Genomic DNA, 57671 nt, shown 5'->3' on the forward strand with positions numbered 1-57671 from the left:
CAACGACCTTCGGGTTATGAGCCCGACGAGCTACCAAGCTGCTCCATCCCGCGTCCGATATTACCGTTAAGCACGATAAGTACTATACCATTTTACTTAAGAGAAAATGGAGCGACACACGAGGTTCACTTCTTTAAAACAAAAAGGCGTGACCTCAACCTTGGCAAGGTTTGCTCATCAACTGAGTTAGTGTCGCATTTCACCGTTAAGTACGATGACAAATTCAATTTGGAGTGACACACGAGGTTCGAACTCGTGACCTCAACCTTGGCAAGGTTGCGCTCTACCAACTGAGCTAGTGTCGCATTTCATCGTTAAGTACGATGACAACTTCAATTTGGAGCGACACACGAGGTTCCCTTCTTTAAAAACAAAAAGGCGTGACCTCAACCTTGGCAAGGTTGCGCTCTACCAACTGAGCTAGTGTCGCATTTCACCGTTAAGTACGATGACAACTATAAATTCTGGAGCGACACACGAGGTTCGAACTCGTGACCTCAACCTTGGCAAGGTTGCGCTCTACCAACTGAGCTAGTGTCGCATTCACAACGTTTTCCGCTGTTCAGGGCTGCGAATTATAAGAGCATTTCTAAGTGATGCAAGTCCTTTAGTGAAAAAAAACTTAATTTTTTTTTACTCGCTGAAAAAACACCCAAACAAAGCAAAAATTCGCCGCCCAACGAAGAAAGAATCGCCCTATCAGATGTTAAAAATGGTCTGGCGATAGTACTTCAATTCGGCAATCGACTCGCGGATATCATCAAGAGCAAGGTGGGTACCACGCTTTGAAAAACCGGTAAGGATTTCAGGGTTCCAACGCTTCGCCAACTCTTTTAGCGTGCTGACGTCGATGTAACGATAGTGGAAATACTCTTCGAGTTTAGGCATATGGCGGTAAAGAAAACGTCTGTCCTGACCAATACTGTTGCCACAAATTGGCGACACGCCTTGTGGAACCCACTGCTCAAGAAAACGCAGCGTTTGTTCAACTGCTTCCTGCTCCGATACCATGCTGGCACGCACTCGATCAACAAGACCGCTAGCTGTATGTGTATTGGTGCACCACTCATCCATCTTTGCTAACTCTTCATCCGATTGATGAATCGCCAATACTGGTCCTTCCGCTAAAATATTCAGCTCACTATCGGTGACAATAGAGGCGATTTCGATGATTTTATGCGTATCAGGATCTAAACCTGTCATCTCAAGATCGATCCAAATTAAGTTTTGATCGCTAAAAGACATAGAGGAGTTGCCTATTTGTTTGCTGATAAAACGGGTACTATACCTCAAAATAGTGGCAACAAGATACTTCGACAAAAGCGACAAAACCGTCATACTTGTCGCGTTATCGCTCAATCAATTAAGTAACTTATCGTGGCAAAAAAGAAAAAGCTAACCAAAGGTCAAGTACGTCGGGTACGTGACAATCAACAAAAACGTTTGAATAAACCGTCTGATACTGTGCAGTGGGATGAGACCATGCTCGGCGACAGTAAGCGTGGATTGGTGATCACTCGTTTTGGTCAACACGCTGATATTGAAGATCTGGAAAGCGGTGATATCGAGCGCTGCAATCTGCGTCGTGGTATTGAATCACTGGTGTCGGGAGACAAAGTGATTTGGCGAAAAGGGCTCGAATCGATGGCGGGCATTTCTGGGGTGGTGGAAGCTGTAGAGCCAAGGAGTTCGATTTTAACTCGCCCGGACTATTACGACGGCCTTAAGCCAGTTGCGGCCAACATCGATCAGATGATCATCGTTTCTTCCGTCTTACCGGAGCTTTCGCTCAATATTATCGATCGCTATCTCATAGCGGCAGAAACGCTGCATATCGCCCCAATTTTGGTGCTGAACAAGATTGATCTGCTGCAAGATGAGGATCTCAAGCAATACAAAACTTGGTTAACCGAATACGAAAAGATTGGCTACAAAGTCCTATACGTGAGTAAGCGATCGGGCGAAGGCATTGCCGAACTCGAAGCGCAGCTTGGAGAACGCATCAACATTTTCGTCGGTCAATCGGGAGTGGGTAAATCCAGCTTGGTTAATGCGTTAATCCCAGAGCTGGATGTGGAAGAGGGTGAAGTGTCCGAAATGTCTGGCTTGGGCCAACATACCACCACTGCTGCTCGTTTGTATCACATTCCTTCCGGCGGCGACCTGATTGACTCACCCGGTGTGCGTGAGTTTGGTTTGTGGCACCTCGAAGCCGATGAAGTGACCAACGCTTATATCGAATTTCGCCCCTATCTTGGTGCTTGTAAGTTCCGAGATTGCAAACATGGCGATGACCCAGGCTGCATTCTGCGTGAGGCGGTGGAGAAAGGCGAGATCAGCCCCATTCGTTACGAAAACTACCATCGAATCATTGAAAGCATGGCGGAAAATAAAGCCAATCGACAGTATTCGCGCAACAAAAAAGCGGATCTGTAGTTGTGTAAGATTTCGTCACCACTTGCTGACAAGCGAAATAAATTTCAGTAACATCACGCGCCCGAAACAAGAATCACACAAACATTATCGGTATTTACAATGGATAAGATTAAAGTTGGACTGCAGTACTGGATTCCACAACATGGCCTAACTCGCTTAGTGGGTAAACTGGCATCAGCCAAAGCTGGCGGTCTAACCACAGCGATCATTCGCTGGTTCATCAAGCAATACAATGTGAATATGGCAGAAGCGAAACACGCCGATCCTGCTCACTACAAAACCTTCAACGAATTCTTTGTCCGTGAATTAAAAGATGGCGCGCGCCCCATCACTCAAGGTGATGACATCATCACTCATCCGGCTGACGCTTGTGTTAGCCAGTTTGGCCCGATCACCGATGGTCGTCTAATCCAAGCCAAAGGCCATGATTTTTCGGCGCAAGAGCTGCTTGGCGGCGATGCGGCGCTGGCAGAAGAGTTCAAAGACGGCACTTTCGCCACCTTGTATCTTTCACCACGTGATTATCACCGCGTGCATATGCCTTGTGATGGCACCTTGCGTCAGATGATTTACGTTCCTGGCGATCTCTTCTCGGTAAATCCGCTAACGGCTGAAAACGTTCCGAACCTGTTCGCGCGCAACGAGCGTGTAGTGTGTATTTTCGATACGGCTTTCGGTCCGATGGCTCAAGTGTTGGTCGGCGCTACGATTGTCGGCAGTATCGAGCAAATCTGGGCAGGGACGATTACCCCGCCACGTGGCAACACAGTCCACAAATGGGATTACCCAGCTCAGGGACACAACGCGGTGATCCTGAAAAAAGGTGACGAGATGGGCCGCTTTAAACTGGGTTCAACCGTTATCAACCTGTTTGCCAAAGACGCGATTCGCTTCGATGACTCGATGCATAACGGGGCTCAGACACGCCTCGGCACACCTTATGCGCACAAGCAGTAACCGCTAAACAGTGACTGACGAATCAGCCCTTGCACCCAGCAAGGGCTTTTTTTGTTTTTTTGACAAAAAACAAACCATTGGTGGAAAAACAGCGCAAGTTTAGAAACTTCAACCCGCCTCTAAGACGCAAAATTCACAATCGTTTAACCTGATGCCACCGTAAATTGCTAAGGTGCGATGCATGCCAAAACTGACTTCTGACGTGGTATGGAAACTGCTGATCTGTTTTGCCATACCGATTGGCGTCTTGTGGATGCCGATTGATGCAATCCCAATCGACAATCTCACGCTGATCCAACATCGTTTGCTGGCGATTTTCCTGCTCGCAGCGCTGCTTTGGGTCCTCGAACCCGTCCCCGTGTTTGCGACTTCTATTTTGATCATCGCGCTTGAACTGATCATGATATCCAATAAAGGCTTGCACTTTTTTCGTCGCCCGCCCGAAGGGCATGAGCTAGGTAATCTCATCGCCTATACCGATATTTTTTCTGCCTTCTCGTCGCCGATCATCATCTTGTTTATGGGGGGCTTTGCTCTCGCTATCGCCGCGTCTAAATACGAACTGGACAACAACCTTGCACGCGTATTGCTCAAACCCTTTGGCCACCAGCCCAAATTTATTATGCTGGGCCTGATGCTGATCACCGCGGTTTTTTCTATGTTTATGTCCAACACCGCCACCACTGTGATGATGTTGGCGCTACTTGGGCCGATTGTCGCCTCTGCGCCCAAAGGGGACTTAGGTATCAAAGCGCTCGTGCTCTGTATTCCGATTGCGGCGAACACCGGCGGTATTGCAACCCCCATCGGCACGCCGCCCAACGCTATCGCCTTACAGTATCTGACTGGCGCCAACAGCATCGATTTTCTCAGTTGGATGTCGATGGGCCTGCCTTTTGTGTTGGTGCAACTGACCATTGCTTGGTTTTTGCTGCAAAAACTTTTTCCGTCCAACGAAGCGACCATGACGCTTAAGTTGGATGGCAAATTTAAGCGCAGCTGGCGCGCGATAGTGGTTTACATCACCTTTGCGCTAACCATATTGCTGTGGATGACCACGCAAGTGCACGGCATGAACACCTATGTAGTGGCGATCATTCCTCTCGCCGTCTTCACCTTAACAGGCATTATGGGCAAAGAAGAGCTCAAGCAGATCAACTGGGATGTACTCTGGCTGGTCGCCGGGGGAATTGCTATTGGCATCGGTCTAGATAAAACCGGACTGGCAAAAGCGCTGGCGCATGCCATCGACTATCAATCCCTTTCACCCTTTGCAATTGTCGTCGCGCTGTCGTTGGTCTGTTGGTTAATGGCCAATTTTATGTCCAATACCGCCACCGCCAACTTACTCATGCCGATAGCGGCGGCGATTGGCACGTCAATGAGTAGCCTCTCCTCGGTGGGTGGTTTGCAAGGGTTACTGGTCGTGGTGGCTTTTTCAGCGTCACTCGGGATGATTTTGCCAGTGTCAACGCCGCCCAACTCTCTCGCCTACTCGACGGGTCTGATCGAAAGCAAAGACATGGCCAAAGTGGGGCTGTTAGTCGGTGTGATTGGTTTAGCCATCGTTTATGCTGCGGTGCTGATTTTGGGGTAACAAATTCTTCTGCACGCCTCTTTGCTCCTGGGTGAAGTTAAGGCATATTGGTGATCTTTTCGCTTACGGGATCACCTTTCTATGGGATTTGAATGGCTTGCGCTGGCGGCGGCTCTGCTTTGGGCTGTCGCCAGTTTACTTTCTGTCACGCCTGCACAGCACTTAGGCTCGTTTGCCTACAGCCGCTGGCGAATGGGTTGCACAGCCGTGATCCTCTCCAGCATGGCTTGGTTCACAGGTGGCTGGGCGAGTGTCGGGCAAGAACACCTAGTGCCCATGATTCTCTCAGGGCTGATTGGGATTTTTATCGGTGACACGGCGCTGTTTGCTTGCCTCAATCGCATGGGGCCGCGTCAGGCCGGGCTACTTTTTTCTTGTCACGCAGTGTTCTCTACCATCTTGGGCTACTTTCTGTTTAGCGAAACCCTCTCCACGATGGAGTTTATCGGTTCCAGCTTCGTCTTTTCTGGTGTGGTGCTGGCGATATTTTTTGGCCGACGCGGCAGCCGTCAACACAGTTTAGAAACGATCAAAGGCAGTGTTTGGATTGGTGTGGGCTTGGGTTTAACGGCGGCTTTGTGCCAGGCACTCGGCGGAATTATCGCCAAGCCCGTGATGCAAACGGCCATCGACCCCGTCGCCGCCTCCGCAATTCGAATGATCAGTGCCTTCATCGCTCACAGTGCGCTGCGTTTTAGTGGCGCGAAAATCGCGCGGCCAACGCAAACTATGACTTGGCAAATGTTCTACATTACGGCAATCAATGGCTTTCTCGCCATGGCGGTCGGTATGACGCTGATCCTGTATGCCTTGCGAGAAGGCAATGTGGGTATGGTTGCCCTGCTCTCTTCAACCACGCCAATCATGCTGCTACCAATCTTGTGGATCTACACCAAACAGCGTCCAAACCGTTATGCTTGGCTTGGTGCGATCATCGCCGTGACTGGCACAGGAATTTTGGTTCAGTGACCCTCTGTTGGGCAGAGCCTCACCGACAATAATCACTCATCACAATGCACAGATACAAAAAAGCCTGGATTCGTTCCAGGCTTTTTAACACGTTGCTTAGGGTTACTTCACTAGCACTTGGCCCGACATTTCTGCTGGAATTTCCAGACCCGCTAGAGAGAGCATAGTCGGCGCAAGATCAGACAGTTTACCGCCGTCCTTGAACTCCACCGCTTTGTCACCCACGTAGATAAGTGGTACAGGCAGGCTAGTGTGCGCAGTGTGAATACCGCCCGTTTCTGGGTCCACCATCATTTCAGCGTTACCGTGGTCTGCGGTAATCAGCAGTTGACCGCCCACTTCTTTGATTGCGGCAACCACTTTACCCACACTTTCATCCAGTGCTTCAATCGCTTTTTCAGCCGCTTCGTAGACGCCAGTATGGCCAACCATGTCTGCGTTTGGATAGTTACAGATGATGGTGTCGTATTTGCCAGACTTGATGGCGGCAACCAATTTTTCAGTCAGTTCTGGTGAGCTCATTTCTGGCTGCAGATCGTAGGTCGCCACTTTCGGCGAAGCCACGAGTTGACGCTCTTCACCAGCAAATTCGTTTTCTACGCCACCATTGAAGAAGAACGTCACGTGTGCGTATTTCTCTGTTTCAGAGATACGTAGCTGAGTTTGACCCAGTTTTGACAGCCACTCGCCGTAAGTGTTTTCCAACGAGGCAGGTGGAAACGCCGCCGCTAGCGGAATGTCTGCCGCGTATTGCGTCAACATCACGAAATTAACCGCAGGGAATACATCGCGTTCAAAGCTAGCAAAATCCGTGACGAAAGTACGCGTGATTTGACGCGCACGGTCAGCACGGTAGTTCATGAAGATCACCGCGTCGCCATCTTGCATCGCCGCCGTTTCTTGACCTTCTGCTTTGATTTCCGTTGCTTTAACAAACTCATCGTTTTCGCCACGCGCGTACGCTGCTTCAAGGCCCGCAACCGCTGAATCAACCGTAAACTCGGCTTTCGCTTGCGTTAGCAAATCGTACGCCACTTGTACACGATCCCAGTTGTTGTCACGGTCCATCGCGTAGTAACGCCCTACCAGAGACGCCACTCGGCCTTTGCCCAATTTGGCAAACAGATCTTGGAAACGTTTTAGAGAGCCTTCGGCACTGCGAGGGGGGGTGTCACGTCCATCTAGGAAGCAGTGAAGGTAGATTTTCTCAGCGCCACGCTCAGCCGCCATTTCCACTGCCGCGTAGATGTGATCTTCGTGTGAGTGAACGCCACCAGGAGACATCAGACCCATGATGTGAACCGCTTTACCCGCGCTCACCGCAGCGTCAACCGCTTCAACCAGCGCTGGCGTCTGTTGGAATTCACCGTCGAGAATAGATTTGGTGATGCGAGTCAGATCTTGGTAAACCACGCGGCCAGCGCCGATATTCGTGTGGCCCACTTCTGAGTTACCCATTTGACCGTCAGGCAAGCCCACGTCCATACCAGAAGCAGAGATAAGAGTGTTCGGATTGTTCGCAATCAGCGCGTCCATAACCGGTGTTTTTGCGTTTGCAATTGCGTTGTTTGCAGTTTCTTCACGGTAACCGTAACCGTCAAGAATAACCAGAGCCAAAGGCTTCTTAGCAGACATAGTGATGACCTCGTCAAATTTTAGTAACTTTCGGCACAGGGCTCCAAGCCCTAGCATGCCTTGAAACAAAACTAGCGTAATTTTACTACACTTTTGAAGCGGAACTGTAGGATAAGATCAAATTATGTTGGTGATTTCCTGTTGCAATATTACATTGTCAATGGCGATATGTTTGCAACTTACCCCAAAAAGCCCGCTTTTGCCGATTTGTCAGGCGTCAATACCACTATCATTCACCACCCAACACGATTTTAAAAGTGGATATTACCAATCGATCTAATAGCTTTAGCGGGTGTATTTTTGCAACCATTCCCCTAGAAGAGATCCCAATTATTGGTGAGAAAGTATTAACTGACTCGCCAGTCAAGCGGAACCTCGTTATACTCCTTGCCACTTTTATTGTTAGATTTATGCTTCGAGAACTAGGAACATGCAAGAGTACATCGAGTTTTTTCAGCAGAACATGATTATGTCGCTGGCGTGGGTTGGCATCTTTATCGCTCTGATCATGAGCTTTGTAAAATCAGCCACTGCGGCTTACAAAGTGATCGGTGTGAATGATATGACCACACTGATCAACCGACAAAATGGCGTGGTGGTCGATATCCGCACCAAAGACGAGTTCAAAAAAGGTCATATCACCGACGCAGTTCACATTTTGCCATCAGAAATCAAGGCGGGTAATTTCGCTGGTCTTGAAAACCACAAATCAGACCCAATCATCGTTGTATGCAAGACGGGTCAAACCGCCCAAGAAAGTGCAAACCTACTGGCTAAAGCCGGTTTTGAGAATGTAAACCTGCTCAGAAATGGTTTGATTGCCTGGAGTGAAGCGAACCTGCCCCTGGTACGCAGCAAACGTTAATCACCATCCAATCTTGGCTGACTGACTAAAATCAGCGCAGTCAGCCAAGAAAGATGTGACGTTTGGCACGGAATTAAGGCTTCTTCTAGTCATCATTGTGTGGCTCGGTTAGTCTCAAGGCAGACACATTCAAGGCATATACTGACACGCCTGAATTTACGATTATTGAAGGATTTAAAAATGGCTGAAGCAGCACCGCAAGACAACCAACAACAGTTTGCAATTCAACGTATCTTCCTAAAAGACGTTTCTTTTGAAGCACCTAACTCACCAATGATGTTCCAAAAAGATTGGAACCCAGACGTGAAACTGGATCTCGACACGCAAAGCCGTGAGCTAGGCGAAGGCGTTTATGAAGTGGTTTTACGTCTGACTGTGACAGTGAAAAACGCTGAAGAAACGGCATTCCTATGTGAAGTGCAACAAGGTGGTATTTTCACTGCAGAGAAAATGGAAGCTGGTCAGTTAGCTCATTGCCTAGGCGCATTCTGCCCGAACATTCTCTTCCCATACGCGCGCGAGACCATCTCAAGCTTGGTGGTTAAAGGGACGTTCCCACAACTAAACCTAGCACCCGTTAACTTCGATGCTCTGTTTATGAACTACCTGCAACAGCAAGCGGCCCAACAAGGTGCCACTGAGGAATAAGTCCCTCTTTTTGTGACTTTTCCCGATCAGATTGACTAAAATGCACAGCGCATCTCACACCGATGTTATGTGCATTTTTTGTTTCACCCACAATGGTATGTGGCAACACCACAAACAAAGGCGTGACAACGCTCTTTGAGGGTAAAGTAATTTGTCCAGAGCGGTAACGTTTCACGTTATACTCGCTCCATCTTTCTCCAACCAACCATCAGGCTACAGCATGACACAATCTCAGGTGACTAACGCGTACAACAAAGCGATTTCCATGACGGTGATTGGCGCAGGCTCCTACGGAACCTCTTTGGCGATCTCACTTTCCCGTAACGGAGCAAATGTGATCCTTTGGGGACACGATCCTGAGCACATGGCGACTCTGGAAGCGGATCGCGAAAACCGCGTTTTTCTTCCGGGTATCGAATTTCCACCGAGCCTGATCGTGGAATCGGATCTGCAAAAAGCGGTGCAAGCGAGCCGCGATCTTTTGGTCGTGGTGCCAAGCCACGTGTTTGGTCAAGTGCTCAACAGCCTCCAGCCTTATCTGCGTGCCGATTCACGCATTTGCTGGGCAACCAAAGGCTTAGAGCCTGAAACGGGGCGACTGCTGAAAGATGTGGCGTTTGATGCGCTGGGAGAGAACTACTCTTTGGCGGTACTGTCTGGGCCAACCTTTGCTAAAGAGCTTGCCGCAGGCATGCCGACCGCCATTTCTGTGGCGTCACCTGACGCACAATTTGTTGCCGACCTGCAAGAAAAGATCCATTGCAGTAAAACCTTCCGCGTTTACGCTAACCGTGATTTTACTGGCATGCAACTTGGCGGCGCGGTCAAAAACGTCATTGCCATCGGAGCGGGTATGTCCGATGGTATCGGGTTTGGTGCTAATGCGCGTACGGCCTTGATCACTCGTGGCTTGGCGGAGATGTGTCGCCTCGGCGCCGCACTTGGCGCTCAACCAGAAACCTTTATGGGCATGGCCGGATTGGGCGATCTGGTCTTGACCTGCACCGACAACCAATCGCGTAACCGCCGCTTTGGCTTGGCCTTGGGCCAAGGCAAAGATGTCGATACCGCACAACAAGAGATCGGCCAAGTGGTCGAAGGCTATCGCAACACCAAGGAAGTGTGGATGCTGGCACAACGCATGGGCGTAGAGATGCCGATTGTTGACCAGATCTATCAAGTATTGTATCAAGGAAAGGATGCGCGTCTGGCCGCTCAAGACTTATTGGCGCGCGACAAGAAATCCGAAGGAAAATAATCAGGAAAAGCGCAAGTGGTTTGTGCAAAGAAGGCCCAATGAAACACTGTGAGAAAAAAAACGTCTGGCAGGGGATTGTCAGAGAAGCGCGTCAATTGTCCGAGCAAGAGCCGATGCTGGCCAGCTTTTACCACGCGACCATCATTAAACACGACAGTCTGGGTGCGGCCCTGAGTTATATTCTGGCCAACAAACTCAACACCGCGTCCATGCCAGCGATGGCCGTGCGTGAAGTGGTGGAAGAGGCTTTTGCCGCCGATCCCAACATTACCGATTCTGCGGCGTGTGACATCTGCGCGACAGTCAACCGTGACCCGGCCGTCTCGATGTATTCCATTCCGCTGCTGTATCTCAAAGGTTATCACGCGCTGCAAGGCTACCGCGTGGCCAACTGGCTTTGGAAGCAGGGCCGCTTCGCCCTTGCCACTTACTTGCAAAACCAAATTTCAGTCGCCTGCCAGGTCGACATCCATCCTGCGGCGCGCATTGGTAAAGGCATCATGCTTGACCACGCAACGGGGATCGTCATTGGTGAAACGGCGGTGGTCGAAGACGACGTTTCTATTTTGCAAGACGTGACGCTTGGCGGTACAGGCAAAGAGTGCGGTGATCGTCACCCGAAAATTCGCGAAGGCGTGATGATTGGCGCTGGAGCCAAAATTCTTGGCAATATCGAAGTCGGCGAAGGAGCGAAAATCGGCTCTTGTTCCGTGGTGTTACAACCCGTTCCGCCACATACAACGGTGGCTGGTGTGCCTGCACGTATCGTTGGGCGCCCCAGAACCGACAAACCGTCATTCGATATGGACCAAGGTTTTAACGGCAAAACGCAAAACTTCATCGATGGTGACGGCATATGATGCACGTCGATAGGGCGATTGGCGCGGCTTTTTAACCTTCCAACTCAGGAAAGAACGTACGTGGTAAAACAGAAATCAACTCTTTCAAGCTCCTTGCTGATTTCCCTCGGCGTTCTTCTACTTTTTCCTAGTACAGCTTCTCTGGCGGCCTCCGATTCCGAATTGCAAGGCGTCAAAGGCGAAATCTCACGCCAGCAGAAATCGCTTTCAACCCAAGAAAAACAGTTGGACGATTTACAAAAGTCACTGAAAGAGCAAGAGCTGGGCATTAACCAACTGGAGAAAGAGATCGCCCAGTCGCGTCAGGCGCTCGCCACCTCGCGCGCTAACATTGGGAAATTGGAAGAACGTATCGATGAGTTGGAGACGCAAAAAAAGCGCCAAACCGAACGTTTAGCGGAGCTGCTGCAAACCTACTACGTGACGCAACGCGCCAAGTCGTCCGTTTCACTCCTTAACCAAGGAGTGGAGCAAGATCGCATCAGTCAATATTTTCAATACCTTGCCAAAGCACGCAGCGAAACTATCTCGCAGTTGGAAACCACCAGCGCTGAGTTAGAGCACAGTAAACAGCAAAAATTGCTAGAACAAGGGCAAATCGAAGCTCTACTCAAACAGCAATCGGCGAAACGCGATCAACTGGCGAAAACCCAGTCACAGCGCAAGAAAACGCTCGGTAGCATCCGGCAAAGCATTGCGGATGACAAAAACTATCTGGCAGAGCTGCAACGAAACGAAACACGCCTGAAAGCGGAAATGGCCAAAGCGGCCAAACGCAACGCCATTCCTATGGACGGCCTTGAGCGGCAAAAAGGCAAGCTGCCTTGGCCGCTTAAAGGGAGTGTGCTGCATAGTTTCGGCACCCGCCAAACCGGGCAGATCAACTGGAAAGGTGTGGTACTTTCGGCCACCTATGGGCAGCAGGTCAAAGCCGTCTACCCGGGAACGGTGGTATTTGCAGAGTACTTGCGCGGCTACGGTTTGGTGGTGCTGCTTGATCACGGCAAAGGTGACATGACGCTGTACGGCTACAACCAAGCCCTGCTGAAAAAAGAGGGAGACAAAGTGACCGCTGGCGAAGTGATCGCACTGGCCGGAGACACGGGCGGGCAAAATCGTCCTTCGCTCTATTTCGAGATCCGCCGCAACAGTGAGGCACAAAACCCGAGACACTGGATGGTGCGCTAATCGCTGTCGCACCTTAGCCGCCTATCCGTTTTATTGGTCGTAATACGCTTGCAACAGTTCGATTAAACGCTCAACCTGATTTTTATCCAAGGCATTAATCCCTGCCGCCGCCGCTCGTCCTCCGCCGGTGGAGAACTGAGCACAAATCTCCCCCGCCCCTTGTTTATTGTTGAGTGGTGCGCGCAGCGATACGGTGTACGAGTCACCCTGATTGTGCGTGAGCACAGCATGCGCGCGGCTGGGCTCTTGATTGGCGAGCCAGTTGCCATACACACCGCTGATGCGACGCGACCACGCACAGTCTGGCAATAAGGTCACCGACACTCGACCGCAACAATAGAGCGGCTCAATCGCTTGTGCCGCGGCCATGTCTTGCTGATACGCGCTTTGCAACTGATAAAAGGCGGAGTTCATATCCGCCAACACATCAAACGGTGAAGCGTAGCGGCTGAGATGTTGGTAAAGGTGGGCGGGATGAAAATGCAGGTCGTCAATCTGCTCACCGTAGCCGTTGTAGTTGATTAAGGTGCCGAGTTCTCGCAGCTGCGCTTGCTGGGTCGGACTAAGCCCCGCCTGTTCTGCCAAGGCATTGGCTTTAACAATCAAATTGTCGCCATACGCCGCAGTGATGGCCCAATGATGAAAGCGCCCAGCGAGCAGACGGTCAATAATCAGCGCGGTACAAGTATCCGCATCAAGATCGATGTGCGCGTATAACGAAGCGTGCTGAGGGATCGGACCAGACTGATGATGATCGGCGTAAAAAACCTCAGCGCCATTCGCCAGAGCACGTTCGAGACCAACACGGTTTTTCTCCATCGAGAGATCGAGCACCGTCAGCGTGTCACCCACTTTCGCCGTCACTTGTTCGAGCAACTGGATATCGCGTTTAACCCCGGTAATCAGCGTCGACGTTGTGGGATGGGCGAAGCGCCATTGCAGCAAAGCAATAATGCCATCAGCATCGCCGTTAAAAATATCGTAGTTCATCCGTCAATAACATCCCTATCCAATTGATTCTCTGGCGTATTGTTACTTCGGCAATATAAAAGTCAAAGACCATAAAGCCATGAGTCATAGCCTATGGTCATATCAGCACTACGTTTTGTACAGAACTGGTGAAAACTAAACGTGCAGAGCGCGAATCCCATCTTCAAACAGCAGCAACTGTTCCATGCCTTGTTCGGTGGCAACGGGTTTGACCACGGCCAACATCTGCAACATCCCTTGGCGGACAACTTGTTCTGTGATCGCCACTTTCAGCGACATCGCGGACTGATAAGCCAGCCAACTGCTGGCAATCAGATGCAGCGTTCTCACCAATGAGGTCAACTCCGTTTTCTCTAAACTGAGCAGCTCAAGTTCAACAAACTCTTGCATGATCGCCACCAAGTTAGCTTGGAGCTTCTCCTGCACTTGAATGTACTGCTCGTGCAGCTGCTCATCGCGGGAGAGAATTTCTGGCAAATTGGCGTAAAAGAAACGGTATTTCCACATCAAGGTGAAAATGGAGTCCAAGTAGTGCTTCAACAGGGTCAGGCTCTCTTGCTGCCCTTGCACTGGCGCGAATCGCTCAAGTAGCTCCTGCGCGTAGAGGGTGAAAATTTCGCGCACAATTTCTTGTTTATTGCGAAAGTGGTAATAAAGGTTGCCTGGGCTGATTTCAACATGCTCAGCAATGTGATTGGTGGTGATACTCCTTTCCCCATGGCGGTTAAAGAGTTCCAAGGCTCCGTAAACGATCTTCTCACGTGTTTTCATTATTATGTTGTAATCCCTTTCCTAGAAAGATAAGTCGGCGTTGGCGCATCCACCTTTCATACCGAACTGACACGTGCGGCGCGGAAAGAGATCAACGTCCTAGCCGCTTGAGTATATCGATTTCACCGTACGATATCGACAAACGAGGTAGAGCTTATACGTTAGTAAGCCTAGTATAATTCCGCACAGATTGGCCAACAGATCCAACCAGGAAGACTCACGACCAACCAAGCCTTGAACCACCTCTATCCCAGCACTGAAGAGCAGAATGCCTGCCGCCGCGAGGCAGCGGCGTCGCCAAGAGCGAATCAGATAAGCAGCCAAAAGCGAGAAGCAGCAATACGCCGCCATATGCTGCAATTTATCGAGATGAGCCAAGCTACCCCATTGTTGCCAGCTGCTGGATGGACGCAATGACAATACGGCGATAACCGCAGCATACAGCAAAAGTAACGCGCATTTTTTTAGCATCTGGCACGCTCAAGCAATCGGAAAAGGAAAAGCGGTCACTTGATCGATGTGATCGCACCCCAGCGCCAGCATGATCAAACGATCAACCCCGAGCGCCACGCCGGCACACTCTGGCAGGCCAGATTGCAACGCCGCGATCAAATGATAATCAATCGGTTGTTCCGCCAAGCCCATCTCAACACGTTTGCGGTTATCTTGCTCAAATCGGCGTAACTGCTCTTGTGCGTTGTCGAGTTCATGGAAACCGTTCGCCAGTTCGATCCCTTTGAAATAGACCTCAAAACGATCCGCCACGCGCGGATCGCTTGGGTTGATCTTAGCCAGCGCCGCTTGTGAAGCGGGAAAATCGTAGACAAATGCAGGCACTTGCTGGCCAATTTTTCCTTCGACCCCGATGCTAAACAGCAACTGTAGCAAAGTATCGCGATCTTCTTCTGCCTCGGCGATATCACTCAAACCTAACTCAGAGGCGCTGAGTTTGAGCTCAGTCATGCTCGCCTGCAACGGGCAAACCCCTAATACGCGCAGAAACGCTTCTTGGTAGGTCATACGCTCGGCAGGGGCTGTGCTCAATACCAATTGCAACAGCTCGTCCATTTCATCCATCAGCGCGTGGTGGTCAAAGCCGACACGATACCATTCGAGCATGGTGAATTCTGGATTGTGATAACGACCATTCTCTTCATTGCGAAACGCCTTGCCGAGTTGATAAATGCAGCCACTGCCCGCTGCCAGCAGGCGTTTCATATGAAACTCAGGGCTAGTCATGAGAAACAGTGGGCTCCCTTGCGCATAGCCGGGCCCGACAAACTGAGTTTGAAAGGTGTGCAAATGCACATCCGTGACGGTCGCATGACTCATGGCGGGCGTATCCACTTCCAGCACATTACGCTGGGCAAAAAATTGACGAATGCGCGCGATCAGCGCGGCGCGCTGGCGCAATTGCGGGATAGAAGCAGTAGGTTGCCAATCAGTCGACATCTTGGGTTACTCATATGGATAGCTAGGGCATGGAAGTTACCAGCTTTTTGCCCCTTTGCAAGCGCTGGCGAGTAAGGTAACAAGCGCAAAATTTACGTAGTACAACACATAAATCGTGCTAGTTCTTCCCCCTGTATTGAGCAGGAAAATTGTCGGCAACATTCGGTTAACACCTTGTTCCGCAAAGGCTTGAGCCACAAAATCCCTTGGCCGTGATAAGTATCACATAACGTGTAAATTCTATGCTCATATTTGCATTTCCGCTGCAAAAACCTAAATACATCAATTTTTCTCCTGCGCGGCTCTTCTACACTAACCGTACTACTTTTGGGGAATATGGCCCGCCCAGTTTCTCAAGCTCACAATAACAAGCGGATTACCCCGCACTCACACACTGGAGGATAACTGTGCAAACCATTATCACAGATATCGCGGTCATCGGCGCTGGCGGCGCTGGTCTTCGTACTGCTATTGCAGCGGCTGAAGCAAACCCAGATCTGGAAGTCGCACTGATTTCTAAGGTCTACCCAATGCGCTCCCATACGGTCGCCGCAGAAGGTGGCTCAGCAGCAGTTATCAAGGATGAGGATAGCCTGGACAACCACTTCAACGATACCGTTGGCGGTGGTGACTGGCTTTGTGAACAGGATGTTGTTGAATACTTTGTTGCCAATGCAACCCGAGAAATGATCCAGATGGAGCAATGGGGTTGTCCTTGGAGCCGGAAAGAAAACGGGGAAGTCAACGTGCGTCGCTTCGGCGGCATGAAGGTTGAACGGACTTGGTTTGCGGCTGACAAAACGGGTTTCCACATGCTGCACACCCTCTTCCAAACTTCCATGAAGTACTCCAACATCAAGCGCTTTGACGAATATTTTGTGGTCGATCTGCTGGTTGATGAGGGTGAAGTGCAAGGGCTGATTGCTATCCATATGTCGGAAGGCGAACTGGTCACCATCAAAGCCAAATCCGTAGTACTGGCGACGGGTGGTGCGGGTCGCGTTTACCACTGTAACACCAACGGCGGTATTGTAACCGGTGACGGCATGGCGATGGCTTATCGCCACGGTGTGCCGCTGCGTGACATGGAATTTGTGCAATACCACCCAACTGGCCTACCTGGCACGGGCATTCTGATGACCGAAGGCTGCCGAGGTGAAGGCGGTATTATCGTCAATAAAAACGGCTATCGTTACCTGCAAGACTACGGCATGGGCCCGGAAACACCAGTTGGTCAGCCGAAGAACAAATACATGGAGCTTGGCCCACGCGATAAAGTGTCACAAGCGTTCTGGCACGAACAGCAAAAAGGCAACACCATCAAACACCCTCTTGGTGATGTGGTACACCTTGACCTGCGCCACTTAGGTGAAGAGTACCTGCAAGAGCGTCTACCGTTTATTTGTGAACTCGCCAAAGCGTACGTCAACGTCGACCCCGCCAAAGAGCCGATCCCCATTCGTCCAACCGTGCACTACACCATGGGCGGTATCGAGACCGATAAAGAGTGTGAAACCCGAATCAAAGGTCTGTTCGCCGTCGGTGAATGTGCCTCTGTTGGTCTACACGGTGCCAACCGTCTGGGCTCTAACTCGCTGGCCGAGTTCGTGGTGTTTGGCCGCGTCGCTGGGGAAAACGCAGTGAAACGTGCAGGAGAATTCAAAGGCTGGAACGAAGCGTCAATTGCCGAGCAAGTCAAAGCGGTTGAAGCACGCATTGCGGCACTGATGAACCAAGAAGGCGATGAAAACTGGGCAGACATCCGCACGGAAATGGGTCACACCATGGAAGCGGGCTGTGGTATCTACCGTCAAGAAGATTTGATGCAGGCCACCATCGACAAAATCACTGAGCTAAAAGCACGTTACAAACGCATCAGCATCAAAGACAAAGGCAAGGTGTTCAACACCGATCTTCTCTACGCCATCGAAGTCGGTTACGGCCTAGAAGTGGCGGAAGCGATGGTTCACTCTGCGATTTTACGTAAAGAATCTCGCGGTGCTCACCAACGCCTTGACGATGGTTGTACCGAGCGTGACGACGTGAACTTCCTGAAACACTCACTGGCCTTCTACCAAGCTGACAATGCGCCAAGCATCAGCTACAGCGATGTGAAGATCACTAAATCTCAGCCGAAAGCGCGTCTGTATGGCGAAGCGGCAGAGAAAGCCGCCGCTGAAGAAGCCGCCAAAGCCGCCGAGAAAAATGCAGAGGAGCAAGCATAATGTCAGCCAATCGCATTCAAAAAGTAGACATTCTGCGTTACGACCCAGCAACCGACGCAGAACCGTACTTCCAAGCCTTTGAAGTGCCATTTGATGACACTATGTCGGTGCTTGATGCACTCGGTTATGTCAAAGACCACTTGGATAAACACCTTTCCTACCGCTGGTCATGCCGAATGGCGATTTGTGGCTCATGCGGCATCATGGCCAACGGCGTGCCAAAACTGGCATGTAAGAGCTTTTTGCGTGACTACCCAGATGGGGTGAAGATCGAGCCACTCGCCAACTTCCCAATCGAGAAAGACTTGATTGTCGATATGACGCCGTTTATTGAACGTCTTGAAGCAATCAAACCTTACATCATCGGTAATGATCGTAAACCTGAAGATGGCACCAACTTGCAAACTCCAGAACAGATGGCGAGATACAAACAGTTCGCTGGCTGCATCAACTGTGGTTTGTGCTACGCGGCCTGTCCGCAGTTCGGCCTCAATCCTGAGTTTATCGGCCCTGCGGCCTTGACGCTGGCTCACCGCTACAACTTGGACAGCCGTGACAACGGTAAAGCTGAACGTATGAAGCTGATCAACGGTGAAAACGGCGCGTGGGGCTGTACGTTTGTCGGCTACTGCTCAGAAGTGTGTCCAAAACACGTTGACCCAGCGGCAGCGGTTAACCAAGGCAAAGTCGAGTCGTCGATGGACTTTGTTATCGCCATGCTAAAACCTGACGGCACACCAAAGAAAGTGGAGGCTTAGGATGAGTAACCGTAAACCTTATGTTCGCGAAATCAAACGCACTTGGTGGAAGAGTCATCCTTTCTACCGTTTTTACATGCTGCGTGAAGCAACCGTGCTTCCGCTGATCCTTTTCACTCTCTTCCTTACTTTTGGTTTGGGTGCTTTAGTGAAGGGACCAGAGGCATGGCAAACTTGGCTGGCGTTCATGGCCAATCCGCTGGTGATCGCCATCAATATCGTGGCTTTGGCGGGTAGCTTACTGCACGCGCAAACCTTCTTTAGCATGATGCCGCAAGTGATGCCGATCCGTCTCGGTGGCAAATTAGTGGATAAGAAAATCATCGTGTTGGCACAATGGGCCGCCGTGGCCTTGATTTCGCTGATCGTTCTCGTTGTGGTGTAAGGAGCTTTGACTATGAAACCCAATTATTCCGTAAATACCGCACCGAAACGTTCTGATGAGCCAATTTGGTGGAGCCTGTTTGGTGCTGGCGGTACTTGGTTTGCCATGATCACCCCCGTAACAGTGCTCGTTCTGGGTATTCTTGCCCCGCTTGGCATTATCGATGCGCAAGCGTTAAGTTACGAACGCGTAGTCAGTTTCGCCACCAGCATTATCGGTGCCCTGTTTATCATCGGCACCTTAGCACTGCCGATGTGGCATGCGATGCACCGTGTTCACCACGGCATGCATGACTTGAAAATCCACGCTGGTGTGGTGGGCAAAATTGGCTGCTACGCCTTTGCTGGCCTCATTTCAGCCCTCGCGGTGGTGTTTCTTTTCATGCTGTAAGGCTTTTCCAAGCACACCAATCTAAGCAAACAAAAAGCTGGCGATTTCGCGCCAGCTTTTTTTCTGTGCGGCGGGTATAGCTGACAGAAAAAAGGCCGCCGAAGCGACCTTAATCTAAGGTGAAAAATTATTTTACACGGCCAACGTATTCACCACTGCGAGTGTCCACTTTGATCACTTCGCCGATTTGGATGAAGAGCGGAACGCGAACAACCGCACCGGTTGATAGCGTTGCTGGCTTGCCGCCTGTGCCTTGAGTATCGCCTTTCAGGCCAGGATCGGTTTCAGTCACTTCCAATTCAACGAAGTTTGGTGGTGTCACCGCGATTGGGTTACCATTCCACAGAGTCAGCATACAGCTGTTGTTTTCTACCAACCACTTCACACTCTCACCAACCGCTTTCGCATCAGCAGCAATCTGTTCGAAGGTTTGATTGTTCATAAAGTGGTAGAATTCGCCGTCTGAATAGAGATAATCTAGGTCGATATCCATAACGTCTGCGACCTCACAGGTGTCGCCAGACTTAAATGTTTTTTCTAGCACTTTACCAGAAAGAAGTTTACGAATTTTAACACGGTTGAATGCCTGACCTTTACCCGGCTTCACGTATTCGTTTTCTAGAATTACGCAAGGCTCGCTGTCAATCATAAGTTTCAGACCGCCTTTAAATTCATTGGTGCTAACTGTAGCCATTTTTTCCTCTTACGTTCTTAGAGCTAAATTCAATGCCGCATATAATAACCCGAAAAGTCGAAACTGTTGAGCAAAACTGGCTCAAACAGCTAGCGAATGGGATCTCAGATCCGACAAGCTTGTTGCAGATGTTAGAGATCGATCCCACGCCGTGGCAAGCAGGGTTTGCGGCGCGCAAGCTGTTTGCACAGCGCGTTCCCCGCAGCTTTGTCGCCAGAATGGAAAAAGGTAACCCACACGACCCTTTGCTTAGACAAGTTTTACCACTCAGTGACGAGTTTGAGGTTCACGAAGGCTTTTCTCATGATCCGCTTGAGGAGCAAGGCAACGAGATCCCCGGCCTGCTGCACAAATACCGCAATCGCGCGCTGATGATTGTCAAAGGTGGCTGTGCGATCAACTGCCGATACTGTTTTCGTCGTCACTTTCCATACCAGGAAAACAAAGGCAACAAATTCGCTTGGCAGCGTAGTTTGCAGTACATCGCCGAGCACCAAGAACTCAATGAAGTCATTCTCTCCGGTGGCGATCCACTGATGGCGAAAGACGATGAGATCCAATGGCTGGTTGAACATATTGCCGCGATTCCTCACATTAAGCGGCTGAGAGTTCATAGCCGCTTGCCCGTCGTCATTCCAGCGCGAGTGACAGAGGAACTGTGCCAAACACTGGCCAGTACACGCCTGCAAGTGATTTTGGTGACTCACATTAATCACGCCAACGAAATCAATCATGAACTCACCACGCAACTTGCCAAGCTCAAACAGGTTGGCGTGACACTACTTAACCAAAGTGTGCTGCTCAAGGGAGTCAACGACACGGTGGATGAGCAAGTCGCGTTGAGCGAATCGCTGTTTGATGCTGGTATTTTGCCCTACTACTTGCATGTTTTGGACAAGGTGCAAGGAGCGGCTCATTTCTTTGTTGACGACCAACAAGCGAAGCGCATTATTCACGGAGTCATTACGCGTGTTTCCGGTTACTTAGTGCCGAAATTGACGCGTGAAATTGGCGGCCGGCCAAGTAAAACACCGCTCGATTTGCATTTAGAGTAATTGTCGTTACCAGCAAAAACTTTTGTTCGATCTCATCGCGCCCAATACGCATACTCCGCGAAAATTGCGGGGGTAGCATGCAAGAGACTTTAGACACTTTTCTGAATATAGAACCATTTAGCTGGCCGGCCTTACTGTGCTGCGCGCTCAATGGCGTTCTTATTGGCGCGGAGCGTCAAACACGCGGTAAGCCCGTCGGTATCCGTACGTCGATTCTGATCATTTCTGGTACCTACTTTTTTATGTCGATGGCGGTGTACCTCTCTCCCAACACCTTAGATCAAGCGCGCGTGCTTGGGCAGATCATTACTGGCGTTGGCTTTTTGGGCGCTGGGGTGATGATGACGCAAGATGGCAAGATCCACGGCGTCACATCCGCCGCCGTGATTTGGGTGCTGGCTTCTATGGGAATGATGATCGGGCTAGGCTTGATGCACCAGTCAGTGCTGATCACGTTACTCGCCTTGGCAGTGCTACTCGGTGTCGATAAAGCCGAAAACCGCATTCAGGCACTGCGCCGAGGAGTACATCAAAAAATTCAACAGCGCAGAAGCTCTTCCCGCCTGATTAAATAATTTGCGCGCAGCAAGTCATAAGAAACCCCGGATCATGTCCGGGGTTGTTTTTTAGGCTAGTTGTCAACGTTGCCACCGCTCGACGGGAGCGAAGTACTTATTTAACGAAGTAGTTACTTCGCGAAGTTGATCAGCGGGAAGCAAGGGAAGAAACCGTTGTCGGCACAGTTAATCAGACCGATCTGCACGCCTTCAATCTTCGCCGTTTTGTTGAACACACCGACCTGAACGGTTGAGGTGTCAGAGAAGTTCGCCGCGCCCACATCCACCATGGTATTACCTTCGGAGTAGTTGACAAAACTCACGTTGGCCCCTTTCACATCGTTAGTGATGTTCACCGCGCCAATGTTGGCACCAGTAGTTTTTCCGGTATTCCAGTTAAAGAAACCAAGCGATGCACCTGTCATCTCTTGATTCACTTTTGACGCGCCAAACAAACCCAAGTTTACCCCTGTGGTACGATCGGTTTCTGAAAGACCAACCACCGCTACATCAACCCCTTTCAACTCTTCGACCTTACCGTAGAGCGCCGCCAAACGAACACCGGATACGGCATTTTCATCTGGCGCATTGAAGTTATTAAGCGAAGAAAACATCACCGGAGTTGCCGCCATCGCTGTTGTTGAGCTCAGCGCTACCACCGCCATTGCGATTACACTCTTTTTCATTTTTCGTCTCCACTGATCACGACTGATTTACTAAAGGGTAGCTATTCATACCCAGAACGCGATGATTATGAACGATGTTCAATAAAGACAGGTCATTGTATTGTAAAAAATGATATTGCTAGAAAATAGATAGAATAAAGTTAAAAAATCAATTAGTTAAGTAATAATCAAGGCTGGGGCGTTCTTTGCATCGTCAATAAAGCGTAAAATCTTCTGCGCTCTGCATCAACTTTGGATGGATTTCAGATAATAAAAAAGCTGAGGATCGCTCCTCAGCTTTTCTCATTTAGGCTTAGTGCCGTGGGATGATTACATCATGCCCATGCCACCCATACCGCCCATGCCACCCATATCTGGCATGCCCGCATCTTTTTGTGGTAGATCGGTCACCATCGCTTCAGTGGTGATCATCAGGCCAGCAACTGAAGCGGCGAACTGCAGCGCAGAACGAGTTACTTTAGTTGGATCTAGGATACCCATTTCCAGCATGTCGCCGTATTCACCCGTTGCCGCGTTGTAGCCGTAAGAGCCTTCACCCGCTTTCACATTGTTTGCCACAACCGATTCTTCATCACCCGCGTTTTTGGTGATTTGGCGAATTGGCGCTTCCATCGCGCGTAGTGCTACGCGGATACCCACGTTTTGCTCTTCGTTATCACCTTTTAGGTCAACCAGTTTAGAGGCAACACGAATCAGTGCAACACCACCGCCAGCAACCACGCCTTCTTCAACCGCAGCGCGAGTCGCGTGCAGTGCGTCTTCTACGCGGTCTTTCTTCTCTTTCATTTCCACTTCAGTGGCTGCGCCTACTTTGATAACCGCAACGCCGCCCGCTAGCTTAGCAACGCGCTCTTGCAGTTTCTCTTTGTCGTAGTCTGAAGTCGCTTCTTCGATTTGCTGACGAATCTGTACCACGCGACCTTGGATCATCGCTTCTTCACCCATGCCATCGATGATGGTGGTGTTTTCTTTGGTGATAGACACGCGTTTCGCTTGACCTAAATCTTCCAGCGTCGCTTTTTCCAGCTCAAGGCCAACTTCTTCAGAAATCACCGTACCGCCAGTGAGGATCGCAATGTCTTGTAGCATCGCTTTACGACGGTCGCCGAAGCCAGGCGCTTTAACCGCAGCGACTTTCACGATGCCACGCATGTTGTTGACAACCAGTGTCGCCAGCGCTTCACCTTCCACGTCTTCAGCGATGATCAGCAGTGGACGTGATGCTTTAGCAACCGCTTCTAGAGCAGGCAGCAATTCACGGATGTTAGAAATCTTTTTATCAACCAATAGGATGAATGGGCTCTCTAGCTCTACGCTACCCGCTTCTTGGTTGTTGATGAAGTAAGGAGATAGGTAACCACGGTCAAACTGCATGCCTTCAACCACGTCCAGTTCGTCTTGCAGTGCTTGACCTTCTTCAACCGTGATCACGCCATCGCGACCCACTTTTTCCATCGCTTCGGCGATGATTTTACCCACACTTAAGTCTGAGTTAGCAGAGATAGTGCCCACTTGCTCGATTTCAGTGCTGGTAGAGCAATCTTTAGAAAGGGCTTTCAGCTCGATAACCGCCGCTGCTACCGCTTTGTCGATACCGCGTTTTAGGTCCATCGGGTTCATGCCCGCCGCAACGGCTTTTAAGCCTTCGTTGACGATCGACTGTGCCAACACGGTCGCTGTTGTTGTACCGTCACCCGCCACATCGTTCGCTTGTGAAGCCACTTGCTTCACCATTTGAGCGCCCATGTTCTGGAACTTGTCTTCCAGCTCGATTTCGCGCGCCACAGACACACCATCTTTGGTGATGACTGGTGCACCGAACGATTTGTCCAGTACTACGTTACGGCCTTTAGGACCTAAGGTCACTTTTACCGCATCGGCCAGAATGTTGACACCTTCCAGCATTTTTACACGCGCGTCATTACCAAATTTAACGTCTTTAGCAGCCATCTTTATTTTCCTTCTAAATTCTGTTTTTTAGTTCGTTGTGATTCAGAATGAATTATTCAACGATTGCCATGATGTCGTTCTCAGACATGATCAGAACTTCTTTACCGTCGATCTTTTCCGTTTTGGTGCCATAACTTTCTGCGAAAATCACGGTGTCACCAACTTTTACGTCCAGCGGCTGCACAGAGCCGTTTTCAAGGATGCGGCCTTTGCCAACAGCCAGAACGACGCCGCGAGTTGACTTCTCTGCAGCAGAACCAGTTAAAACGATACCACCGGCTGACTTAGATTCAACTTGTTGGCGTTCTACGATAACTCGATCATGTAACGGACGAATATTCATCGGTCGTCTCTCCTGAAAAATTCCATGTGTGATTTGATAATTGCCCTAAAGCAGGGCTCTAGGCCTAGTGTTATCTATATAAGGGGTGATCATGATGATCCCAAGGGGCGCGGGTGAAATTTTTGTGATTGAGTTAAAAGTTCACACAGTCCAGCAAAGGATTGCGTCGAAATCCCTGACTCGCTGCTAGCTAGGATTTCTTGTATCCTTGCCATTTTTCACTCAGTGGTCGCTAATATGCTCGATAAACATGGGTTGCTCACCGCCCCTATCGCACTCACACTACGCAAAATGACCATTCCGATGATCTTCGGCATGGTAGCGATCCAGATGTTTAACTTGGTGGACACCTTCTTTGTTTCCTTGCTCGGTACCCAAGCACTCGCAGCGATCAGCTATACCTTTCCGGTGACGTTTGCGGTGAACTGCATCACCATGGGTATCGGCATCGGTCTTTCCACCAGCATTGGCCGTCTACTTGGTCAGGGCGATGCCAACCAAGCCGCGCGTTTCACCAGCCACGGTTTGCTGTTGGCCGTTGCGCTGGTTGCTCTTGCCTCTACACTTGGCTTTTTCACAGTGGATCCCCTATTTACGTTACTTGGCGCGCAAGAGCAGCTCATCCCGCTGATCGCTCAGTACATGCATGTCTGGTATCTCACCATTCCACTGTTGGTCATCCCGATGGCTGGCAACAGCGCGATTCGCGCCACGGGGGACACCAAAACGCCCGCCAAGATTATGATGCTGGCTGGACTTATCAATGGCGTTCTCGATCCGCTGCTGATCTTTGGTATCGGTCCATTTCCAGAACTCGGCATTCAAGGCGCGGCGATTGCCAGTGCGTTTAGCTGGTTCGGCGCTCTGTGCGGCTCGTTCTATGTGTTGATTAAACGAGAAAAGCTGCTTGCGGCGCCTCATTGGCAACGCCTTGGCGAAGATTGGCGGCAAATCCTCAGAGTGGGCACACCTGCCGCGTTATCCAATGCAATGAATCCGCTGTCGGGTGCGGTATTGATGATGATGCTCTCCAGTCACGGTACCGCTGCCGTAGCCGCTTATGGCGCGGCGCAGCGCATTGAGTCGATATTGATTCTGGTGTTGATGGCACTGACGTCGTCCCTGACGCCGTTTATGGCGCAAAACTTAGGGGCGAAAAATCCGCAACGCGCCTTTCAAGGACTGTTTGTCAGCATGCGTTTTTCGGTGCTCTTTCAAGGGCTGGCGTTTTTAATGATGGTACCACTGAGCATTCCTCTGGCCAGTCTCTTTTCGCAGGAACAGAGTGTGCGCGATCTCCTGTGGCACTATTTGTTGGTGGTGCCCGCCAGTTACGGCTTTCTCGGCATTCTTATGATGTTGGTCAGCGCCTTGAACGCCATGCATGAACCACTGAACGCGTTTCGCTGGAGCTTTATGCGTCTGTTCTTCTTTACACTGCCAGCAGCTTGGCTTGGCAGCCAACTCTACTCCATTGAAGGCCTGTTTGTTGGGATTGCGCTGGGTAACTTGGCTGGCGGAATTTGCGGTTATCTGTATGCGTTGAATAAACGCAAAACACATTTACAACTCAGTGAAAACAGCCAATGAAAAAGGCCGCGTGATGACGCGGCCTTGTTTTATGGCTTTAAACCCAGCTTAGAACAGCTCTTCGGCTACTTTGAACAAATCATTGCGCACTGGGCGCTTCATGTTCTCAATTGCATCGATGATATCGTGATGCACGAGCTGCTCTTTAACGATACCCACACAGCGACCACCGTGACCTTCCATCAGCAGATGTACAGCGTAGTTACCCATGCGAGAAGCAAGAACGCGGTCAAACGCCGTTGGTTTACCACCACGCTGAATATGACCCAAAACAGTCGCGCGTGTTTCACGCCCAGTACCCGCTTCGATCTCTTTCGCCAGTTGGTTGGCATCCATCATCAGTTCGGTCAGCGCGATGATCGCGTGTTTCTTACCTTTCGAGATGCCATCTTTAATGTTGTTGATCAGCTTCTCTTTATCTAAGCCCGTTTCTGGCGTGATGATGTACTCACAACCACCGGCAATCGCTGACATCAGCGTCAAATCACCACAGTGGCGACCCATGATTTCAACAATCGAAATACGCTGGTGAGAAGATGACGTATCACGCAGACGGTCAATCGATTCGATCACCGTGTTCAGCGCGGTTAGGTAACCGATGGTGTAATCCGTGCCCGCGATATCGTTGTCGATTGTGCCTGGCAGACCGATACATGGGTAACCCATTTCCGTCAGCTTCTTCGCACCCATGTACGAACCGTCACCGCCGATCACCACCAGCGCATCAATGCCGTGGGCTTTTAGGTTTTCGATCGCTTTTTCGCGGACAGCCACTTCTCTAAACTCAGGGAAACGCGCCGAACCGAGGAAAGTACCACCACGGTTGATCACATCAGAAACGCTTGAACGATCAAGTGGCTTAATGCGGCCTTCATAGAGACCAAGGTAACCGTCATAGATACCATACACTTCAAGGCCTGCACCCAATGCTGTACGAACCACGCCGCGGATTGCCGCGTTCATACCTGGGGCATCGCCACCACTTGTCAAAACACCGATCTTTTTAATCATGCTCACCCTCGATCTTTGGCAATCAATATTTAATTTTTCTTTATCGTAGCTGGTAACCAGCTACCTAAATAATGGGAAAATCTGTCTGCAATGTTACATTTCCTCTACAGGAATACCAACGAAAACACACAAATTTATGTAACTTTTCTACTTATGTAAGAGTATTACAGTTTTGCAGTAAAACTTTGTTGATTCATATCAGGATCAGGAATCTTAATAGATGTAGATGGAAAGATAGTCAACAACGCCTTTTTTGTCTTCAAGACAAGGCGAATTTTTCGCTTAAGACCACTGCTGTTCAATGTGCTCTTTCTCGCTGCTGACCACCACAGAATAAGGATCTTGATGAATCAACACATCCGAAGCGGGAAACAATTCCAACAGTTTCGCTTCCACTTCATCGGCAATTTGATGCGCTTTGATCAGCGGTAAATGATCATCGAGTTCCAAATGCAACTGGATAAAACGCGTTGGGCCCGACATGCGCGTGCGCAACTGATGCACCCCAAGGACATGCTCGACCGTTAGGCACGCGCAGTTGATCTGCTCCAGTTCTTCGTCGGGCAATTTACGATCGAGCAGTGTTTGCACCGCCTCACTGACCATTTTGAACGCGCTGTAGAGGATAAATAGACCAATGCCGACCGCAAACACCGCATCCGCTTGACCGACACCAAAGTAACTCAGGCCAAGGGCCAACATGATCGCAGCATTCATAAACAGATCGCTTTGATAATGCAGCGAGTCGGCGGCAATTGCCTGACTTCCCGTCGCCTTCACCACGTGTTTTTGAAACGTCACCAAACCCAGTGTCACCACCATGGCAAATAAGCTGACATAAACGCCGTATTCAGGGGAGTTCAACAAGTGAGGGCGGAAAAAGCGATCAACGCCATTTAAGATGAGGAAAACCGCCGAACCGGAAATAAACATCGCTTGTGCCAAAGCGGCTAAGGATTCCGCTTTGCCGTGTCCAAAAGTATGCTCTTCGTCGGCGGGTTGCAACGCATAGCGCACCACCAGCAAATTGACCACGGAGGCGGCGATATCCAACATCGAGTCAATCAGTGAGGCGAGTAAACTGACCGACCCCGTCACCCACCAAGCGGCGATTTTCACCAAAAGAAGAAGGGTCGCGACCGTAGTTGCCGTCCAGGCGGCCATGGTCACTAATCGTGCATATTGCTGTTTCATAATCATTTCAAACTCAACCAACAGACGGCCAGTATAACTCGCGCTTTATTGAATGAATATGAAACAATTAGGGCGACATTGCTGTCGCCCTAAGAGATTAATTATCCGCTTTGTCTGCAAAGCGTTTGTGCATTTTCGCACTGCACTCCTGCATACGCTCATTTTGTAACTCAACAAATTTCGCTTTCTGCTCTGGAGTCAGAACGCTCAGCATCTTGTGCTGTTTCTCTAACATTTGCACACGGCGATCTGCCTGTTTCGCCGCCATCTCTTTCGCCAGCTCATTGGCCGCATTGGCATCGAATGTGTCGGCTAACACTAACGCTTGCGCTTTAGCATGGTGCGCTTGACGCTCCGCCTGATTGTCAGCGAACTTGCCTTTAGACTGCGCTTTCATCTCTTTACGGCCCGCTTGACGCATCGAGTCCAATTGCTCTTTTTGTGCATCGGTCAGGTTCAACTCACGGAAGATACCGCGATCCATTCCCATGCCACACTCGTCGTCAGGTCCGCCTTTGTGATGGCCTTTACCACCACCGAAAGCAAACGCACTTGCGGTTGCCAAAGTTAAAGGAAGAATCGCCGCAGCCAGTACCAGTTTTTTTACCGTTTTCATAATCTATTCCTTACTCATTCAGTTGTTTCTGAGCTGCTTTCACAGCGCTTGAGTTTAGAATACAAAACCCTGAGTAAAGCGGCGTATAGAGAGCGTAAAGTATCGTAAAGAGCGACATTGCTCCTCATACCTGACGGCCATTTCACAGTAATATTAAGGCAGAACGACGATATGTGAAGGTAATCCTATGGCCAATATTCTGCTGATTGACGACGACACCGAGCTGACCGGTTTGCTGACCGAAGTTCTTTCATACGAAGGATTTAATATCACCGAAGCGAATGATGGCGAAAGTGGCCTTGCGGCACTGACGGCAGAGATCGATCTGATTCTATTGGATGTGATGATGCCCAAACTCAACGGCATCGACACCTTAAAACGCCTGCGTGCACACTGGGAAACCCCGGTCTTGATGCTGACCGCCAAAGGGGAAGAGATTGACCGAGTGCTCGGCCTTGAGCTGGGTGCCGACGACTATTTGCCCAAACCGTTCAGCGACCGCGAGCTGCTGGCACGCATCAAAGCGATTTTACGCCGCACCAGCAACCCCAAAGGCGCGAAAAACGGTGGCGACTGCATTGAGTATCAAGACCTCAAACTCTACCCGGGCAGACAAGAAGCCTATTGCCAAGAGAGCCTACTAGATCTCACCTCAACAGAATTTGCCCTCCTGAGCCATTTTGTGCAGAACCCGGGGGAAACGCTGACCAAAGAGACGCTCAGTTTGGATGTGCTTGGCAAGCGCCTCGCCGCGTTTGATCGCGCCATTGATATGCACGTGTCCAATTTACGCAAAAAGCTTCCCGAGCGAGCCGATGGCAAGTCACGCATCAAAACCTTGCGTGGCCGTGGCTATTTGATGGTTGAGGAATAAGCATGCGTTTGCCCAAGATCACCAGCCTGTATGGGCGCATTTTTGCCATTTTCTGGTTCACCATGTTTTTGGTGTTGATGGCGGTGCTGGCGCTGCCACACCTTGATCCGCGTAAAGCTCATGCGATCCCGCCCGATCATTACGATCGCCTGTTGGAAGCGAAGCAAGAGATCGAACGTGACTTTGCCGATGAACGCGATCTGGGCAAAATTCTCTTTCGTCTCGAACGTCCGGGCGAGCGCCACGGACGCGACAACCGGCCACGCTTTTTCCTCAGCGACACCGACGCCAACATTCTCACCACACTCAAACACAGCGACTTTCAGATCAAAGCGTTGAAAAATTTTGTCACCAGCATGGAGCATCCCGACAAACCACAACAAAAACTCTATGGCCGCTTTATGCTTTCAGGCCCGCTCCCGATTACCTTGGCAGGCAAAGAGTACTTTTTATATGTCGGTCTCAAGTGGAACCAGCCACCACCATTTTTGCTGCGCATGTTTGACCAACCTTTGCAACTGCTCTTAGCGGTCATGCTGGTCAGTACACCGCTGCTACTTTGGCTGGCGTGGGCGCTGAGCCAACCTGCACGGCGATTAGAAAAAGCCGCCCAGCGAGTAGCAAAAGGGGAATTTGTTACCGATCCAACGCTAGAGAAAGGCACCTCCGAATTCCGCCAAGCGGGCGCGAGTTTTAACCAGATGGTGGAAGCGGTCAATCAGATGATTTCGGGGCAACAGCGTTTGCTTTCGGATATCTCTCACGAGCTGCGCTCCCCACTGACTCGCCTGCGCATGGCCAACGCGCTGGCGACCCGCAAGCAGGGGGAAAGTGCCGAGTTGCAGCGCATTGACACCGAGGCGCAGCGATTAGAGCAGATGATTGCCGAACTGTTGGCACTGTCGCGCATGCAAATGAACAGCCATCTCGACCGTGAAGATCAACCCATCAGCAGCTTATGGGAAGAGATCATACAAGATGCGCAATTTGAAGCAGAACAAATGGGCAAAACGCTCAACTACTCACCACTGCCATCACGCACCATTTCGGGCAACCCCAAACTCTTAATGAGCGCGGTGGAAAATCTGATCCGCAATGCGATTTACTACGGAAAGGACTTAGTCCAAGTTGAGATACGCGACCACGGCGAGCAACTGCACATCACGGTGGATGACAATGGCGACGGTGTCCCCGAAACCGAACTCGAGGCGATTTTCCGCCCCTTTTATCGCGTTTCCACCGCTCGCGATCGCCACTCCGGTGGAACAGGGCTCGGGCTGACGATTACCGAAAGCGCCATCCGCCAGCATAGTGGCACGATCAAAGCCAGCCGCAGCCCACTCGGAGGGTTACGCGTCAGCGTCACCTTGCCCTTAAACAAAATCGGCTGAGTCGCTGTTGGACTCGCTCTGGCGAGCGCCTTATACTTGGCTCCACCTTGACTAAACGAACTTGATGGCATGTTTGATATTGCGCTCTACGAACCGGAAATTGCCCCAAATACTGGCAACATTATTCGCCTGTGCGCCAACTGCGGCGCACATTTGCATCTGATTGAACCGTTAGGTTTTGATCTGGAAGAGAAGAAAGTGCGTCGCGCCGGCTTGGATTATCACGATCTCGCCCGCGTGACACGCCATAAAAACTACCAAGCCTTTCTCGATTTTCTTCAGGCACGCGGTGAATATCGTCTCTTCGCCTGCACCACCAAAGGCAGTGACCATCACATTAACGCTCACTATCAACGCGGCGATGTCCTGCTGTTTGGCCCAGAAACACGCGGTTTGCCACAAGAAGTGATAGAAAGTTTGCCGACCAGCCAGCGCATTCGTATTCCGATGATGCCCGAGGCGCGGAGCTTGAATCTGTCGAACGCGGTGGCGATTATTGCCTTCGAAGCGTGGCGACAACTTGGCTTTGAAGGGGCGGTTTAACACGCCGCCAACATACGATAAAAAAGCCGGGCAATCCCGGCTTTTTCTCTATCTCGCTCGATTTATTTCAGCTTCGGTTTGTGCTCGTCATCGTCTTTGCGCTCAAACTCGCCTTCGAACGTTTGTCCGCCTCGCTCAGCATCATGATGACGGTGAGAAAACGTCTCTTGCTCAAAAGAGTGCGACGTAAAGCTGCTTTTGACTACCACTTTACTCATCAATACGCGTGCTAGCGCAGCTCGGGGCGCAGGCAATAACACCACCATTCCCATCGCATCGGTCATAAACCCCGGGGTCAGCAGCAGCACACCCGCCACCGCTAACATCACCCCTTCAACAATCTGCTGCGCGGGCAACTCGCCTTGCTGCAAACGCTGCTGCACCGAAAGTAATGTTTGTAACCCTTGGCTGCGCACCAGATACGCGCCGACAAACGCGGTCAATAACACCAAACCAATCGTCGGCCAGAGCCCTAAAAAGCCACCGACCTGAATAAACAGGCCTATTTCGATGATCGGCACACAGATAAAAAGCAATAAAAGTACAGGAAACACAGGACCTCCTCAGTTTGCTCCAGTGTAATGGCAAATCCGCTGACAACTCAAATTGAAGCTGTAAAAAAGCGTGTTTAGCCAAACCCGCGCGCTGTTCATAACCCATTTATATTTTGCAAAATATTCAGTAAATAAAAGCAAAAATAGTGATCCACTTACTATTTTTATGCGCTGGGAACAGTATCATGTGCTACATAAGTCAGGACGGATTTTACAGCCAAAAATTCTGATGAATGGATTCTGATTGCAGATATGGCTAAATAATATTTTAAATTATCAGAATTATCATCTAAGGATCCTGTTATGGCTACCCTAACTGAAGCGCATCCAGCGCCTACCCAAGCCACTCGCATTGAAGAAGATCTATTAGGTCAACGTCATGTTCCTGCGGATGCGTACTACGGCATCCATACTTTGCGCGCTATCGAAAACTTCAACATCTCCAATGTCACTATTTCGGACGTACCTGAGTTTGTACGTGGCATGGTGATGACCAAAAAAGCCGCCGCACTGGCTAACCGCGAGTTAGGTGCGATTCCAAAGAATGTGGCGGATTACATTATCCAAGCGTGTGACCTGATGCTGGAAACCGGCAAATGCATGGATCAATTCCCATCAGACGTCTTCCAAGGCGGCGCTGGCACATCGGTGAACATGAACACCAACGAAGTGATCGCCAACATTGCGCTTGAGTTGATGGGTAAAGAGAAGGGCAGCTACGACGTGGTGAACCCTAACGATCACGTCAACAAGAGCCAATCCACCAACTGTGCCTACCCAACTGGTTTCCGTATTGCCGTTTACAACAGCATCCATAAATTGATGGAAGCGATTGAATACCTCAAAGGCGCGTTCGAACTGAAATCACAAGAGTTCAGCGGCATTTTGAAAATGGGCCGCACTCAGTTGCAAGACGCGGTGCCGATGACTGTTGGTCAAGAGTTTCACGCTTGGGCGGTGACGCTGAACGAAGAGATCCGCGCGCTGGATTACACCTCCAAACTGCTACTGGAAGTGAACCTAGGTGCAACCGCCATCGGCACTGGCCTAAATACCCCTCCAGGCTACCAAGCGCTTGCGGTGAAACACCTTGCCGCGGTAACTGGCCTTGACGTGGTACCAGCCGAAGATTTGATTGAAGCAACCTCAGACTGTGGTGCTTACGTGATGGCGCACGGCGCACTAAAACGCCTAGCGGTCAAACTGTCTAAGGTGTGTAACGACCTACGTCTGCTCTCTTCTGGCCCTCGCGCGGGTTTGAACGAGCTTAACTTGCCAGAAATGCAAGCAGGCTCTTCCATCATGCCAGCCAAAGTAAACCCAGTGATTCCTGAAGTGGTCAACCAAGTTTGCTTCAAAGTGCTGGGCAACGACAACACGATCTCTTTCGCAGCCGAAGGCGGCCAGCTACAGCTCAACGTCATGGAGCCTGTAATTGGTCAGGCGATGTTCGAATCGATTTCACTGCTGCAAAATGCCTGTGTCAACCTACGTGACAAGTGTATCGATGGCATTACCGTCAACAAAGAGATCTGTGAGAACTACGTATACAACTCTATCGGTATCGTCACTTACCTCAACCCATACATCGGCCACCATGAAGGTGACATCGTGGGTAAGATTTGTGCGGAAACGGGTAAGAGCGTGCGTGAGGTGGTCCTTGAACGCGGTTTGCTCACCTCAGAAGAGTTGGATGACATTTTGTCGGTGCAAAACTTTATGCACCCAACCTATAAAGCGAAACGCTACGAATAAGTAAAAAAAGGCTCTGATTCAGAGCCTTTTTACTTTCTACCGGCAGTAAAAAAGAGAAAGCTTGCGCTGGGTCATGGCAAGAAAAAAACCAACATACCGCCGGATAGAGCCAGTTTATTTTCTATTCATTTCTAGGAGTCTAAGATGTTCTTAATTGAGTTCCTTATCGTATTAGGATGTATCCTAATTGGTGCAAGGATTGGCGGTATCGGCTTAGGTGTAATGGGCGGTATTGGCCTTGCCATTCTCAGCTTTGGTTTTGGCATGCAACCAACCAGCCCCCCCATCGATGTCATGCTAATGATCATGGCGGTTGTGGCAGCAGCTGCTTCAATGCAAGCCGCAGGTGGTTTGGATTACCTGATTAAAATCGCTACCCACATTTTACACCGCAACCCTCGTCACATTACCTTTATCGCACCTTTGGTGACGTACTTTTTCACTATGATGGCGGGTACTGGTCACGTGGCCTATTCTGTACTGCCTGTGATTGCCGAAGTGAGCCGTCGTAGCGGCATCCGTCCAGAGCGCCCACTGAGCATGGCGGTGATTGCCTCCCAGTTTGCCATTGTCGCCAGCCCGATTGCTGCAGCGGTGGTCGCCTTGGTTGCCTTCTTAGAGCCGCAAGGGATCACTCTCACGGACGTGCTGATGATCACCATTCCAAGTACCATTCTCGGTTTGGCGTGCGCTTGTCTGTTCGTTAATAAGATGGGCGTAGAGCTTAAAGACGATCCTGAATATCAGCGCCGTCTGCAAGACCCAGAGTTTCGCGCTGAAATGGAACAAGAAGTATCGGTGGCGGACATTGAAATCACGCCGCAAGCGAAAAAGTCGGTCGCACTATTCTTATTTGGCGCCATCATTGTGGTGGTGATGGGTGCCCTGCCAAGCTTGCGTCCGCAATTTAACGGCTCGCCAATGGGCATGGCGCATACGATTGAAATCGTCATGCTTTCTATTGCCGCTCTGATCATTTTGCTGTGTAAACCCAATGGTAATGCTATCAGCCAAGGTTCCGTATTCCATGCAGGTATGCGTGCCATCGTCGCCATTTTTGGTATCGCTTGGCTGGGTGACACCTTCATTGGCGGTCACGGCGCTATGGTTAAAGAGGCGGTGTCAGGGCTGGTTGAAGTCGCGCCTTGGACATTTGCTTTCGCCCTGTTTGCTCTGTCGGTGATGGTGAACAGCCAAGGTGCTACCACCGCCGTGTTGGTACCCGTGGCGATCACGCTGGGGCTGCCGCCAGCGGTGATCATTGCGGTGTTTGTTGCGGTCAACGGTTACTTCTTTATTCCTAACTACGGCCCAATCATTGCCTCAATTGACTTTGACCGCACAGGCACAACGCGCATCGGCAAGTACATCTTCAACCACAGCTTTATGATCCCTGGCTTACTTAGCATGGTATTCAGCATTGGCTTTGGTCTGCTACTGACCAACATCTTGATGTAATTTGCTGGATATAGAATTTTGGGGAACCTCGGTTCCCCTTTTTCTTCGCCCGACATCACAAAGCCAATGCACGTGAAACTTTCTGCGCGGTTTCAGGGTCTGAGTGAGTTACACTAGCCACAACTTAAGTTTCGATCCCAATATTATGCGCGCATTGTTTACTCTTTTATTGCTGGGTGCCATGACGTTTTCTGCACCCTCGCTTGCTCTGTTTGGCAATAGCCAGAATTCGGGCTTTTCCTCGGGAAGCAGTGAATTTGTCACTGTCGACCAGGCTTTTCCATTTAACTCGTTCCAGCAAGACAATCGCATCACCCTAGACTGGCAAGTGAAAGACGGCTATTACCTCTACCAGCAGCGTCTCTCTTTTAGCGCCGAAAATGTCTCCCTCGGTGAGATTGAGATGGAAAACGGCCAGCCATATCGCGATGAATTTTTTGGCGACGTCAACATCTACACGACGCCGCTGTTTGTCAACATTCCCCTGCAAGACTGGCAAAGCGGAGCAAAACTGATTGTGCAGTATCAAGGCTGCGCCAAAGCTGGCTTTTGCTACCCTCCCGAAACGCGGGTGGTTGAGCTTGAGTCGTTTACTAATGGCCAAGCGCCAGCCGTGAAATCGTCTGCCCAACCTGCGGCCAGCAGCAAGACAGACGCATCCACACTTTCGCCCGCTGCGCCTTTAACCCAACAAGATAAATTGGCTTCTGGCTTAGCAGATAACTGGTGGACACCGCTGCTGTTTTTGGCACTGGGCGTCGGTTTGGCCTTTACTCCTTGCGTTCTGCCCATGTACCCGATCCTCACCAGTATCGTGCTCGGCGGCGGTCAGCTCAGCCAGCGCCGCGCATTCGGCTTGGCACTGAACTATGTGCAAGGGATGGCGCTGACATACACGCTGCTTGGTTTAGTGGTCGCTTCCGCTGGCCTGCAATTTCAGGCGGCGATGCAACACCCCTATGTGCTGATTGGCTTGAGTGTACTCTTTGTTGCCCTCGCTCTGTCGATGTTTGGCCTCTATACCCTGCAACTGCCAAGTCGCGCGCAAACTTGGCTGAATAACCTTAGCAATCAGCAGCAAGGTGGTAGCAGCTTGGGCGTGTTTGCGATGGGGGCGATTTCTGGCTTGGTTTGCTCTCCTTGCACCACTGCGCCGCTCTCCGGAGCGCTGCTGTACGTGGCTCAAAGCGGCGACTTGCTCACGGGTGGGGTGGCATTGTATGCGCTCGCCATGGGCATGGGCATTCCGTTGATCCTGGTCGCGGTATTTGGCAACAAACTCTTGCCGAAAGCCGGCGGCTGGATGGAGCGCGTCAAAACCCTGTTTGGCTTTGTGCTGCTCGCCGCGCCTATTTTCCTTCTGGAACGCATTCTGCCCGAACTGTGGTCGACCGCCTTGTGGTCAGTATTAGGCATCGCCGCGTTTGGCTGGCTTTACCATGTCAAAAACAGCTTAGAGTTTGGTGGCTGGAAGCAAAGTGCGCTGGGCATCATCGCCGTACTCGGTCTACTCGCCTCGGCGCAGCCTGCGTTGCATTATTGGTATGCGCCGCAAAGCGCATCGACGTCCGTAAACGAGGTGCGCTTCACGCGCATCAGCTCCGTGGCCGACTTGCAGCAGCAACTGCAATTGGCCAAACAAGCCGGTAAACCTGTGATGCTCGACTTTTATGCCGACTGGTGTGTGGCGTGTAAAGAGTTTGAGAAATACACTTTTCACGATGTTCAGGTCGCGGCGAAGTTGCAGCAATTTGTCTTGCTACAAGCCGATGTGACGCGCAATCAAGCGCAAGACATTGAGCTGCTGCAACATCTGCAAGTGCTCGGTTTGCCGACCATCGAGTTTTGGGATGCACAGGGAGCCCCTGTTTCAAACGCGCGGCTGACTGGCTTTATGCCAGCCGAACCCTTCTTAGCGCATCTGGACGCGCTTACCCCATAACGCTTTTAAATGCCAGAGAGTCGCCTCTCTGGCGTTTTCCTTTGCCGATTTCTCATTTCTTTTCTCACGTATATGCAAGAAATCTAATAAAAGTCGATTTACATCAGACTTTTAGCGGATAAATATTGTCCAGCAAGGCAAAGCTGACAATAATTCTATTAACGAATTAGTAAAAAGCGCTTAACGTCATGGACTCGACCTACACCATTATCATTGCCGACGATCACCCTCTGTTTCGCAACGCCCTGTTTCAGTCGGTGCATATGGCGGTCAGCGGCGCAAATTTACTTGAAGCCGATTCTCTAGAAGCACTGCTCAATCTACTGGCACGTGAAGAGGAGCCGGATCTGTTGCTACTGGATCTCAAAATGCCGGGCGCCAATGGCATGTCGGGGTTGATCCAACTGCGCGCGGAATACCCGGATTTACCGATTGTGGTGGTCTCTGCTAGCGAGGAGCCGTCCGTGGTAACCCAAGTGAAAAGCCACGGCGCTTTCGGTTTTATTCCCAAGTCGAGTGATATGCGAACTCTGATCGCCGCGCTCAACCAAGTGCTCAATGGCGACCCCTATTTCCCGGAAGGTTTGATCATCAATAACGCCGCGTGTAATGATTTGGCGGAGAAAATCGCCGCGTTGACACCCCAGCAATATAAAGTACTGGGCATGCTCTCTGATGGCTTGCTCAACAAACAGATCGCTTACGAGCTCAACGTTTCTGAAGCGACCATCAAAGCGCACATGACGGCAATTTTCCGCAAACTGGACGTGAAAAACCGCACTCAAGCGGTCATTCTGCTTAAAGAGATGAGCGAGTAATTTACTCGCTCGTTGGCGCTTGACTATCGTCGGTAGGCAGACACAAACCGACTTTCGTCACCTGCCAATCCACTACATCCGCCACCACCCAGCGCAATCCTTGCCACTCAAAATGGTCACCCAATACCGGGGTTGCACCCAAGTGTTCCGTCACTAACTCCTTAAGGGTGGTGTCGCCACTGACGTCGCCCAAATCCAAGCCATAGGCCATCGCCATCTCGGACAGTTTCGCTTCCACATCCAAGAAAAAATCACCGAAGAAGCGGGCAAACGAGGCTCTTTCTGGCGCTTCACTAAACAGTTGACCGAGCGCTTCGAGATCTTTTTCTTGCCCAAGCACACACAAGGTATCGCCCTCTTCGAGTTTGGTGCTGCCCGATGGGTGCAGTAACTGCTGCTGGCGAAATACCGCCGCAATACGTGTCCCTTCAGGTAAAAACAAATTACGCAGTGGCTCGCCAATGCACCATTTGTCTTGTTTCAGTTTGTAGATAAACAACTCCCACTCGCTGGTAGGGAAAATTTCGACGCCTGTGCGCGAAATCGGCTCGGGCTTGGAAGGCAGTTCCACTTTGGCTAGCGCCATGCTTTTGGTTAACGTACCGCCCTGCACAATCAGCGACACCATAACGACGAAAAACGCCAGATTGAAATAAAGCTGCGCGTCCGGCAGCCCCGCCATCATTGGGAAAACCGCCAAGATGATCGGCACCGCGCCTCGCAACCCGACCCAAGAGATGAACCATTTCTCGCGCGCGGTAAAACTCTTAAACGGCAACAACCCAATCCACACCGAGATTGGCCGCGCGAAGAGAATCATACCAAACGCCAGTGCCAGGCCCGGTAAGGCGATGTCCAACAGATTGGACGGCGTCACCAACAGCCCCAACACCAAGAACATGCCGATTTGCGCCAACCAAGTCATGCCATCCAACACGTTGAGAATCGAGTGGCGGCTGCGCGTTGGGCGGTTACCAATCAGTAATCCCACTAAATAAATCGACAAAATACCACTGCCGCCGAGAGCATTCGACAGGGCAAAAATAATCAAACCACCACTGACGGTCAGAATCGAATAAAGCCCTTCCGGTAGCTGACTGCGATTAATCACTTTCCACAGCAGCCAGCCGCCAGAGAGCCCCAGCAGAGCACCAATACCAAACTGCTTAACAAAACTGAGCGCTAAAAATCCAGCGCTGAGGCCGCTCTCGTTACTGCCGAGCACCGCAATCATGGTCACGGTGAGAAACACCGCCATTGGATCGTTGGTACCGGACTCAATCTCCAAGGTTGAACCGACCCGCTCGTTCAAGCTGCGCCCTTTCAATAGCGAAAACACCGCAGCGGCATCGGTCGAACCAACGATCGCACCAACCAAAATGCCTTGCAGTAAATAGAGGTCAAACAGCCACGTTGCCATCAATCCGGTCAATAATGTCGTGATGGCAACCCCAACCGTGGCGAGCGAGACCGAAGGCCAAAAGGCGACCCGAAAACTGGCCACACGGGTACGCATACCACCGTCGAGCAAGATGATGGCCAGCGCTAAGTTACTCACCAGATAGGCGATCGGGTAGTTATCAAAAAAAATGCCACCAACGCCGTCTTCCCCCGCCAGCATACCGACCGCCAGAAAAACGAGCAGAATTGGAATCCCCAACTTTGAGGAAACCGGGCTTAGGAGCACACTGAGCGCAATAAGCAGTGCACCAATCAGAAAAAAGCCATTGATTGTGTTTGCGTCCACCTTCTCCCTCCCTTTAGTTAAATTGTTGTTATTTTCGGCAAAAGCTACCGTGTTTTGCCCAGCTATTCTGCACGAAAACGTGACTCTTTATCGAAAAGTTTATGTAAACAATTGAGTTTCTTCTGTCTAATTTAGCGTCACTATGTTGCCGTTGCGCGTATACGGCATGAAAATGCACCAGCAAAACTTGCACGGCAAAAACCAATCTAGGTCGATGTCTTAGACCTTTGGCTAAATTAACATCAAGTTAACATCACATTTTCCCGCCGCATCCTGCGCCAATCGACCTTTTGAGCTGATTTATCGTGAAATTTGACCCGACTAAAGTTGCACAGATCTGTTGATTTTTCGCTGCTATCTTAGGAAACGTAACATTACGTTAACACATCTATTCAGACGAGAAACACAAGGAGAAGGCCATGGCGTTCGAATCAACAGAACATGCTCAAGCCTACTGGAAGGAAAACTTGGGAATCATGGGATCACTGCTAGCAGTGTGGTTTTTGGTGTCTTATGGCGCTGGGATTTTATTTGTCGAACCGCTAAATGCGATTCAATTTGGTGGTTTCAAATTAGGATTTTGGTTCGCGCAGCAAGGGTCGATCTACACCTTTGTGGCTCTGATTTTTGTTTATGTGGCACGGATGAACGCCCTAGACAAAAAGTACAACGTACAGGAAGACTAAGAGGTTTAGAAAATGGATATTCAAACTTGGACGTTTATTCTGGTTGGTCTCACCTTCGCCCTGTATATCGGTATCGCTATCTGGGCTCGTGCGGGATCAACCAGTGAATTCTATGTTGCTGGCGGGGGTGTACACCCTGTTGCCAACGGCATGGCAACCGCCGCGGACTGGATGTCAGCCGCATCGTTTATCTCAATGGCAGGGATCATCTCCTTCATCGGCTACGATGGCACCGTTTACCTGATGGGTTGGACGGGTGGCTATGTGCTACTCGCGCTGTGTCTGGCTCCTTACTTGCGCAAGTTCGGTAAATTTACCGTGCCAGATTTTATCGGTGACCGTTACTACTCAAGAACGGCGCGTATGGTCGCGGTATTTTGCGCCATCTTCGTCTCATTTACTTACGTCGCAGGCCAGATGCGTGGCGTGGGCGTGGTATTTGCGCGCTTCCTCGAAGTTGACATCAACGTCGGTATCATCATTGGTATGGGCATCGTCTTCTTCTACGCGGTAATGGGCGGGATGAAAGGCATTACCTATACTCAGGTAGCCCAATACTGCGTATTGATCTTCGCCTTTATGGTACCTGCGATTTTCACCTCACTTATGATGACAGGTAACCCTGTCCCTCAGCTTGGCTTTGGTTCCACCATGGCGGGCAGCGATGAATACCTACTCACCAAACTGGACGGCTTGACTCAGGAACTGGGCTTTACCGCCTATACCGACGGCTCGAAGAGTATGGTTGACGTCTTCTTCATCTGTGCGGCGCTCATGGTCGGTACGGCGGGACTTCCACACGTTATTATTCGCTTCTTTACGGTTCCGAAAGTATCTGATGCACGTATCTCTGCCGGTTGGGCTCTGGTCTTTATCGCGTTCTTATACACCACAGCACCTGCGGTAGCGGCGTTTGCTCGCGTCAACATGATTGACACCATCAACGGCCCAGACATGCAAGGCGTGGCGGCAGCCGATGCACCAAGCTGGTTTAAAAACTGGGAAAACACTGGCCTAGTCAAATGGGAAGATAAGAACGGCGACGGCAAGATGTTCTATGCGGGCGATGCGCGTAACGAAATGACCATCAACCGTGACATCATCGTACTGGCTTCGCCTGAGTTAGCGAAACTGCCAAACTGGGTGGTCGCTCTGTTGGCCGCAGGTGGCTTGGCGGCGGCACTCTCTACCGCAGCGGGTCTACTACTGGTTATCTCAACCTCGATTTCACACGACTTACTGAAGAAAGGCTTTAAGCCGGATATGACCGACAAGCAGGAACTGCGGGCCGCACGGATAGGCGCAGCACTGGCGATTATCGGCGCGGGTTATCTGGGTATCAACCCTCCCGGCTTTGTGGCGCAAGTGGTGGCATTCGCCTTCGGTTTGGCAGCCTCCTCATTCTTCCCGGCCATCATTCTTGGTATCTTCTATAAGAAGATGAACAAAGAAGGCGCGATTGCCGGTATGTTGTCAGGTATTGCGTTTACCGCAGCTTACATCATCTACTTTAAGTTCATCAATCCAGCAGCCAGCACCCCAGACAACTGGTGGTTTGGTATCAGCCCAGAAGGGATCGGTACGCTGGGTATGTGCTTGAACTTTGTGGTTTCTATCGTAGTGAACAAGTTCACCGCCGAAGTACCAAAAGAGGTACAAGATATGGTCGAGTCTATCCGTTATCCAAAAGGGTCTGGTGCCGCGCACGACCACTAATAAGACTCACGAGCTTTATTGTAGGGATTGAGCTCCGTGGAAAAGCAAAGCCGATGCAACTGCATCGGCTTTTTGTTTTAAATTGTTCTAACCGCTGACCAGTTCAATCAGCTAACGCGATTCAACACCGCCCTTAACTTCAGCGGTTTAACGGGTTTGGCGATAAAGCCAAACCCGTTGGCTTTTATCGCTTGCATCATCTCTTCGGTGCGATCAGCACTGATAATGACGCCTTCAAATCGGTTGCCTAAACGCAGTTTGCACTGCTGAAGCACTTCAAGACCGGTTCGCCCATCGTCTAAACGATAATCGGAGAAGATCACCTGCGGAATCCAGCCATTTTCCAATGTTTTAAGGCTGCCAATCAGGTCGGTTGCGGTTTTCACCTCACAGCCCCAACGTGCCAGCAAGTTTTCCATGCCGACCAAAATCTCTTCTTCATTGTCGACACACAGAATGCGTAGATGGCTGAGATCCGCCACCACTGGGCTGGGCTCATTCACCGCGGGCTTTTGTACCTCGCTGGCTTTATCGAGCGTAATGGAAAAGACGCTGCCTTTACCATGCCAAGAACGCATCGAGATTTCATGCCCAAGCACTTGGGCAATCCCTTTGGAAATCGCCAACCCTAAACCGAGCCCTTGATCTGAGCGCACCTGACTACCGCGATTGAACTCTTCAAAGATCTCCTGCTGTTTATCTTCTTCAATGCCCATGCCGTTGTCCCAAACGTCGATCCGCACACGCCCCGCGACGCGGCGCACACCAAGCAGCACTTTGCCGTTGGGGCTGTAGCGAAAGGCGTTGGTCAAAAAGTTTTGCACCACACGGCGCAGCAGTTTGGGGTCCGAGTTGACGGTCAGTGAAGAGGGAACCATGCAAAACTCAATGCCTTGCTGCTTGGCTAAGGCACTGAATTCCGCATTGAGGTTGGCCAGCACATCGTTGATGGCGAAGCCGTGCATGTGAATATCCAGTTTGCCGGACTCTAGCCGCGAGATATCGAGCAAATCACCGATGAGATCTTCCGCCGCCTCCAGCGCACTTTCGATGTGCGAGGCAAGTTTGCGCGTTTCATCTTCTTTCGCCACTTCAGAGAGCGACGAGGCAAACAAACGCGCGGCGTTGAGTGGCTGCATTAAATCATGGCTCACCGCAGCCAAAAAGCGCGACTTAGATTGCGACTCGCGCTCAGAACGTTGCGTTGCGGTCACCAGTTGCTGATTCAATCTCTCTAACTCGCGTGTGCGCAGATGAACGCGCTCTTCCAGCGTTTCATTGGCCTCTTTGAGTGCCTGTTCGGCATGACGAAAAACCGTGATATCGGTAAAGCTCATCACAAACCCGCCACCGGGCATCGGATTGCCCTGCACTTCGATCACCCGTCCATCGGGGCGAATCCGTGATGAGGTATGTCGAGTGCCTTGTTCAAGATGGTAGACCCGACGGCGCACGTGTTCTTCTGGGTCGCCCGGACCGCACAGCCCTTGCTGCGCATTGTGACGAATCACATCGGCAATGGGACGGCCCACTTGGATAAGCCCCGGCGGGAACTCAAACAGTTCCAGATAGCGTTGATTCCACGCCACCAGCCGCAACTGTTTATCCACAACCGCGATCCCTTGCCCAATGTGCTCGATTGCCCCTTGCAGCAGCCCGCGGCTGAAGTCGTAGAGCTCTGACGCCTCATCCACGATGGTGGCGACCTCTTCCAACTGCATGTTTCTCCCTTGCAGTGCCGAAGTGAGGACTAACTTCGCCGATGACGCACCAAAAACCCCAGCCAAAACCCGTTCGGTGTGGCGAATTAAGGTCGACGGCGCTTGCTGATTGGGCAGCAGCACTTCTCGCTGCTGCGACCAATAGTAAGCAAAGGCATTTTTGACTCGAGTGCGACCAACAAAACGCGACGCCAGCATCTCCAGTTCAGCGACCGTGACTCGGCTTTGGTACAAGCTGATATTCTCATTTTCCGGCAGTGGGATACCGATAAATGACGCCGATTGTAAGCGCTCACTTAGGCTTGGCCGCGTGAGCATCGAAACCAATAAATAACAGAAGGCGTTAGCGCTGACGCTGAGGATCATCCCCCAATCCGATGCTTTAACGTCCAGCCCGCTCAGCAGTTCAGGAGGCGTAATTATCCAGATCAACAAGTTACTTTGTGCGTCGCCAGCCAGCATATCGGTCTGAGTCATCAGGGTGATCAGCCACAAAGTGAAGCCGACCGCCAGCCCGACATACACCCCTTTGCGGTTGCCTTGCCGCCAGTACATGCCACCAAGCAGCGCAGGGGCAAACTGGGTGATCGCGGCAAACGAGAGAAAGCCGATAGCCGACAGCGAATGAATCGCATCCAGCGCTTGATAAAAGCCCCAAGCGCCAATCAGCAGCAGAAAAATCAGCGCGCGACGAATGCGCAGCAGCAGGCCGGAAAAGTGGTGGTGATTGCGATTGGACAAACGCATGCGTCTGAGCAGCAGTGGCATGACTAAATCATTGGAGACCATGATCGCCAGCGCGATGGTCGACACAATCACCATGCCACTGGCCGCCGAAGTTCCGCCGAGAAAGGCCAGCAGCGCAATATCGCTGGCACCAAACGCCATCGGCAAACTGATCACATAGGTATCGGCAGAACTGGCCGGCAGCAAACTTTGCCCAGCCCAAGCGATGGGCAAAACAAATATCCCCATCAGAACCAGGTAGAGCGGAAACAACCAACGAGCGGTATGCAGATCTTGCGCGCGCTCGTTTTCCACCACCATGGTGTGAAACTGACGCGGCAGACAGACGATCGCCAGCATCGTCAGTACGGTGTGAATAAGTAGCGTCGCGATATTCGGCGCTTGATAGGTGCTCGTGATCGCACTGGTTAAATCGAAGCTTTCGTGGCGCATCATCAGCCAGACGATAAACACCCCGACGACTAAAAAAGCCAATAGCTTGACCATGGATTCAAACGCAATCGCCATCATCATGCCGCGATGGTGCTCGGTATTGTCGATGTGGCGAGTGCCAAACAGCATGGTAAAAATCGCCAGTGCACCAACCACAAACCAAGAGACGTTGTAATCTTCGTAGCCAAATTGGCTAAAGAGATCGGGGGCGATGATCTCCAGCCCCATAGTGATGCCGCGCAACTGCAGCGCGATATAAGGCAAAATACCGACCACGGCGATCAAGGTGACCACCACCGCAATGCCCTGCGATTTGCCATAACGGGCAGCGATAAAGTCAGCGATGGAGGTAATGTGCTCTCGTTTGGCGATCAGGATCAGCCGAGCAAGGATGCGCCATCCCAAGGTGAAGACCAGAATCGGCGCGATATAAATGGGTAAAAACGACCAAGGGTTGCTGCTGGCTTGGCCAACCGTGCCGTAGAACGTCCACGAAGTACAATAAACCGCGATAGACAAGCTGTAGACCCACGGGCGCCAACGCGCCAGCCATTTTTTCTGCCTATCACCATACCAAGCAATCAAAAATAAAATGCCCAGATATGCCAACGACACGGGAATCACAATCCATCCTTGCATGCGTCATCCTTCCTGATAAAAAACCTCTCCGCTATGGGAGAGGTTTCATTTAACTAAGGATGAGAGATCAACTCAATCTCTTCGCACTAATTCTGTGCTTTCGGCTCGGCTTTCGCCAGATCAATCACATGCGGCTCTTCGCTGACAGGCGTCACTTTAACAAACAGCGCGATAAAGCCCATGGCCGCCATCACCCAGAACACATTCGCGCCCCACTGCTCAAAGCCCCAGCCACTTAACGCCGTCATGGCCGCGATAAAAGCGCCTAACGGCAGGGCATTGTAGAGCGCTTGCAGCGCGACCATTTTGTGCTCTGGCGAGTGTTGAATGTATTGAATGGCCGCAATGTGTGTCATAGCAAACGTCACGCCGTGCAGTAATTGAACGAAAACCAGACCAAGCAGCAAGGTGGTGGAGGCAGTGATCCCCCAGCGCAGCATGACGCCAATCGATGCGGTGACAAACAGCGCACGTAATGACCAACCCGCAAACAGGCGCTTACTCAAAGCAAACACCGCCACTTCGGCCACCACCCCTAAGCTCCACAGATAGCCGATGATCTCTTCGGAATGGCCAGCCTGTTTCCAGTAAATGGCACTAAAGCTGTAGTAAGCCGCGTGGCTCCCTTGGATGAGCGCCGCCAATAGCAAAAAGGTCACGACGGGTTTGTCGGTGAGTAACTCAGTTAACTTCGGCCGCTGGGTGTGATGCTCTTGGCTTGTTACTGGCATCAGCGTCGGTTTGCGCAAGCTAAATAGCAACGAAACAAACACCCCAGCCAACGCGGTGTAAAGGATCATGTCGCTGCCGTAGAGTGCAATCAAATACCCCACCACGGTCGAGCCCGCAATAAACGCGATGGATCCCCACAAGCGCGTGCGGCCGTAATCAAGCATTTTTAAGCGGGCGTAGTAGTTGGCGAGCGCATCAGAGAGCGGTACCGCCGGGCCACAACAGAGGTTGAATAACACGGTCGCCAGCGCCATCAACCAGAAATCACCGCCAGTAAAAAAGTGAAACGCGACAAAAATTAGCGCGGCGAAACTGAGCCAGCGTAACGCTGGCATGATGTGTTCGGCGCGATGCACGCGCGGCGTGATCACCATATTCGCCACACAACGCGTTGCTAAACCAATCCCCACCAGCAAGCCGATATCGGTGGAAGAGACGCCCTGCTCCTTAAACCACAACGACCAAAATGGCAGATAAACACCGTAAGCAAAAAAGAAGCCGAGGAAATATTGAGAAATCCAGCCATAAGGGGATGGGGTAAACATAGTGATAATCCTGAACAATAGCAGTTAAAGAACTGAGTGCGCTGCATTATGACTGGGTATGCACAAGAGAAAAAGGGAATTATCAGCAACCCACCGTTTCCCCGATCGCACCAAAGGATTAGACCAAAGTCGTCTGGAGAGTCAGTGTAAATTTGTCAGACTTACTCTATGCCGCGTGACGATAGAGTGCCCCATGCCTGATAAATTTAATATGCAATCTCCACCGTTTGACCGCCTGAGTGAAGGACAGCAAGCCCTGCTGCGCTCGTCACTGGACGTCGCCTACTATCGAACCCGCGACATTGTTCTGCCTGCCGGGCAGCCGAGCGATTCTCTGCACATTCTCATCAAAGGTGCAGTCGAAGAGCGCTCCGCTGATCATCAGGAAGTGTTCGCCCACTACGCCAACGACGATATGTTTGACGTCCGCGCCCTGTTTGAAGCGACTGTGCGCCACCACTACGTCGCGCTGGAAGATACCCTCTCCTATCTGCTGCCCAAAGCGCTGTTTCTGGAACTTTATAATGAAAATGGTCAGTTCGCGGCCTACTTCGACAACAACCTCGCCAAACGGCAAGAGTTGATTGAAGCGGCGCAGCAGCAACAAAACTTGGCCGAGTTTATTCTCACCAAAGTCGACAAGGCGATTTACCACCCGGCGATGATTCTTCCGCCCGAGATGCCGATCAATCAGGTCACCAAAACCTTGAAGGAAAACGGCATCGACGCCGCGCTGGTCAAACTGCATGACGATGACCCTCGCTGTCGCCAACAGCCTTCCGCCCACCCGTATGCCATCGTCACCCGCACCAACATGCTCCATTCGGTGATGCTGGAAGACAAACCGCTCGATACTCCGGTAGGCGAGATTGCCACCTTCCCGGTTTGCCATGTGGATAATGGCGATTTTCTGTTTAACGCCATGATCACCATGACGCGCAACCGCATGAAACGCCTGATGGTGTGCGACGGTCACCAAGCGGTTGGTATGCTCGACATGACGCAGATCCTCAGCGCCTTCTCCACTCATTCTCACGTGCTGACCTTAAGCATCGCCCGTGCGTCCAGCGTGGAAGAGTTAGCGCTGGCGTCGAACAAACAGCGCCAATTGGTCGAAAGCTTGCTGAAAAACGGCATTCGCACGCGCTTTATCATGGAGCTGATATCGGCGGTCAACGAACAAATTATTGAGAAAGCGTTTGAGCTAGTCGTGCCTCCGGCGCTACACGACCACTGCTGTCTGATCGTGCTCGGCTCTGAAGGTCGAGGTGAGCAAATCCTCAAGACCGACCAAGATAACGCGCTCATCATCAAAGACGGTCTGGAATGGCAGTTGTGCGGCGAAGTGATGCAGCAGCTCACTCATACTTTGCAACAGCTTGGCTACCCACTTTGCCCGGGCAATGTCATGGTCAATAACCCGAAATGGGTGCGCAGCCAAACACACTGGAAAAAAACCTTGGCGGACTGGGTAAAAGCCGCCAAACCGGAGCAAGTCATGGACATCGCGATCATGGCCGATGCCCACGCCGTTGCCGGCAATAAGAGCCTACTGGCGCCAGTGAAAGCGCACTTGTGTCAATTGATGGCAGATCAAGAGCTGATCCTCACCGAATTCACCCGCCCCGCTCTGAGCTTTTCCGTGCCGCTGACGCTATTTGGCAATGTTAAAGCCGATAAATCAGGGCTCGACATCAAGCAAGGCGGCATTTTCCCGATTGTGCACGGCATTCGCGCTCTAACGCTGGAATACGCCTTGAGCGAAAACAACACCTTCGACCGCATTGACGCCTTGGTCAAACGCAAAGTGCTTGAGCAAACCACCGCCGATAACCTCAGCGAAGCATTGAAGCTGTTTTTTAAATTGCGTCTTGCTCAGCAGTTGTCCGAGCAACACAGCAACAACAAAATCAGTTTGAAACTGCTCGATCGCACCGAGCGTGACTTGCTGCGCCACAGTTTGCACGTGGTGAAAAAGTTTAAGCAGTGGCTGGGTTATCACTATCAAATCAAAGATTAACCACGTGAGGCGCTACGCCAAACGTCTTAGGAAGCGCGCATGAACTGGTTGCAACGCAAATACTGGCACTACAAACTGACAGGCTCGCCCTATCAGTCGCTGTTTTGCGCGCCCGACAGCCGTGAGTTTGTCTCTCTGGATTGCGAGACCACCAGCTTAGACCCGAAGCGCGCTGAGCTGGTCACCATTGCCGCGACGCGCATTATCGACAACCGTATTCTCACCAGTCAGCCGTTTGAAGTACGGCTGCGCGCGCCGCAATCGCTCGACTCGGGTTCAGTGAAAATCCACAAAATTCGCCATCAGGATCTGGTCGATGGCATTAGCGAATGCGAAGCCATCACGCGGCTACTCGACTTTATCGGCAACCGCCCTTTAGTCGGTTACCACATCCGATATGATAAGAAGATCTTAGACCTCGCCTGTCAGCGTCACTTAGGTTTCCCACTGCCTAATCCGTTGGTTGAAGTTAGCCAGATCTACCATGACAAACTGGAAAAACAGCTGCCCAATGGCTACTTTGACCTCAGTTTGGATGCGATCTGCAAGCATCTGGATCTGCCGCTTCAAGACAAGCATGACGCGCTGCAAGATGCCTTTGCGGCGGCGTTGATCTTTGTGCGTTTAACCCATGGCGATCTGCCCAGCTTCTCTTCCTCTTACCTCTCCCCGTAAGTTTGATGCAACGCATACATTCTTAATTTACTCATTTATAAGCAAAATACGCTTTTATCCTAAAGTCTAATTGTCGAAATCGTCGCAGTGATTAACAGTTATAGGCAAATCGAAAGACACCACGGATTTCCGTTCGCGTTCAGTTGCACACTCAATCACAAGTAGCCCTGTTCACGAAAGTTGAAGGCACAAGGAGAGAAACAATGAGTGAAGCCCACATTTATCCGGTTAAAGAGAACATTAAAACTCACACCCACGCGGATAATGAGACCTATCTTGCGATGTACCAACAATCTGTCAGCGATCCAGAGGGCTTCTGGAGCGAACACGGCAAAATCGTTGATTGGATCAAGCCTTTTACCAAGGTCAAACAGACCTCTTTTGACACGGGCCACGTTGATATTCGCTGGTTTGAAGATGGCACACTGAACGTTTCCGCTAACTGTATTGACCGCCATCTGGCCAAGCGCGGTGATGAGGTAGCGATTATCTGGGAAGGTGACAACCCAGCCGAAGACAAAACACTGACTTACAAGCAACTGCACCAAGAAGTGTGTCGCTTTTCCAACGCGCTGAAAGAGCAAGGCGTGCGCAAAGGTGACGTGGTGTGTCTCTACATGCCGATGGTGCCGGAAGCGGCGGTGGCGATGCTGGCGTGTACCCGTATCGGCGCCGTGCATACCATCGTCTTTGGCGGCTTCTCACCTGAAGCGCTGGCGGGCCGTATTATCGACTCCGATGCCAAGGTGGTGATTACCGCTGATGAGGGCGTACGCGGCGGCCGCGCCGTGCCCCTGAAAAAGAACGTTGATGAAGCGCTGACCAACCCTGAAGTGAACACCATCAGCAAAGTGATGGTGTTAAAACGCACTGGTGGCAACATTGATTGGCATGAGCACCGCGATGTTTGGTGGCACGAAGCCACCGCAAAAGTCTCTGATGTTTGCCCACCAGAAGAGATGAAAGCCGAAGATCCGCTCTTCATCCTTTACACTTCAGGTTCAACTGGCAAACCAAAAGGCGTACTGCACACCACAGGTGGCTACTTGGTGTACGCGACCATGACCTTTAAATATGTCTTTGACTATCAGCCCGGCGAGGTGTTCTGGTGTACCGCTGACGTGGGCTGGATCACCGGACACACCTATCTGGTTTACGGCCCACTGTCCAACGGGGCGAAAACTATTCTGTTTGAAGGCGTACCAAACTACCCGAAAACCAGCCGCATGAGCGAAGTGGTCGACAAGCACCAAGTCAACATTCTTTATACTGCGCCAACGGCAATTCGCGCGCTGATGGCCAAAGGCAATGAAGCGGTTGAAGGAACAGAGCGTAGCAGCTTGCGCATTATGGGTTCGGTGGGCGAACCGATTAACCCAGAAGCGTGGGAGTGGTACTACAAAACCATCGGCAATGAAAAATCGCCGATTGTCGACACTTGGTGGCAAACCGAAACCGGCGGCATTTTGATCACGCCACTTCCTGGCGCAACGGACCTGAAACCGGGTTCAGCGACGCGCCCATTCTTCGGCGTACAGCCTGCACTGGTCGACAACATCGGCAACGTGATTGAAGAGCAAGCGGCGGAAGGTAACCTCGTTATCCTCGACTCTTGGCCCGGTCAGATGCGCACTGTGTATGGTGACCACGAACGCTTTGAGCAGACCTATTTCTCTACCTTCCGTGGCATGTATTTCACTGGTGACGGCGCGCGTCGCGACGAAGATGGCTACTACTGGATCACAGGCCGTGTGGATGACGTATTGAACGTCTCTGGCCACCGTATGGGCACAGCAGAAATTGAATCGGCACTGGTGGCGCATCCTAAGATTGCTGAAGCAGCGATCGTCGGCATTCCGCACGACATCAAGGGTCAGGCGATTTACGCCTACGTGACGCTCAACGCTGGGGAATACCCATCGGCTGAGCTACACAAAGAGGTGAAAGATTGGGTACGTAAAGAGATCGGCCCGATTGCCACGCCAGATGTGCTGCATTGGACCGATGCGCTACCGAAAACGCGCTCAGGCAAAATCATGCGCCGCATTCTGCGTAAGATCGCCACCGGTGACACCAGTAACTTGGGCGATACCTCAACACTGGCCGATCCAAGTGTGGTCGACAAGCTGATCGCCGAGAAAGCCGAGCTGGCCTAATTCTGAGCAGCGAATATAACGCTGCCACAATAAGAGACCTGCGCTAACCACAAAGGCGTGCTTCAATGAAGCACGCCTTTGCATTTTGGCTGTTTTAGGAGCACGGGATTACTTTACACGGGATTGCTAGACCAGCTCCGCCAGCATACTTTCATCATACGCTTTTAGCGTCTCGCCGCTGCGTACTCGTGCCACGTAATCTGGGTTAGCAATGAACGGGCGACCAATCGCCAGCAGTTCAAATAGCCCTTGCTCAATTGCTGACGCACCGGACTGCGCGCTGAAACCACCCGCCGCCATCAAGGTTTTTGAGTAGCGCTGACGCATATACTCCGATACCTTGCCGCCTAGGTGTTCAAACTCAACGCTGTCGTCAAACATCCCTTCATGCAGGTACGCCAACTCACGCGTTTCCAGCTCGGCCAACAAATAGTCAAACACGGCTCGGTCACGCGCATCCGGTTTGATGTGTGCGTAGGCACCCGGTGACAAACGCAGACCAGTGCGATGCCCGCCAATGCGCTCAATAATGGCGTCAATCACCGCCAGAGGAAAACGCGCCATATTTTCGGGCGTCTGGCCAAACTCATCATCACGCAAGTTGGTGTCATAGTGCAGGAACTGATCGAGCAGGTAGCCATTCGCGCCGTGGATTTCCCCCCCATCAAAACCCGCCACGATCGCGTTTTCAGCGGCACTGGCGTAATCCTCAACCAACTGCTCAATCTCTTCTTTACTCGCGGCTTTAGGCAGGGTGTACGTTAGATCGCGACGACGCGGCACCGTTCCTTCGTACGCCACCGCCGATGGTGCGAGCACATACTCACCGGCAAAAAAGGCAGGGTGCGCCACACGGCCGGTATGCCAAAGCTGAGCAAAAATCTTACCGCCACGCGCATGCACGGCCTCAGTCACTTTCTTCCAGCCAGCAACTTGCGCATCGCTGAACAGCCCCGGAGTATTGGGGTAACCCTGACCATCCGGGCGAATGATCGTCGCTTCCGAAATGATCAACCCAGCTTCGGCGCGGCGAGCATAGTAAGCGGCCATTTCATCCGTTGGTACAAGCCCCTCTCCCGCCATACAGCGCGTCAGTGGCGCCATCACAATGCGGTTATTCAGGGTAAGGTGTTCATTTAAAACATAAGGTTTGAAGAGTAAATCCGTCATCGGGCGATCCTGCTGTCGAGTGAATGTCGCTATGCTAGATCATTTTTGAACAATCATTCAAGATATATTTTGAACGATCGTTCAAGAATTTTTGTCAGGTTACGATTTTGCGCGTAGAATGCGGCTAAACCCCGAGTGAGAGAATGTGTGTGCGCGTAGCTGAATTTGACCGAGAACAGGTGTTGCGATCCGCGATGTATGAATTTATGTCGAAAGGATTCAATAAGACCAGTATGCAAGATTTGAAAAAAGCCACTGGCCTGCATCCGGGGTCCATCTATTGTGCGTTTGAAAATAAACGCGGTTTATTGCTGGCTGCCTTGGCGCATTATGCCGAGGAGCGAGCGCAAGAGTTCCATGCGATTTTTGCCGCTCACTCCAACGTCATGGACGGACTGCAAAGCTACTTTGCCATGGTGGTTGAAGAGTGTGCCAGTGAGGAGATCAAAGATTGCCTGCTGCAAAAAGCACTGAGTGAGTTGTCCAAACAAGACGATGAAGTGGAGCAAATCATTCGCGATACCCTCAACGCTTGGAAACTCGGCCTGCTCGCACAACTGTGTCAAGCGCAGCAAAACGGGGAGATCAGCGCCGATGCCGACTGCGATTTTCTCGCCGACTATCTGGTGATGGGTATTTATGGCCTGCGCACTTTTGCTCATACCAAACCAGAAAGAACCCTGCTGAGTAAAATGGCGCAGCAACTGCTTTGCACGCTACACGTTTAACGCCTCTATTCTCCCAATCCAAGAGTCTGTCAATCCAAGCTTTGCCAATCCATGAGCGCCCTTCTCCCTCGGCGCTCATCTAGGCGGTTACCTCCCGCGGCCAAGTGATTATTTTTCCGCCACTTCATCGGCATTAGCACAGAACCGCGCCGAACCACACGACATACCGCGTTTCAGCGGCGATTTTTTGTTAACCCGGTTACAGAAATCCAAGCTCAACTCGGGAGATTAGACCAGTAATTTGCTGCTAATTGCTATGAATTAGCTATAATCTTGGGCAATCTTGAAAAATTGGCACAGATTTGACAGAAAAACCGTGCCGATTTCTCCTGTTTTTGGGAATATGCGGGTTTCACTCACGATAAAGAAAGATAGCGCCAACATGTCAGCAAAGTTACGAATTCTGGTCTTAAACGGCCCAAATCTTAACCTACTTGGTTTACGCGAGCCTGCCCACTACGGTGCGCAGACACTATCGCAGATCGTCGAAAACTTGATGACATTGGCAAAACAAGCCGATATTGAGCTTGAACATCTGCAATCGAATCGTGAGTACGAACTGATCGAAGCCATTCACGCCGCACACGGCAAGGTGGACTTCATCATCATTAATCCGGCCGCATTGACCCATACCAGTGTCGCACTAAGAGACGCCCTACTCGGCGTCGCGATTCCTTATATTGAAGTGCACCTGTCTAACGTGCATGCCCGTGAGCCCTTCCGTCATCACTCCTATTTGTCGGACAAAGCGGTTGGCGTGATCTGCGGTTTAGGCGCACAAGGTTATGAATTTGCTCTGTCGGCAGCGATTGCTAAGCTGCGGGCAAAGTAACCCAAACACTCTGCAGCCCTTGGCGGCTGTCTTACTCACAAGATAAAAGAGAAAGATAAGATGGATATTCGTAAAATCAAAAAACTGATCGAACTGGTTGAAGAATCTGGCATTTCTGAGCTAGAGATCTCTGAAGGTGAAGAATCAGTACGCATCAGCCGTCATGGTCAAATGATGGCCGCGCCTGCACCTATCCACTACGCAGCCGCGCCGGCAATGGCACCTGCGCCAGTGGCCGCAGCACCCGTTGCTGAAGCGACGCCAGCTGCAGCACCAGCGGTAAGCGCAGGTCACAAAGTGCTTTCTCCAATGGTAGGCACCTTCTACCGTTCACCAAGTCCAGATTCTAAAGCATTCATCGAAGTGGGCCAAAGCGTAAAAGCGGGTGACACGCTATGCATCGTTGAAGCGATGAAGATGATGAACCAAATCGAAGCGGATAAATCTGGTGTCGTTACCGCTATCCTTGTTGAAGATGGCCAGCCAGTAGAATTCGACCAGCCACTCGTTGTTATCGAATAAGCGGAGTTCGCTATGTTAGATAAAGTAGTCATCGCGAACCGAGGTGAAATCGCCCTTCGTATTCTTCGCGCATGTAAAGAGCTCGGCATCAAAACCGTTGCCGTGCACTCCACCGCCGATCGCGATCTCAAACACGTGCTACTGGCTGACGAAACCGTCTGTATCGGCCCTGCGAAAGGCATCGACAGCTACCTGAACATTCCGCGTATTATTTCCGCGGCGGAAGTGACTGGCGCGGTTGCCATCCATCCGGGTTACGGTTTCCTGTCAGAAAACGCCGATTTTGCTGAACAAGTAGAACGCAGCGGCTTTATTTTTGTTGGTCCGAAAGCGGAGACTATCCGCATCATGGGTGACAAAGTCTCGGCGATCACCGCGATGAAAAAAGCGGGCGTTCCTTGTGTACCCGGCTCTGACGGCCCACTCGACAACGACGAAGTGAAAAACAAAGCACACGCCAAACGCATCGGTTATCCCGTGATTATCAAAGCCTCTGGTGGTGGCGGCGGTCGTGGTATGCGTGTAGTTCGCAAAGAAGCAGATCTGGTTCAAGCGATCGCAATGACACGTGCTGAAGCCAAAGCCGCCTTCAACAACGACATAGTTTACATGGAGAAATTCCTAGAAAACCCACGCCACGTTGAAGTGCAAGTGATTGCCGATGGTCAAGGCGGCGCGATTCACCTCGGTGAACGTGATTGCTCTATGCAGCGTCGTCACCAAAAAGTGGTGGAAGAAGCACCAGCGCCGGGCATCACAGAAGAAATGCGTAAGTACATCGGTGAACGTTGTACCCGTGCGTGTCTCGAAATCGGCTATCGTGGCGCAGGTACTTTCGAGTTCCTGTACGAAAACGGCGAGTTCTACTTCATCGAAATGAACACTCGTATTCAGGTAGAACACCCAGTGACAGAAATGGTCACCGGTGTTGATCTCATCAAAGAGCAGCTACGTGTTGCCGCTGGCCAACCGCTGTCGTTCACACAGAACGACATCAAGATCCGTGGCCATGCGATTGAGTGTCGTATCAACGCCGAAGATCCTGAGCGCTTCCTGCCGTCACCAGGCAAGATCGAGCGTTTCCACTCGCCAGGCGGCATGGGCGTTCGTTGGGAATCGCACATCTACACGGGTTACACAGTGCCACCGCACTACGACTCGATGATCGGCAAACTCATCACTTACGGTGAGAACCGCGATGTAGCGATTGCACGCATGCGCAATGCTCTCGGTGAAATGATCATTGAAGGCATCAAGACCAATATTTCGCTGCAAGTGAGCATCATGAACGACGAAAACTTCCAACATGGTGGGGCAAACATCCACTACCTTGAGAAGAAGCTCGGACTTCAGCACTAAGTCAGCACTCGAATGATGATGCCCACCTCGGTGGGCATTTTTCGTTTCATCGCAAAGTCTGCTAAACTCTGCGCCAAATTTATACATCGAGAGTACCCACTCATGCCTTGGATTCAAATCAAACTCAATGCGACCAATGAAAACGCTGAGCAAATCGGCGACATGCTTATGGAAGAAACTGGCGCGCTGTCCGTAACCTTCTTGGATGCTCACGATACGCCGGTATTCGAGCCTCTGCCCGGTGAAACTCGCCTATGGGGTGATACAGACGTCCTAGCGCTGTACGATGCCGAAGCGGACACTCAGCTCATCATGTCGCAGATTAGAGCCAGCAAGATGCTGGTCGACGGCTTTGCCTACAAAGTGGAGCAGCTTGAAGACAAAGATTGGGAACGCGAGTGGATGGACAACTTCCACCCCATGAAGTTTGGTGAGCGTCTGTGGATCTGCCCAAGCTGGCGCGACATTCCTGATCCAAGCGCAGTCAACGTGATGCTCGATCCGGGCCTCGCCTTTGGTACGGGGACTCACCCAACCACCGCGTTGTGCCTGCAGTGGCTAGAAAGCCTCGATCTAAGCGGCAAGACAGTAATCGACTTTGGCTGTGGTTCAGGCATCCTCGCGATCGCCGCGATCAAACTCGGCGCAGAAAAAGTCATCGGCATCGACATTGATCCTCAAGCACTACTCGCCTCAAAAGATAACGCTCAGCGCAATGGCGTGGCAGAACAACTTGAGGTTTATCTGCCACAAGATCAACCAGAAGGTCTGCTGGCCGATGTGGTGGTGGCCAACATTTTAGCCGCGCCGCTGCGTGAACTTTCGTCGA

51 protein-coding genes and 3 tRNA genes (1 of these 54 running past the window's edge) are annotated in these 57671 nt (G+C 51.1%); 33 read left to right on the top strand and 21 right to left on the bottom strand.

What is annotated here, in order from left to right; genetic code table 11:
- Positions 1-229 precede the first annotated feature (229 nt).
- From UF06_RS03935 to orn, 4 genes are all read right to left on the bottom strand, one after another.
- Positions 230-305: transfer RNA gene (locus UF06_RS03935), tRNA-Gly, on the bottom strand.
- 33 nt (positions 306-338) lie between these two features.
- Positions 339-430 (bottom strand) — tRNA-Gly (locus UF06_RS26745).
- 35 nt (positions 431-465) lie between these two features.
- A tRNA-Gly gene (locus UF06_RS03940) sits at positions 466-541 on the bottom strand.
- A 158-nt stretch (positions 542-699) separates the two neighbouring features.
- A complete protein-coding gene (gene orn, locus UF06_RS03945; protein WP_045569281.1) occupies positions 700-1245 on the bottom strand; it encodes an oligoribonuclease in 546 nt (181 codons plus the stop codon).
- 132 nt (positions 1246-1377) lie between these two features.
- Here orn and rsgA point away from each other — a divergent pair, with 132 nt between their 5' ends.
- The 4 genes from rsgA (at position 1378) to UF06_RS03965 (ending at position 5959) form a co-directional block, all read left to right on the top strand.
- Positions 1378-2436, top strand: a complete 1059-nt coding sequence (gene rsgA, locus UF06_RS03950; RefSeq protein ID WP_045569282.1) for a small ribosomal subunit biogenesis GTPase RsgA — start codon at positions 1378-1380, stop codon at positions 2434-2436.
- A gap of 99 nt (positions 2437-2535) precedes the next feature.
- Complete coding sequence (gene asd / locus UF06_RS03955) at positions 2536-3393, top strand: archaetidylserine decarboxylase (RefSeq protein ID WP_045569283.1); 858 nt, start codon at positions 2536-2538, stop codon at positions 3391-3393.
- A 181-nt stretch (positions 3394-3574) separates the two neighbouring features.
- A complete protein-coding gene (locus UF06_RS03960; RefSeq protein WP_045569284.1) occupies positions 3575-4990 on the top strand; it encodes an SLC13 family permease in 1416 nt (471 codons plus the stop codon).
- Between the two features lie 81 nt (positions 4991-5071).
- Positions 5072-5959, top strand: a complete 888-nt coding sequence (locus UF06_RS03965) for a DMT family transporter (RefSeq protein ID WP_045569285.1) — start codon at positions 5072-5074, stop codon at positions 5957-5959.
- 102 nt (positions 5960-6061) lie between these two features.
- On the opposite strand, the gene gpmM is transcribed toward UF06_RS03965, so the two are convergent.
- Complete coding sequence (gpmM, locus tag UF06_RS03970; RefSeq protein WP_045569286.1) at positions 6062-7594, bottom strand: 2,3-bisphosphoglycerate-independent phosphoglycerate mutase; 1533 nt, start codon at positions 7592-7594, stop codon at positions 6062-6064.
- A gap of 430 nt (positions 7595-8024) precedes the next feature.
- Between gpmM and UF06_RS03975 the strand changes: the two genes are divergently transcribed.
- The 5 genes from UF06_RS03975 (at position 8025) to UF06_RS03995 (ending at position 12413) form a co-directional block, all read left to right on the top strand.
- Positions 8025-8459, top strand: a complete 435-nt coding sequence (locus tag UF06_RS03975; RefSeq protein ID WP_039431244.1) for a rhodanese-like domain-containing protein — start codon at positions 8025-8027, stop codon at positions 8457-8459.
- A 180-nt stretch (positions 8460-8639) separates the two neighbouring features.
- Positions 8640-9107, top strand: coding sequence for a protein-export chaperone SecB (gene secB, locus UF06_RS03980; protein ID WP_039431246.1), 468 nt, complete (start codon positions 8640-8642; stop codon positions 9105-9107).
- A 220-nt stretch (positions 9108-9327) separates the two neighbouring features.
- On the top strand, positions 9328-10365 hold the full coding sequence (gene gpsA / locus UF06_RS03985) for an NAD(P)H-dependent glycerol-3-phosphate dehydrogenase (protein WP_045569287.1): 1038 nt from the start codon (positions 9328-9330) through the stop codon (positions 10363-10365).
- 38 nt (positions 10366-10403) lie between these two features.
- Entirely contained in the window at positions 10404-11225 is an 822-nt protein-coding gene (gene cysE / locus UF06_RS03990) for a serine O-acetyltransferase (RefSeq protein WP_039431251.1), read from the top strand.
- A 60-nt stretch (positions 11226-11285) separates the two neighbouring features.
- The gene (locus UF06_RS03995) at positions 11286-12413 is read left to right on the top strand and encodes a peptidoglycan DD-metalloendopeptidase family protein (RefSeq protein WP_045569288.1); all 1128 of its coding nucleotides are present in this window, start codon (positions 11286-11288) and stop codon (positions 12411-12413) included.
- Positions 12414-12443: 30 nt separating this feature from the next.
- On the opposite strand, the gene UF06_RS04000 is transcribed toward UF06_RS03995, so the two are convergent.
- The 4 genes from UF06_RS04000 to epmA form a co-directional block, all read right to left on the bottom strand.
- Complete coding sequence (locus UF06_RS04000; RefSeq protein ID WP_045569289.1) at positions 12444-13403, bottom strand: acetyltransferase; 960 nt, start codon at positions 13401-13403, stop codon at positions 12444-12446.
- 135 nt (positions 13404-13538) lie between these two features.
- Positions 13539-14174, bottom strand: coding sequence for a TetR/AcrR family transcriptional regulator (locus UF06_RS04005; RefSeq protein WP_045569290.1), 636 nt, complete (start codon positions 14172-14174; stop codon positions 13539-13541).
- A gap of 99 nt (positions 14175-14273) precedes the next feature.
- Positions 14274-14645: a VanZ family protein gene (locus tag UF06_RS04010; RefSeq protein WP_045569291.1), complete on the bottom strand. Its 372-nt coding sequence runs from the start codon at positions 14643-14645 to the stop codon at positions 14274-14276.
- Between the two features lie 9 nt (positions 14646-14654).
- Entirely contained in the window at positions 14655-15626 is a 972-nt protein-coding gene (gene epmA / locus UF06_RS04015) for an elongation factor P--(R)-beta-lysine ligase (RefSeq protein WP_045569292.1), read from the bottom strand.
- Between the two features lie 407 nt (positions 15627-16033).
- Here epmA and frdA point away from each other — a divergent pair, with 407 nt between their 5' ends.
- From frdA to frdD, 4 genes are read left to right on the top strand one after another with little or no spacing between them, the layout of a single operon-like run.
- Entirely contained in the window at positions 16034-17851 is a 1818-nt protein-coding gene (gene frdA / locus UF06_RS04020; RefSeq protein ID WP_045569293.1) for a fumarate reductase (quinol) flavoprotein subunit, read from the top strand.
- Entirely contained in the window at positions 17851-18609 is a 759-nt protein-coding gene (locus UF06_RS04025) for a succinate dehydrogenase/fumarate reductase iron-sulfur subunit (RefSeq protein ID WP_045569294.1), read from the top strand. Before frdA ends, UF06_RS04025 begins: the two co-directional genes overlap by 1 nt.
- 1 nt (position 18610) lies before the next feature.
- Positions 18611-18994 carry a fumarate reductase subunit FrdC gene (gene frdC / locus UF06_RS04030; protein ID WP_045569295.1) on the top strand — a complete coding sequence of 128 codons (384 nt, stop codon included), beginning with the start codon at positions 18611-18613 and terminating at the stop codon, positions 18992-18994.
- A 12-nt stretch (positions 18995-19006) separates the two neighbouring features.
- The gene (gene frdD, locus UF06_RS04035; RefSeq protein WP_045569296.1) at positions 19007-19384 is read left to right on the top strand and encodes a fumarate reductase subunit FrdD; all 378 of its coding nucleotides are present in this window, start codon (positions 19007-19009) and stop codon (positions 19382-19384) included.
- A 127-nt stretch (positions 19385-19511) separates the two neighbouring features.
- On the opposite strand, the gene efp is transcribed toward frdD, so the two are convergent.
- On the bottom strand, positions 19512-20078 hold the full coding sequence (efp, locus tag UF06_RS04040) for an elongation factor P (RefSeq protein ID WP_039431277.1): 567 nt from the start codon (positions 20076-20078) through the stop codon (positions 19512-19514).
- A 32-nt stretch (positions 20079-20110) separates the two neighbouring features.
- Between efp and epmB the strand changes: the two genes are divergently transcribed.
- Positions 20111-21133 (top strand): EF-P beta-lysylation protein EpmB, encoded by a 1023-nt coding sequence (gene epmB, locus UF06_RS04045; protein WP_045569297.1) that lies wholly within the window; start codon positions 20111-20113, stop codon positions 21131-21133.
- Between the two features lie 77 nt (positions 21134-21210).
- Positions 21211-21708 (top strand): MgtC/SapB family protein, encoded by a 498-nt coding sequence (locus tag UF06_RS04050; protein WP_039431282.1) that lies wholly within the window; start codon positions 21211-21213, stop codon positions 21706-21708.
- 113 nt (positions 21709-21821) lie between these two features.
- Here UF06_RS04050 and UF06_RS04055 read toward each other — a convergent pair whose 3' ends face one another.
- The 3 genes from UF06_RS04055 to UF06_RS04065 form a co-directional block, all read right to left on the bottom strand.
- Entirely contained in the window at positions 21822-22376 is a 555-nt protein-coding gene (locus UF06_RS04055) for a hypothetical protein (RefSeq protein ID WP_045569298.1), read from the bottom strand.
- 309 nt (positions 22377-22685) lie between these two features.
- On the bottom strand, positions 22686-24326 hold the full coding sequence (gene groL / locus UF06_RS04060) for a chaperonin GroEL (RefSeq protein WP_045569299.1): 1641 nt from the start codon (positions 24324-24326) through the stop codon (positions 22686-22688).
- A 52-nt stretch (positions 24327-24378) separates the two neighbouring features.
- Positions 24379-24669 (bottom strand): co-chaperone GroES, encoded by a 291-nt coding sequence (locus UF06_RS04065; protein WP_039431291.1) that lies wholly within the window; start codon positions 24667-24669, stop codon positions 24379-24381.
- 237 nt (positions 24670-24906) lie between these two features.
- Between UF06_RS04065 and UF06_RS04070 the strand changes: the two genes are divergently transcribed.
- The gene (locus UF06_RS04070) at positions 24907-26259 is read left to right on the top strand and encodes an MATE family efflux transporter (protein ID WP_045569340.1); all 1353 of its coding nucleotides are present in this window, start codon (positions 24907-24909) and stop codon (positions 26257-26259) included.
- 48 nt (positions 26260-26307) lie between these two features.
- Here UF06_RS04070 and pfkA read toward each other — a convergent pair whose 3' ends face one another.
- The 3 genes from pfkA to UF06_RS04085 all read right to left on the bottom strand — a co-directional run bounded on the left by pfkA (position 26308) and on the right by UF06_RS04085 (position 29080).
- On the bottom strand, positions 26308-27270 hold the full coding sequence (pfkA, locus tag UF06_RS04075; protein WP_045569300.1) for a 6-phosphofructokinase: 963 nt from the start codon (positions 27268-27270) through the stop codon (positions 26308-26310).
- A 282-nt stretch (positions 27271-27552) separates the two neighbouring features.
- The gene (fieF, locus tag UF06_RS04080) at positions 27553-28464 is read right to left on the bottom strand and encodes a CDF family cation-efflux transporter FieF (protein ID WP_045569341.1); all 912 of its coding nucleotides are present in this window, start codon (positions 28462-28464) and stop codon (positions 27553-27555) included.
- 97 nt (positions 28465-28561) lie between these two features.
- The gene (locus UF06_RS04085; protein WP_045569301.1) at positions 28562-29080 is read right to left on the bottom strand and encodes a CpxP family protein; all 519 of its coding nucleotides are present in this window, start codon (positions 29078-29080) and stop codon (positions 28562-28564) included.
- Positions 29081-29267: 187 nt separating this feature from the next.
- Between UF06_RS04085 and UF06_RS04090 the strand changes: the two genes are divergently transcribed.
- The 3 genes from UF06_RS04090 to trmL all read left to right on the top strand — a co-directional run bounded on the left by UF06_RS04090 (position 29268) and on the right by trmL (position 31888).
- A complete protein-coding gene (locus tag UF06_RS04090; protein ID WP_045569302.1) occupies positions 29268-29954 on the top strand; it encodes a response regulator in 687 nt (228 codons plus the stop codon).
- Positions 29955-29956: 2 nt separating this feature from the next.
- Positions 29957-31345 (top strand): envelope stress sensor histidine kinase CpxA, encoded by a 1389-nt coding sequence (gene cpxA / locus UF06_RS04095; RefSeq protein WP_045569303.1) that lies wholly within the window; start codon positions 29957-29959, stop codon positions 31343-31345.
- A gap of 69 nt (positions 31346-31414) precedes the next feature.
- Positions 31415-31888, top strand: coding sequence for a tRNA (uridine(34)/cytosine(34)/5-carboxymethylaminomethyluridine(34)-2'-O)-methyltransferase TrmL (gene trmL, locus UF06_RS04100; protein WP_045569304.1), 474 nt, complete (start codon positions 31415-31417; stop codon positions 31886-31888).
- Between the two features lie 62 nt (positions 31889-31950).
- On the opposite strand, the gene UF06_RS04105 is transcribed toward trmL, so the two are convergent.
- Positions 31951-32442 carry an FxsA family protein gene (locus UF06_RS04105; RefSeq protein WP_045569305.1) on the bottom strand — a complete coding sequence of 164 codons (492 nt, stop codon included), beginning with the start codon at positions 32440-32442 and terminating at the stop codon, positions 31951-31953.
- 303 nt (positions 32443-32745) lie between these two features.
- Between UF06_RS04105 and aspA the strand changes: the two genes are divergently transcribed.
- The 4 genes from aspA (at position 32746) to UF06_RS04125 (ending at position 38415) form a co-directional block, all read left to right on the top strand.
- On the top strand, positions 32746-34197 hold the full coding sequence (gene aspA / locus UF06_RS04110) for an aspartate ammonia-lyase (protein ID WP_045569306.1): 1452 nt from the start codon (positions 32746-32748) through the stop codon (positions 34195-34197).
- Positions 34198-34341: 144 nt separating this feature from the next.
- A complete protein-coding gene (locus UF06_RS04115; RefSeq protein WP_045569307.1) occupies positions 34342-35655 on the top strand; it encodes an anaerobic C4-dicarboxylate transporter in 1314 nt (437 codons plus the stop codon).
- A 145-nt stretch (positions 35656-35800) separates the two neighbouring features.
- A complete protein-coding gene (locus tag UF06_RS04120; RefSeq protein WP_045569308.1) occupies positions 35801-37597 on the top strand; it encodes a protein-disulfide reductase DsbD in 1797 nt (598 codons plus the stop codon).
- 188 nt (positions 37598-37785) lie between these two features.
- Positions 37786-38415, top strand: coding sequence for a response regulator transcription factor (locus UF06_RS04125; protein WP_039431314.1), 630 nt, complete (start codon positions 37786-37788; stop codon positions 38413-38415).
- Between the two features lies 1 nt (position 38416).
- Here UF06_RS04125 and UF06_RS04130 read toward each other — a convergent pair whose 3' ends face one another.
- Complete coding sequence (locus UF06_RS04130) at positions 38417-40162, bottom strand: potassium/proton antiporter (protein WP_045569309.1); 1746 nt, start codon at positions 40160-40162, stop codon at positions 38417-38419.
- A 419-nt stretch (positions 40163-40581) separates the two neighbouring features.
- On the opposite strand from UF06_RS04130, the gene UF06_RS04135 reads away from it, so the two are divergent.
- Positions 40582-40848, top strand: coding sequence for a DUF4212 domain-containing protein (locus UF06_RS04135; protein WP_039431317.1), 267 nt, complete (start codon positions 40582-40584; stop codon positions 40846-40848).
- Between the two features lie 12 nt (positions 40849-40860).
- Positions 40861-42564: a sodium:solute symporter family protein gene (locus UF06_RS04140; protein ID WP_045569310.1), complete on the top strand. Its 1704-nt coding sequence runs from the start codon at positions 40861-40863 to the stop codon at positions 42562-42564.
- 107 nt (positions 42565-42671) lie between these two features.
- Here UF06_RS04140 and UF06_RS04145 read toward each other — a convergent pair whose 3' ends face one another.
- Together UF06_RS04145 and UF06_RS04150 are read right to left on the bottom strand one after the other, a co-directional pair.
- Positions 42672-46103, bottom strand: coding sequence for a NahK/ErcS family hybrid sensor histidine kinase/response regulator (locus tag UF06_RS04145; protein ID WP_045569311.1), 3432 nt, complete (start codon positions 46101-46103; stop codon positions 42672-42674).
- An 86-nt stretch (positions 46104-46189) separates the two neighbouring features.
- Positions 46190-47380 carry a 3-phenylpropionate MFS transporter gene (locus UF06_RS04150; RefSeq protein ID WP_045569312.1) on the bottom strand — a complete coding sequence of 397 codons (1191 nt, stop codon included), beginning with the start codon at positions 47378-47380 and terminating at the stop codon, positions 46190-46192.
- Positions 47381-47573: 193 nt separating this feature from the next.
- Between UF06_RS04150 and UF06_RS04155 the strand changes: the two genes are divergently transcribed.
- From UF06_RS04155 to acs, 3 genes are all read left to right on the top strand, one after another.
- Positions 47574-49400, top strand: coding sequence for a DUF294 nucleotidyltransferase-like domain-containing protein (locus UF06_RS04155; protein WP_045569313.1), 1827 nt, complete (start codon positions 47574-47576; stop codon positions 49398-49400).
- Positions 49401-49439: 39 nt separating this feature from the next.
- Positions 49440-50075 carry a 3'-5' exonuclease gene (locus UF06_RS04160; RefSeq protein WP_045569314.1) on the top strand — a complete coding sequence of 212 codons (636 nt, stop codon included), beginning with the start codon at positions 49440-49442 and terminating at the stop codon, positions 50073-50075.
- Positions 50076-50278: 203 nt separating this feature from the next.
- Positions 50279-52231 (top strand): acetate--CoA ligase, encoded by a 1953-nt coding sequence (acs, locus tag UF06_RS04165; protein WP_045569315.1) that lies wholly within the window; start codon positions 50279-50281, stop codon positions 52229-52231.
- Between the two features lie 126 nt (positions 52232-52357).
- Here acs and UF06_RS04170 read toward each other — a convergent pair whose 3' ends face one another.
- Positions 52358-53401, bottom strand: a complete 1044-nt coding sequence (locus UF06_RS04170; RefSeq protein ID WP_045569316.1) for an alkene reductase — start codon at positions 53399-53401, stop codon at positions 52358-52360.
- 149 nt (positions 53402-53550) lie between these two features.
- On the opposite strand from UF06_RS04170, the gene UF06_RS04175 reads away from it, so the two are divergent.
- From UF06_RS04175 to prmA, 5 genes are all read left to right on the top strand, one after another.
- Positions 53551-54129, top strand: coding sequence for a TetR/AcrR family transcriptional regulator (locus UF06_RS04175; protein ID WP_171816695.1), 579 nt, complete (start codon positions 53551-53553; stop codon positions 54127-54129).
- 382 nt (positions 54130-54511) lie between these two features.
- On the top strand, positions 54512-54961 hold the full coding sequence (gene aroQ / locus UF06_RS04180; RefSeq protein WP_045569317.1) for a type II 3-dehydroquinate dehydratase: 450 nt from the start codon (positions 54512-54514) through the stop codon (positions 54959-54961).
- 60 nt (positions 54962-55021) lie between these two features.
- Positions 55022-55483 carry an acetyl-CoA carboxylase biotin carboxyl carrier protein gene (accB, locus tag UF06_RS04185; RefSeq protein ID WP_045569318.1) on the top strand — a complete coding sequence of 154 codons (462 nt, stop codon included), beginning with the start codon at positions 55022-55024 and terminating at the stop codon, positions 55481-55483.
- Between the two features lie 12 nt (positions 55484-55495).
- The gene (gene accC / locus UF06_RS04190; protein WP_045569319.1) at positions 55496-56842 is read left to right on the top strand and encodes an acetyl-CoA carboxylase biotin carboxylase subunit; all 1347 of its coding nucleotides are present in this window, start codon (positions 55496-55498) and stop codon (positions 56840-56842) included.
- Positions 56843-56944: 102 nt separating this feature from the next.
- On the top strand, positions 56945-57671 hold the 5' portion of the coding sequence (prmA, locus tag UF06_RS04195; RefSeq protein WP_045569343.1) for a 50S ribosomal protein L11 methyltransferase. The gene runs 161 nt beyond the window's last position; 727 of the gene's 888 nt are visible here — the first part of the coding sequence; the start codon lies at positions 56945-56947; its stop codon lies beyond the right edge, outside the window.

Origin of the sequence: Vibrio sp. S234-5, from assembly GCF_000960595.1 — a bacterium.
In the GTDB taxonomy this organism is placed as follows: domain Bacteria; phylum Pseudomonadota; class Gammaproteobacteria; order Enterobacterales; family Vibrionaceae; genus Vibrio.

Bases quoted from the DNA above. Each gene is read 5' to 3' on its own strand.
- UF06_RS04085 (WP_045569301.1), bottom strand. From the start codon at position 29,080: ATGAAAACGGTAAAAAAACTGGTACTGGCTGCGGCGATTCTTCCTTTA.
- UF06_RS03965 (WP_045569285.1), top strand. From the start codon at position 5,072: ATGGGATTTGAATGGCTTGCGCTGGCGGCGGCTCTGCTTTGGGCTGTC.
- aspA (WP_045569306.1), top strand. From the start codon at position 32,746: ATGGCTACCCTAACTGAAGCGCATCCAGCGCCTACCCAAGCCACTCGC.
- secB (WP_039431246.1), top strand. From the start codon at position 8,640: ATGGCTGAAGCAGCACCGCAAGACAACCAACAACAGTTTGCAATTCAA.
- epmA (WP_045569292.1), bottom strand. From the start codon at position 15,626: ATGTCGACTGATTGGCAACCTACTGCTTCTATCCCGCAATTGCGCCAG.
- asd (WP_045569283.1), top strand. From the start codon at position 2,536: ATGGATAAGATTAAAGTTGGACTGCAGTACTGGATTCCACAACATGGC.
- UF06_RS03960 (WP_045569284.1), top strand. From the start codon at position 3,575: ATGCCAAAACTGACTTCTGACGTGGTATGGAAACTGCTGATCTGTTTT.
- UF06_RS04050 (WP_039431282.1), top strand. From the start codon at position 21,211: ATGCAAGAGACTTTAGACACTTTTCTGAATATAGAACCATTTAGCTGG.
- cysE (WP_039431251.1), top strand. From the start codon at position 10,404: ATGAAACACTGTGAGAAAAAAAACGTCTGGCAGGGGATTGTCAGAGAA.
- UF06_RS04065 (WP_039431291.1), bottom strand. From the start codon at position 24,669: ATGAATATTCGTCCGTTACATGATCGAGTTATCGTAGAACGCCAACAA.
- accB (WP_045569318.1), top strand. From the start codon at position 55,022: ATGGATATTCGTAAAATCAAAAAACTGATCGAACTGGTTGAAGAATCT.
- UF06_RS04135 (WP_039431317.1), top strand. From the start codon at position 40,582: ATGGCGTTCGAATCAACAGAACATGCTCAAGCCTACTGGAAGGAAAAC.
- UF06_RS04125 (WP_039431314.1), top strand. From the start codon at position 37,786: ATGGACTCGACCTACACCATTATCATTGCCGACGATCACCCTCTGTTT.
- UF06_RS04115 (WP_045569307.1), top strand. From the start codon at position 34,342: ATGTTCTTAATTGAGTTCCTTATCGTATTAGGATGTATCCTAATTGGT.
- UF06_RS04090 (WP_045569302.1), top strand. From the start codon at position 29,268: ATGGCCAATATTCTGCTGATTGACGACGACACCGAGCTGACCGGTTTG.
- acs (WP_045569315.1), top strand. From the start codon at position 50,279: ATGAGTGAAGCCCACATTTATCCGGTTAAAGAGAACATTAAAACTCAC.
- UF06_RS04155 (WP_045569313.1), top strand. From the start codon at position 47,574: ATGCCTGATAAATTTAATATGCAATCTCCACCGTTTGACCGCCTGAGT.
- UF06_RS04010 (WP_045569291.1), bottom strand. From the start codon at position 14,645: ATGCTAAAAAAATGCGCGTTACTTTTGCTGTATGCTGCGGTTATCGCC.
- fieF (WP_045569341.1), bottom strand. From the start codon at position 28,464: ATGAAACAGCAATATGCACGATTAGTGACCATGGCCGCCTGGACGGCA.
- UF06_RS04170 (WP_045569316.1), bottom strand. From the start codon at position 53,401: ATGACGGATTTACTCTTCAAACCTTATGTTTTAAATGAACACCTTACC.
- accC (WP_045569319.1), top strand. From the start codon at position 55,496: ATGTTAGATAAAGTAGTCATCGCGAACCGAGGTGAAATCGCCCTTCGT.
- trmL (WP_045569304.1), top strand. From the start codon at position 31,415: ATGTTTGATATTGCGCTCTACGAACCGGAAATTGCCCCAAATACTGGC.
- cpxA (WP_045569303.1), top strand. From the start codon at position 29,957: ATGCGTTTGCCCAAGATCACCAGCCTGTATGGGCGCATTTTTGCCATT.
- groL (WP_045569299.1), bottom strand. From the start codon at position 24,326: ATGGCTGCTAAAGACGTTAAATTTGGTAATGACGCGCGTGTAAAAATG.
- gpsA (WP_045569287.1), top strand. From the start codon at position 9,328: ATGACACAATCTCAGGTGACTAACGCGTACAACAAAGCGATTTCCATG.
- gpmM (WP_045569286.1), bottom strand. From the start codon at position 7,594: ATGTCTGCTAAGAAGCCTTTGGCTCTGGTTATTCTTGACGGTTACGGT.
- frdD (WP_045569296.1), top strand. From the start codon at position 19,007: ATGAAACCCAATTATTCCGTAAATACCGCACCGAAACGTTCTGATGAG.
- UF06_RS04150 (WP_045569312.1), bottom strand. From the start codon at position 47,380: ATGTTTACCCCATCCCCTTATGGCTGGATTTCTCAATATTTCCTCGGC.
- UF06_RS04160 (WP_045569314.1), top strand. From the start codon at position 49,440: ATGAACTGGTTGCAACGCAAATACTGGCACTACAAACTGACAGGCTCG.
- frdC (WP_045569295.1), top strand. From the start codon at position 18,611: ATGAGTAACCGTAAACCTTATGTTCGCGAAATCAAACGCACTTGGTGG.
- UF06_RS04120 (WP_045569308.1), top strand. From the start codon at position 35,801: ATGCGCGCATTGTTTACTCTTTTATTGCTGGGTGCCATGACGTTTTCT.
- UF06_RS04000 (WP_045569289.1), bottom strand. From the start codon at position 13,403: ATGAACTACGATATTTTTAACGGCGATGCTGATGGCATTATTGCTTTG.
- aroQ (WP_045569317.1), top strand. From the start codon at position 54,512: ATGTCAGCAAAGTTACGAATTCTGGTCTTAAACGGCCCAAATCTTAAC.
- UF06_RS03975 (WP_039431244.1), top strand. From the start codon at position 8,025: ATGCAAGAGTACATCGAGTTTTTTCAGCAGAACATGATTATGTCGCTG.
- UF06_RS04055 (WP_045569298.1), bottom strand. From the start codon at position 22,376: ATGAAAAAGAGTGTAATCGCAATGGCGGTGGTAGCGCTGAGCTCAACA.
- epmB (WP_045569297.1), top strand. From the start codon at position 20,111: ATGCCGCATATAATAACCCGAAAAGTCGAAACTGTTGAGCAAAACTGG.
- pfkA (WP_045569300.1), bottom strand. From the start codon at position 27,270: ATGATTAAAAAGATCGGTGTTTTGACAAGTGGTGGCGATGCCCCAGGT.
- UF06_RS04070 (WP_045569340.1), top strand. From the start codon at position 24,907: ATGCTCGATAAACATGGGTTGCTCACCGCCCCTATCGCACTCACACTA.
- UF06_RS04140 (WP_045569310.1), top strand. From the start codon at position 40,861: ATGGATATTCAAACTTGGACGTTTATTCTGGTTGGTCTCACCTTCGCC.
- UF06_RS04145 (WP_045569311.1), bottom strand. From the start codon at position 46,103: ATGCAAGGATGGATTGTGATTCCCGTGTCGTTGGCATATCTGGGCATT.
- UF06_RS04025 (WP_045569294.1), top strand. From the start codon at position 17,851: ATGTCAGCCAATCGCATTCAAAAAGTAGACATTCTGCGTTACGACCCA.
- orn (WP_045569281.1), bottom strand. From the start codon at position 1,245: ATGTCTTTTAGCGATCAAAACTTAATTTGGATCGATCTTGAGATGACA.
- UF06_RS04005 (WP_045569290.1), bottom strand. From the start codon at position 14,174: ATGAAAACACGTGAGAAGATCGTTTACGGAGCCTTGGAACTCTTTAAC.
- efp (WP_039431277.1), bottom strand. From the start codon at position 20,078: ATGGCTACAGTTAGCACCAATGAATTTAAAGGCGGTCTGAAACTTATG.